The sequence below is a fragment of the Bradyrhizobium vignae genome (assembly GCF_004114425.1).
Taxonomy (GTDB): Bacteria; Pseudomonadota; Alphaproteobacteria; order Rhizobiales; family Xanthobacteraceae; genus Bradyrhizobium; species Bradyrhizobium vignae.
Map to the genome: position 1 here is coordinate 111,225 of NZ_RDQF01000010.1, position 55,979 is coordinate 167,203.

Consider the following 55,979-nt stretch of genomic DNA (forward strand, 5'->3'; position numbering starts at 1 on the left):
AAGCGATCCAGGCTGTCGCCGCGGATGCATTTTCTGGATTGCTTTGCTGCGCTCGCAATGACGGTGTTCGAGGTTACGGCGTCGGTATCGCTGACGCCGCCCTGGGCGATGATGATAGTCATATCATCATCCCCTTCGCGGGATGCAATAACCCCGCAGGTAACGCTGGATTTCGCTCCGCGGAAAATCAGCCCGCGGCGTCGCGCAAATCCGGCAGCAGCGGCGTGGTCGGGTTGACCGGCACGTTCCAGATCTCCTCGGCATATTCGCGGATGGTGCGGTCCGAGGAGAACCAGGCCATGCGCGCGACGTTGAGGATGGAGGCGCGCGTCCAGGCCGGCGCGACCAGCCAGCGCGCATCGACCGCGCGCTGCGCCTCGTAATAGGAATCGAAATCGGCGCTGACCATGTAATGGTCGAGATAGCGCAGCGCGTGCGCGATGGATTCGAAGCGGCCGGGATCGCCGGGCGAGAATTCGCCGGCGCCGATCGCATTGATGGCGCGCTGCAGCTTCGGCGAATTGCGGATCACGTCGGAGGCATCCAGCCCCTGCTTGCGCCGGATCATCACGTCGCCGGCCTCCATGCCGAAGATCGCGATGTTCTCCGCGCCGACATGGTCGCGGATCTCGATGTTGGCGCCGTCGAGCGTGCCGATGGTGATGGCGCCGTTCAGCGCGAGCTTCATGTTGCCGGTGCCGGAAGCCTCCATGCCGGCGGTGGAGATCTGCTCGGACAAATCGGCCGCGGGAATGATCACTTCGGCGAGGCTGACATTGTAGTCCGGGAGGAACACGACCTTGAGCTTGCCGCCGATCGCGGGATCGTTGTTGACGATGTCGGCGACGTCGTTGATCAGCTTGATGATCAGCTTTGCGTAGCGGTAGCTTGCCGCCGCCTTGCCGGCGAAGATCTTCACCCGCGGCACCCAATTGCCGTTGGGGTCGTCCTTGATCGCCTGGTACAGCGCGACCGTCTCGACGACGTTGAGCAGCTGGCGCTTGTACTCATGGATGCGCTTGATCTGGACGTCGAACAGTGCGCTGGGATCGACCTTGATGCCGAGCCGCTCGCCGATCAGGCGGGCGAGCTGTGTCTTGTTGTGGTGCTTGACGCTGCGGAATTTCTGCTGGAACGCGACGTCACTGGCGCGCGCCTCGATCAGGCTGAGCTGGGTCGGATCGTCGAGCACGGCATCGCCGCAGGTCTCGCGCAACAGCTCGGTCAGCTTCGGGTTCGCCAGCATCAGCCAGCGCCGGAAGGTGATGCCGTTGGTCTTGTTGGTGATGCGGCCGGGATAGAGATGGTTGAGATCGTGGAACACGGTCTCGCGCATCAGGTCGGAATGCATCGCCGAGACGCCGTTGATGCGGTGCGAGCCGACGAAGGCGAGCTGGCCCATCCGCACGCGGCGGCCGCTCTTCTCGTCGATCAGCGAGACCGAGGCGCGGAAGTCGATGTCGCCGGGGCAGCGCGCCTCGGCGAGCGCCAGATGCTGCACGTTGATGCGGTAGATGATCTCGAGATGCCGCGGCAGCAGCTGCTCGAACAGCTCGACCGGCCAGGTCTCCAGTGCCTCCGGCAGCAGCGTGTGGTTGGTGTAGGAGAGCGTGGCGACCGTGATCTTCCAGGCCTCGTCCCAGCGGAAATTGTGGAGGTCGACGAGGATCCGCATCAGCTCGGTGACGGCAAGGCTCGGATGGGTGTCGTTGAGCTGCACCGCGACCTTGCCGGCGAGGCTGCGCAGCTGGCCGTCGGAGGCGAGATGCCGCTTCACCAGGTCCTGGAGCGAGGCGGAGACGAAGAAATATTCCTGGCGCAGCCGCAGCTCGCGGCCCGCCGGGCTCTCGTCGTTCGGGTAGAGGAATTTGCAGATCGCCTCCGCACGCGCCTGCTCGGCACTGGCGCTGACATAATCGCCCTTGTTGAAGGCATCGAGCTTGAGCGGATCGGGCGAGCGCGCCGACCACAGCCGCAGCGCGTTGACGTGCTGGCCGCGCCAGCCGACGATCGGCGTGTCGTAGGCGATCGCCTGCACCGTCTCGGCCGGGTGCCAGATCGCGCGGTCGCGGCCCTTGTCGTCGATGTGCTCGACGCCGCCGCCGAAATGGACGTGATAGATCACCTCGGGCCGCTGCAATTCCCAGGGGTTGCCGAAGCTCAGCCATTCGTCCGGATATTCCTGCTGCCAGCCTTGATTGATGATCTGGCGAAACAGGCCGTAATCGTAGCGGATGCCGTAGCCGATCGCGGGAATCGACAACGTCGCCATGCTCTCCATGAAGCAGGCGGCGAGCCGGCCGAGGCCGCCATTGCCGAGCGCCGCGTCCGGCTCGCATTTGCGCAGCTCCGGCAGCGACACGCCGAGATCGCCGAGCGCGACCTCGAAGATCTTCAGAAGGCCCATGTTGTTGAGCGCGTCGGTGAAGAGCCGGCCGATCAGGAATTCGAGCGAGAGATAATAGACGCGCTTGCGCCCCGCATCGTAGCTTTGCTTCTCGGCCGTGAGCCAGCGATGCACGATGCGGTCGCGCAGCGCGAGCGCCGCGGCCTGATACCAGTCGTGCCTGGTCGCCATCCCCGCGTCCTTGCCAACGGCAAGGCGCAGCTTTGCCAGGATCGCGCCCTTGATCTCAGCCAGCGCGAGTTCGTCGATGGGCTGCCCGGGGGGCGGAAAACTGGACTGGAACGATTGATCTTGCAAAGCCGTCACTTCCTAGGTCGAAAGAACTCTTACCAATCTACGCGTCCTGCCCTTGCACCGGAACTGTCGCCCGAGCGGTCGTGCACTGCGCTGGCGCAAATTTATGCAAGGAACGGGCCGAGTTGGGAACCCGGACGAGCACGGAGAAACCCGGGATTCGGTGCTACATTAGGGAAGATTCAGCCATCAGTGTGGAGACGCCCCATGAGACCGCTGACGCGACTGCTGATCGAACTCGCCACTGCGGCCCTGCTCGTCGTCTGCATCAGCGTCACCACCGCGGCGTTTGCCGATGGCAGATCCGCTCGCAGCGCCGACGGCCTCAGTTGCGGCTTTACGGTCCCGCAGAATGCGTCGCCCGCAGCCCGCTGCGCCGCGATCAAGCGCCAATGCGGCGGCAAGTTCTATGCAAATGCGTGCGGCGACAAGCTGATGTCCGCGGCCAGGTGAGCGCCCTGACGTCCAGCGAATTCAGGCCGCCTTGCTCTGCACCGCATCGCAAAATTCGGCGAGACGATCCGCAAGCCGAAGCGTTGCCGGGCTCGCATCCGGCGAAGCCATCAGCGCGACCTCGGTCTTGTTGATCGGTGCAAAGCCATCCTTTGCCGTCAGCACGCGGTGATCGGACTGGATCGCCATCTCCGACAGGATGCTCAATCCCATGCCGGCGGCGACCGCGGCCTGGATGCCGGCCAGACTCGATGACGTGTAGGCGGTGTGCCAGGCGCGGCCCGCGCTTTCCAGCGCATGGATGGCGCCGGCGCGATAGATGCAGCCGAGTGGAAAGCCGATCAGCGGCACCGACGACAAGTTGACGTCGACCGGGTGGCTCTTGCTGGTGACCCAGTGCACCCGCTCGGGCCACACCGCGATCGCGTCCTTCGCGCCGGCCTCGCGCTTGTAGAGCGCAAGATCGAGCTCGCCGCGTTCGAGATCGCGGGCGAGATGCTTGCTCTGGTCGGCGCGCACGTCGAGCCGCAACCCCGGATGCGAGCGCGAGAACGCGCCCAGCAATTTGGCCAGCCGATAGGCCGCAAAATCCTCGGGAATGCCGAGCCGGATCGCGCCTTCGCCGCCGGGCTGACGCAGCACGTCGCGCGCCTCCTCGGCGAGCGAGAGCAGCCGTCGCGCATAGGAGAGCAGCCGCTCGCCGGCCTCGGTCGGGCGTACGTCCTTGCCGTCACGGTGCAGCAGCACCTGACCGACATCATCCTCCAGCCGCTTGATCTGCTGGCTCACGGTCGACTGCGTGCGGTGAACGCGCGCGCCGGCGCGGGTGAAGCCGCCCGCCTCGACCACCGAGACGAAGCTGCGCAGGAGCTCCAGATCGAGCATCGGCGCCTCCATTCGAAAATCCACTGGTATCGAGTTAATCATTTAATTTCCAAATGGCAAGCTGCCTCCCTAGATCGAGGGCCAGAAGAAAAACATCCGAGAATGCCCTCATGTCCCTCGCCACCTCGCTTCCCGCGCCCCGCAGCCGCTTCAATACGCTGCCGCTTGCCATCGGCCTGTTCTGTCTGCTCTGGAGTTATGCCTTCGTCGCCGGCAAGATCGGCGTCACCCATTGCCCGCCGTTGATCCTGCTCGCCGCGCGTTTCTCGCTCGCGGGCATCTTGATCCTGGGTGCGACGCTGATCCGCGGCGAGGCTTGGTCGCTGTCATGGCGCGATGCCGCCGTCTTCGCGGTGCTCGGCATCGCCAACAACGCGCTCTATCTCGGGCTCGGCTACACCGGGCTGCAATCGGTCTCCGCCGGCCTCGGCGGGCTGATCGTGTCGGCCAATCCGGTGTTCACGGCGGCGCTCGCCGCGCTTCTGCTCGGCGAAGGCATGACCTGGCGCAAGGCGAGCGGCCTCTTGCTCGGCGTCATCGGCGTGACGGCGATCGTCTGGCATCGCCTGTCGGTCGGCACCGATTCCCTGCATGGCATCGTCTTCACGCTGGCTTCGCTCGCCTCGATCGTTGCCGGCACCATCCTGTTCAAGCTGCTGGCGCCGAAGGGGTCGTTGTGGATCGGCAACGGCGTGCAGAACCTGGCTGCAGGCGTAGCGCTGACGCCGATCGCGCTCACCTTCGCCGATGTCGACGCGATCGACTATACGCCGAGCCTGATCGGCGCCTTCGCCTTCCTCGTGCTCGGCGGCTCAATTCTCGCTTACTGGCTCTGGTTTCATCTCTTGAAAGTGTGTGGCGCGACTGCCGCCAGCGCCTATCATTTCCTGATGCCGCCGCTCGGCATGCTGTTCGCCTTCCTGGTGCTCGGCGAACATATCGAGGCCCGCGACCTGCTCGGGATCATTCCGGTCGCGCTCGGCATTTACCTGGTGACGCGGCCGGCAAAGCCCGCCTCATGACAGGAGTTCATCATGCCCGTTTCCATCACCCTGATCGGCGGTCCTACCGCGCTGATCGAGATCGACGGCTTCCGCCTGCTCACCGACCCGACCTTCGACGCGCCCGGCGCGTACCAGCTGCCGCATGTGAAGCTGGAGAAGACGATCGGGCCTGCCGTGAGGCCTGACGCGATCGGCCCGGTCGATGCGGTGCTGCTCAGCCACGACCAGCACTCCGACAATCTCGACAATTCCGGCCGCGACTATCTGTTCAAGATCAAGCGCGTGCTGACGACCGAGGCGGGCGCAAAGCGCCTCGGCGGCCATGTCGAGGGCCTTGCGCCCTGGGCGACCGCGCGTCTGGAGGATGGCGACGGCAACACGCTGACCATCACCGCGACGCCCGCGCGTCACGGCCCCGCCGGCATCGAGCCGCTGTCGGGCGACGTCATCGGTTTCGTGGTGTCATCGAGCCGGAAGGACACGCGCCCGGTCTATATCAGCGGCGACACCACCTGGTTCGACGGCGTCGCCGAGGTCGCGCGCCGCTTCAAATGCGGCGTGGTGCTGCCCTTCGCGGGCGCGGCGCAAACGCGCGGGCCGTTCCATCTCACCATGGACACCAACGACACCATCGAGACCGCGCGCGCCTTTCCCGATGCGATGATCGTGCCGCTGCATACCGAAGGCTGGGCACATTTCCGCCAGAACGGCGAGGACCTGCGCAAGACCTTCGACGTGCTCGGCTTCGGACCCCGGCTGCGCCTGCTGGAGCCGGGCGTGCCGACCGTGGTCGAGGCGCCGTGATCGCGCCACCCGTCATTGCGAGGAGCCCTTGCGACGAAGCAATCCAGAGTCTTTCCGCGGCGGCAGTCTGGATTGCTTCGCTTCGCTCGCAATGACGGAGTGTGCGGCTAATCCTTCCTGAACACAATCGACGCCATCCAGCCCGTCATCAGCGCCATGGCCGCGGTAGCGAGGCCGTAGATCAGGCCGTTCTGCCGCGCCGTGGTCGCGACGAACTGCTCGAAGCCGACCTTGACGATCTCGAATGCGGTCTCGGTCTTGCCGATGAAGGCACCGTTCGCGAACAGCTTGATCTCGATCTCATAGGTGCCGATCGGCACCTCCGCCGGCAGTGGAATGCCGGTGCGGAACAGCGTCGGAGTCAGGAACGTCACTGCGCTCGCATCTTCGCGATAGAGCCCGCCCTGAGTGCGCAGGCGGATGAAGGCCGAGCGGAACGCATCGTTCGGCACGACGTCGGCGTAGTCGCCGCCGACCCGCTGCGTCAGCAGCACGTTGTTGAGCCCGATCTGCTGCCGCCGCGCGATCTCGGGCGAGGTGATGGCGTCGAAGGGGCGGTTGGCGAACAGCGCGAGATAGCTCGGCACCTGCAGGAACTGGCGGTAATCGGTGTTGATCCAGATGCCGAAGGTGCGCTCCTTGCGCCGCGTCACCATGTCGGCGCGCGGGCCCATCACGGTGACCACGAGATCGTAAGCCGTGCGGTCGGCCGGCGTCGTCGCATCCCTCTCGACCGAGCCGAACAGCACCAGCTCCTCGCCGGAATAGTTCGGCGTCACCGTGACGCGGTGGTTGGAGACCGAGACGATCAGCCGCTCGGCCCGCGCGGCGCCGCCGAGCAGCAGGACGAGAACGATGGCGAGAAGCGCGCGCATCATCCGTTCACTCCAAGCTCGCGAATGGTGAAGAGATCCGAGGGCTGGATCACCAGCTCGATCGCGAAGCGGACGCCGACCGAGAGGATCAAGAGGCCGAGCAGCAGCCGCAGCTGCTCGCCGCGGATCTTCTGGCCGGCGCGTGCGCCGAACTGCGCCCCGGTGACGCCGCCGACCATCAGGATCAGCGCCAGCACGGCGTCGACGAGGTGATTGGTCACGGCGTGCAGCAGGGTCGCGAACAGCATCGTCACCAGCGTGAGCACCATCGAGGTCCCGATCACCGTCGAGGTCGGTACCCTCAGCAGATAGATCATGATCGGCACCAGGATGAAGCCGCCGCCGATGCCCATGATGGCGCCGATGAAGCCGATCATGATGCCGACGACCACGACTGGGATCACGGACAGATAGATCTTCGAGCGCTTGAACCGCATCTTCAGCGGCAGGCCGTGGATCCAGTTGTGCGTGCGGCGCGGCGGCAGCGCGCCGCGCCGGGTCCGCATCAATGCGCGCAGGCCCTCGGAGAACATCAGGCTGCCGACGGTGCTGAGCAGCACGACGTAGGAGAGCGCGATCATCAGATCGAGCTGGCCGAGCGCGCGCAGCTGCGTGAAGGTCCACACGCCGAGCGCCGTCCCGGTCACGCCACCGCATAACAGTACACTCGCCAGCGCCGGATCGATCGCGCGCCGCCGCCAGTAAGAGAGCGCTCCGGAAAAAGAGGAGGCCGCGATGTGGCTCGCCACGGAAGCGACCGCCACCGCCGGCGTGATGCCGATGAAGATCAGCAGCGGCGTCATCAGAAAGCCGCCGCCGATGCCGAACATGCCGGAGACGAAGCCGACGGCCGCGCCCATCGCCAGCACGAGGAAGACGTTGACTGGGAGATCGGCGATCGGGAGGTAAAGCTGCATTGAGGGACCACGCTCCGGCGAGACGGATCGATTATCGCGGAATGCTCGCCGGACGGTCGGAACGATTGCCGCGCCCCTCAATAGCGGAATTTGGCGGCAGGCGGATCAGGAATTTTTGGCATGGGGAATCGCCGCGACCAGTTGGGGGGACGATGCCAGCCAGGCGCTCAGTCCACCTCTCCCCGTCGGAGAGAGGTGAACCGAGACCGTCGACGAGCAGTAAGTTCTAAAGCATGATCCGGAAAAGTGTGCAGCGGTTTTCCGAAACGATCATGCTCAAACAATAACCTGAAGCGCGATGGTGATTCATCTTGATCCCATCGCGCTTTAATGCGCCGCTGACGCCGAGCGCTTGGCGGCGACCGGCTTCGGCGCTGGCTTTGCGCTTGCCTGCGGCGCGCTATCCCAGCCGCCGTTCGGGGTCGCAACGTTGACGGCGTCGTCGGGTTGCGGCTCGGCGCTGAAGGTCTGGATCGCGAGCTTGGCAGCGGCGAGCGATTGCGGGTCGAGGCGCTTCGCCACATCGTCGCGCTTGCTGGCCGCATCGGCATCGCCCTGCGCGGCGGCCAGGCTGAACCATTTGTAGGATTCGGCGAGGTTCTGCTCGACGCCGATGCCGCGGGCATAGAGGATGCCGAGGTTGAACTGGCTGTCGGCGACGCCGCGATCGGCAGCCTTTCGGAACCACTGCGCCGCGCTCTTGTAGTTGGCGCCGCGGCCGCCGCCATCGGCATCGAGCACCGCGAGATTGTGCATCGCCTTGGCGTTGCCGCGCTCGGCGGCTTGAGTGTAATAGCGGCGCGCGATGTCGGCGTCCTTCTTCACCCCTAGGCCCTTTTCGTACAGGGTGCCGAGGCGGAAGGTCGCAGGGACGACGCCGGCCTGCGCCGCGCGGTCGTACCACTTCGCCGCTTCGTCATAATTCGTGGCGATGCCCTTGCCTTCCGCAAAGCGCACGCCGATCTCGTAGGCCGCGGTCGCATCGCCCTTCATCGCAGCGGTGCGCAGGGCCGGACCGCCGATGCCATCAGGGAGCTTCTCGCTCGGCGGCACCTGGACGAGGCCGAGCTTGGCGCGGCTGGTGCCCGACAGCGCGCCGGTGACGTCGCTGCTGGAAGCAGGCGGCGGCACGGTCGCGGCGGGCGCCTGCGGGATTTCGACCGAGGCGGTGCTGCCGGAATTGGGCGTGGGAGGCGGCGCAGTATTGTTCTGCGATTGCCGTCCGATCGGCGTCGGCGAGGTCATCGACGGCGTGACCTGCTCGGGCACGGCCGGCTTGGTCTCGACCGGCGATGGCGCGGCCTGCGGTGCCGGCTCGTTCGGAATATTCTGCATCGCCGGCGGTGCGCTGCCGCCATCGAGCAGGTTCATCGCCATCTTGAAGGTGCCGAGCACGATCACGACCACGCTCGCGCCGACCAGCAGCGAGCGGATCTTCGAGGTGATGGTCGAGCCACCTTCCTGGCCCTTGTCCTTGCCGCGGCTCGCCGCCGTCTTGGCGGCGCGGCCGGCTTTCTCGGGTGGCTGCGCGGCGGCAGCTTGCGCGGCGCGGCGTGCGGCTGCGATGAAGCTCGACGACGACACCGGCTCCTTCGGAGCCGCGGGAATTTCGCTGATCGCACTCTCTGAGGCGGCGATGCGCTCCGAGGGCGTGGCGACGCGCCCGCCCGGCCGCGTGCCCGGCTCGAGCGGATGATCCGGCGGCAGTTCTGGCACGATCGCAGCGCGCGCCGGCGCCGTATGCGGCTCCAGGATTTCGCTGATCGCGCGCGGCGGAATGGGCGGTGCCGCTGGCACCGGCGGTGGGGCGGCCGGACTGGCAGCGTGGAATTCGCGCGGCGCGGCGACGAAGGCGGCCGGTGCAGCCTGCGCGGCAGCGGGATTGGGCAGCTCAGGCTTCGGATCGTATTTCGGCGGCTGCGGCTGCGGCCGCGGCTCGCGCGCCATCGGCGCCGGCTCGATCGGTGCCGCCATCGGCATCGGCTGCGGGGCGGGGGCCGGCGGCGCGGTGCGCACCGCGCGCAGATCGCCTTCGATCATGGAGAGGCGATCGACGATGTGGCCGAGCGCACTGTGGACGGCCTCGAGCGAGTCCTGGGTGTGCCGGTTGGTCTCGGCCTGGCTGAAACGGATGTCGGAGAGCTCGCGCTTGACGAGATCGACCATGCCGGAATCGGGCGGCGGGGCGGAGTTGCGACTCTCGGCCAGCGCGGCATAGGTCGCCTGCTGCCGCTCCAGGTGCCTGAGGATGTCGTGCAGCCCGTCCTCGACGCGGCTCAAATTGTTGTTGCGCGGATCGGAGGCGGCTTCGATCCGCTCCAGCAGATAGGAGACGCGCTGTTCGAGATGGGCGAAGGTCGAGGCCGAGTCGTTGCCGACCTGCATGCGGTCGAAACGGTCCGACAGCGCGCGGATCGCGGCTTCGAGATGCTCGGTGCTCTCGGATGGCTGGGGCCGCTCGCGGGTTTCGAGCGCGGCGGTGAGCGCCGCAATGCGCTGCTCCAGCACCGCGAAGCTGTCGCCGTGGCCGGACGCGCGGGTGATCTGGTCGACCTTGGACGACAGCAGCTGCACGTCTTCGGACAGACGCGCGAGCGCCTCGTTGGACGCGACGTTGGAAACGATGGCGCGCAGCGCGGAGATCGCGCCTTCGAGCTGCTGCACGGTCGAGGGGTCGTCATTGGCGCGCAGGATCAGGTCGAGCTTGGCGCCGAGATTGCGGATCGCCTCGTCGTAGCCGGTGAGCTGCTCGGCCGGGGTCAGCGTGCGCAGCACCTGCTTGATGTCGGACAATGCGCGCTCGATGCCCGCGAGGATCTGGCCGTCGGTGCCGTTGGAGCGGGTCTCGTCGATACGACGGTGCAGCGAGCGGATCTCGTTCTCGATCGATTCGATCGCGCGCCGCGGCATCGCCTCGGTGATGGCGGCACGGATTTCGGCAAGCTCGCTGCGGAAAGCGGCGATCGCCTGCTCGGTAGTGTCGGGACGCTGGAGCGACTCGATCTGGCTGGTGATCTTGAGCAGATGGCGTTCGAGCGAGGAGAAATCCGGCCCCGGCTGCGGGGGCGGCGGCGCGTAGGCAGGTGCGGGCGGCGCCATCGGAGGCGCGTAAGGAGCCGCAGGCGCAAGCGACGGGGCGGCACGCGGCGGCATCTGCCTGGGCGTAAAGCCGTCGAGCTCGCTCTGGCGCGCCGTGATCTCGGCGACCGCGACGTCGAACGACGCCGGGCTCAGGGGTGGTGAGCTGCGATAGACCTGCGCGGCCGCGCGCTCGACCGCATCGGCCTGGCGCTGGCGCGTGTCGGCCGGGGCGGGGCGTGGCGCCTGCTGCGGCTGCCGCTGCGGACGGGAGATTTGCGACAGGCGCGCATCGAGCCGCGAGATCGCATCATTGAGCTGGCGCGCGACGCCCTGCTCGCGCGAGACGTCTCGTTCACGAGAAGAGTCTTGGCGCGGGGCGGGCTTTGAAATCCGTTCGATCTGCTGGGTGATCGCGTCGAGCCGCTGGTGGATGTCGGCGACTTCGCGGCTCTCCTGACTCGGCATGTGGTGCGGACGCTGGTCGTAGGGTCCGCGAAAGTTCGGCGGGGTCGTCTCGCCGAGCGTGGAGTTCAGCCAGTCGTTGAGTGACATGCCGGCTCTGCGCGCAGCAGCTTCGGCCCGCTCCCTGACGGAGGGATCGATGCCGTCAACACTCCACGATACGCGCGAATTCATGACTCTGTCCGGTTCCGACTCCGGCGCCCCACCCGGCGCCTTCAGCTTCCCCACGCGTGCCGGTTGCAAAGACAATCGAATTTGGCGCGGGTCGTCTGCCTCGAAAACCGACTTTTTCCTGTTACGGTAAATAACGAGTTAAGGAATGCGGCGCGGCTGTCTTAAAGTTGGGCGGGGGGAACTCGGGCACCCGAGCGGCGCCACTGCATCCAGGTGGCCTGCTGCCGCAGAAGGCGGGCGATCCAGTACGCCGCGGCGGCTCGATTCCAGCCGCGCCGCCCCGGAGTACGGGATGCCCCGCTTTCGCGGGGCATGACACCGGTGGGTGTGGTGACAGTCTCCTGTCGCGTCGGGCTCAGCCCTTCCCCTCGCGCTTGCCATCCTCGATCGGCACCACCGCGGCCTTGCCGCTCATCGTCGACAGCGCCGACAGAGCCTCTTCGCAGAAATCCGCCACCATCTGCTCGTGACGGGCCCCTAAGCGGAGCAGGAGCAGGTTGCCGAGATCGAGCCGGCCTTCCGCCGTGCCGTCCGGAAAACGCTTCTTCAGGATGCGCTCGTAATTGGCATGGCGGTCGCGATGGTGCTCCAGGCGGGCCATCAGGTCAGTGCGCATCGGTTCGATATCGACGCTGTCGAGCGCATGAAGCCGGACCAGGAGGTCGTCCTTGATAGAAGGCGGCGTGCTTGGCCGCGCGGCCCAGTGCCGCAGCGCTGTTCGGCCCTCGGGAGTGAGCGTATAGATCAGTTTGTTGGGCTTGCCTGTCTGCACGACCTCGCGGCCCTGGATGTAGCCGCGGTCGCGCAGCTTGGAGAGCTCGCGGTAGATTTGCTGGTGGTCGGCCTTCCAGAAGAAGCCGATCGAGGAATCGAAGGTCTTGGCGAGCTCGTAGCCCGTCATCGGACGTTCCGTCAGGCATGCGAGGATTGCGTCGCCCAGCGCCATCACCGGCCTCCTGTTCTTGATCTCCGACCAATATGCTTGACTTTATGCGCATCGGCGCATATGCGTCAATGTGCATATGAGGCAGCGTGCAGGCGGGCCAAAATCCCGGCTGAAAAATCCAGCGGAATCAACCTTCTGGCTACTGTGCATGGGGTTGTTTTCGTAACTTTTGCCCTTGGCCTAGGGAGGCACCTGAGAATGACCGGCCTCGATTCCTGGTACGCCTACATGAAGTCTCATGACCGCGCCGCGCTCTGGGACCTCCTGCATCCCGACGCTGTGTTCGAAAGCCCCGTCGTGCACACACCGCAGCGCGGCCGCGAAATCACCTTCAAATACCTCTCCAGCGCCGAGAAGGTGCTCGGTGGCCCCGGCTTCACCTATGTCGGCGAGTGGACGAACGAGCGCGGCGCCGTGCTCGAATTCAAGACCATGATCGACGGCATCGAGATCAACGGCGTCGACATCATCAGCTTCGATGCCGAGGGACGCATCACCCATTTCAAGGTGATGGTCCGGCCGCTCAAGGCCATCAACATGCTGCACCGCCTGATGGCGGAGCAGCTTGCCGCCGCCCAATCATAAGCCCAACATCATCCCTTCAGGGCCCATGCCGGGAGACCATCATGCCGATCTATAAAGCCCCTGTCGAAGACGTGAACTTCCTGCTCAACGACGTCTTCCAGATCGACCGCTACGACAATCTGCCGGGCTTCTCCGATGCGTCGAGCGACGTGCGCGAGGCGATCCTGGGCGAAGCCGCCAAGCTCGCCGAAGAAGTGCTGCAGCCGCTCAATCGCGTGGGCGATCTCGAAGGCTGCAAGCGGGCCGACGACGGCAGTGTCACCACGCCGAAGGGGTTCAAGGACGCCTTCAAGCAAGTGGCCGAAGGCGGCTGGCTCGGCCTGTCGGCGCCGACCGAGTTCGGGGGCCAGGGTCTGCCGGTGACGCTCTCGCAAGCCGTCAACGAATTCCAGATCTCCGCCAACATGGCGTTCTCGATGTATGGCGGCCTCACCATGGGCGCGACCGCGGCGCTGCTCGTCCATGGAAGCCCTGAGCAGAAGAAGACTTACGTGCCGAAGATGGTGGCGGGCCAATGGACCGGCACCATGAACCTCACTGAGCCGCATTGCGGCACCGATCTCGGCATGCTCCGCACCAAGGCCGTGCGCCAGGCCGACGGCAGCTTCAAGATCACGGGCACCAAGATCTTCATCTCGGCCGGCGAGCACGATCTCGCCGAAAACATCATCCATCTCGTGCTCGCCCGCATCGAGGGCGCGCCCGCCGGCATCAAGGGCGTGTCGCTGTTCGTGGTGCCGAAATTCCTCGTGAATGCCGATGGTTCGGTCGGGGCACGGAACGGCGTCGTCTGCGGCTCGATCGAGCACAAGATGGGCATCCACGGTAATTCGACGTGTGTGATGAACTACGACAACGCCACCGGCTGGCTGATCGGCGAAGAGAACAAGGGCATGCAAGGCATGTTCGTGATGATGAACGAAGCCAGGCTCGGCGTCGCCGTGCAGGGCCTCGCACAGTCGGAGGTCGCCTATCAGAACGCGGTCGCCTATGCCCGCGAGCGCATCCAAGGCCGTTCCCTCACCGGTGCCAAGGCACCTGACAAGCCGGCCGATCCGATCATCGTGCATCCCGACGTGCGCCGCACGCTGCTCTCGATCCGTGCCTTCAACGAAGCCGCGCGCGCATTCGTGATCTGGACCGCACTGAAGAGCGACGTCGCCCATCGTTCCGAAGACCCCAGGGATCGCCAGGCCGCCGACGACCACATGGGCCTGATGACGCCGGTGCTGAAGGGTTTCCTCACCGATTACGGCTTCGCCAACGCGGTGCAGGCGCAGCAGATGTATGGCGGCCACGGTTACATCGCCGAGCAGGGCATGGAGCAGTTCGTGCGCGATGCCCGTATTGCGATGATCTATGAAGGCGCCAACGGCATCCAGGCGCTCGACCTGGTCGGCCGCAAGCTGCCGCGCGACGGTGGCCGTGCCATCATGGCGTTCTTCGGCGAGGTCATGGCTTTCGCCAAGGAGAACGGCGGCGACGAGGCGATGAAGCCTTTCATCACCCCGCTCTCGACTTCGCTCGGCCATCTCCAGCAAGCCACCACCTGGCTGATGCAAAACGCGATGGCGAAGCCGGACAATGCGGGAGCAGCCGCGACCGACTACCTGCACCTCTTCGGCTTCGTCGCGCTCGGCTACATGTGGGCGAAGATGGCCAAGGTGACGCAGGCGAAGATTGCCGAGTCGGGCGCCACGCCCTATCTCTCGACCAAGCTCGTCACCGGCCGCTTCTTCATGGAGCGGATGCTGCCGGAGACCGCGGCCAATCTCGCGCGCATCCAGGCCGGCTGCGCCACCATCATGGAATTGCCGGCGGAAGCGTTCTGAAGCCTGCTTCCGCCGGCGTTTCCCAACAGCTTTCGAACATCACATCAGGAGGGCGTCATGCCTGAGGCATTCATCTACGATCACGTCCGCACCCCGCGCGGCCGCGGCAAGCCGGATGGCGCGCTGCACGAAGTCACGGCGCTCGCACTCGCCACGGTGCCGCTGAAGGCACTGAAGGACCGCAACAACCTGCCCGAGGACTCCGTCGACGACGTCGTGCTCGGCGTGGTCGATCCGGTCGGCGAAGCCGGCTCCGACATCGCGCGCTTCGCCGCGCTGAAGGCGGGCCTCGGCGAAGCCGTGCCGGGCGTGCAGATCAGCCGCTTCTGCGCCTCCGGCCTCGATGCCGTGAACTTCGCCGCCGCGCAGATCATGAGCGGCCAACACGATCTGGTGATCGGCGGCGGCGCCGAATCCATGAGCCGCGTCGGCATCGGCGCCTCCGGCGGCGCCTGGCCGATGGACCCCTCGATCGCAGTGCCGGCTTATTTCATGCCGCAGGGCGTCTCGGCCGATCTGATCGCCACCAAGTATGGCTTCTCCCGCGACGACGTCGATGCCTACGCCGTGCAGAGCCAGCAACGCGCCGGCAAGGCCTGGGACGAGGGCCGCTTCGACAAGTCGGTCGTGCCGGTGAAGGACATCAACGGCCTCACCATTCTCGCCAAGGACGAGCATATGCGCCCCAACACGACGATGCAGTCGCTGGCGCAGCTGCAGCCCTCGTTCACGATGATGGCGCAGATGGGCGGCTTCGACGGCGTCGCGGTGCAGTCGCACCCCGAGATCGAGCGCGTCAACTACGTGCACCACGCCGGCAATTCGTCGGGTATCGTCGACGGCGCCGGCGCGGTGCTGCTCGGCAGCAAAGAGGCAGGCGCGAAATACGGCATGAAGCCACGTGCGAAGATCCGCGCCTTCGCCAACATTGGCTCCGAGCCGGCGATGATGCTGACGGGTCCGGTCGACGTCACCGAAAAGCTCTTTGCGCGCTCCGGCATGAAGAAGTCGGACATCGACCTGTTCGAGCTCAACGAGGCCTTCGCCTCCGTCGTGCTGCGCTACATCCAGGCCTTCGACATCGATAACGCCAAGATCAACGTCAACGGCGGCGCGATCGCGCTCGGCCATCCGTTAGGGGCGACCGGTGCGATGATTCTCGGCACCGTGCTCGACGAGCTCGAGCGCACCAACAAGTCCACCGCCCTTGTGACGCTGTGCATCGGTGGCGGCATGGGCACCGCGACCATCATCGAGCGCGTGTAACGAGCTGCCGCAGGGTGGGCAAAGCGAAGCGTGCCCACCACTGCTGCCTTTCGCGAATGAGGGTGGGCACGGCGCAAGAGCGCCTTTGCCCACCCGACGAGATCTCAAGTCAACCGCCGCGCCTGAGATCGGCTGCGGCACCGAGGAGCAGCCACCATGTCTTACAAGAACTTCAAGGTTGAGACCGATTCCGACGGCATCGCGCTCGTCACCTGGGACATCCCGGGCCGTTCGATGAACGTGCTCGACGAGACCTCGACCAATGAGCTCGATGCGATCGTCAAGGCAACCACCGCTGACGCGGCCGTGAAGGGCATCGTCATCACCTCTGCCAAGGAAGCGTTCTGCGCCGGTGCCGACTTGTCCATGCTCGAGGGCATGAACCAGGCCTACGCCAAGGTGTTCAAGGAGCAGGGCGAAACCGCCGCGAACCAGATGCTGTTCGACCAGAGCCGGCGCTTCTCGCAGGTGCTGCGCTCGATCGAGATCTCGGGCAAGCCGTGGGCGGCCGCGATCAACGGCCTCGCGCTCGGCGGCGGCTTCGAGATCACGCTGTGCTGCCACTACCGCGTGGCGGCCGAGAATCCCAAGACGCGCCTCGGCCTGCCCGAGGTCAAGGTCGGCCTGTTTCCGGGCGCCGGCGGCACGCAGCGCGTGCCGCGCCTGGTGCCGCCGCAGGACGCGATGACCATCCTGCTCAAGGGCGACCCCGTCACGGTCGAGAAGGCCAAGGCGCTGAATTTGATTCACGCCATCGTTCCTGCCGCCGACCTCATCAAGGCCGCGAAGGACTGGATCAAGGGCGGCGGCAAGGCGGTCGCGCCCTGGGACGAGAAGGGCTTCAAGCTGCCGGGAGGTCCGGTGTTCTCCAAAGCCGGCATGATGATGTTCCCCGCCGGCAACGCGATCTATCGCCGCGAGACCTACGACAATTATCCGGCCGCGCGCGCCATCATGAGCTGCGTCTATGAGGGCCTGCAGCTGCCGATCGACGCCGCTTTGCGCGTGGAGTCGCGCTACTTCACCTCGGTGCTGCGCTCGAAGGAGGCGGCCGCGATGATCCGCAGCCTGTTCCTGTCGATGCAGGAGCTCAACAAGGGCGCGCGCCGCCCGAAGGACGTGCCGCCGACCAAGGCGAAGAAGATCGCCGTGATCGGCGCCGGCTTCATGGGCGCCAGCGTCGGCTATGTCTCGGCCCGTGCCGGCCTCGACGTCGTCCTGATCGATCGCGACCAGGAGAGCGCCGACAAGGGCAAGGCGCACGCGCAGAAGGTGATCGAGGACCAGATCAAGAAGGGCCGCGCCAAGCCGGCCGACGCTGAAGCGCTGCTCGCGCGCATCACGGCGACGGCGGATTACGCCTCGCTCGAGGATGTCGATCTCGTCATCGAGGCGGTGTTCGAGGATCGCAAGGTCAAGGCGGAGACCTTCGCCAAGGCGCAGCAATATCTCAAGCCGGATGTGATCTTCGCGTCCAACACCTCGACGCTGCCGATCACCTCGCTGGCCGAGAGTTTCAGGGATCAGGGCAAGTTCATCGGCATTCACTTCTTCTCGCCGGTCGAGAAGATGATGCTGGTCGAGATCATCCTCGGCAAGAACACCGGCGACGTCGCGCTGGCGACCGCGCTCGACTATGTCCGCCAGATCGGCAAGACGCCGATCGTGGTGAACGACTCTCGCGGCTTCTTCGCCAATCGCTGCGTCGGCCGCTATGTCGCCGAAGGCAACGAGATGTTCCTCGAAGGCGTGCCGCCGGCGATGATCGAGAACTGCGCCAAGATGGCCGGCATGCCGGTCGGCCCGCTCTCGCTGTCGGACGAAGTCGCGCTCGACCTCGGCCTCAAGATCATGAAGGCGACCGAAGCCGATCTCGGCCCCAACGCCATCAATCCCGATCAGAAGAAGCTGATGGTGGAGATGGTCGAGAAGCAGGGCCGGCTCGGCCGCAAGAACAGCAAGGGCTTCTACGACTATCCTGAGAAGGGCAAGGGCCAGAAGAGCCTGTGGCCTGGCCTCTCGGCGCTGCAGCCGAAGCAGCTCGACCCCGATACGCTCGATATCGAGGAGCTGAAGCAGCGCTTCCTGGTCGTACAGGCCGTGGAAGCCGCGCGCACGGTGGAGGATCACGTCATCACCGATCCGCGCGAGGCGGATGTCGGCTCGATCCTCGGCTTCGGCTTCGCGCCGTTCACCGGTGGCACGCTGTCCTATATCGACTTCATGGGCACGAAGAAGTTCGTCGAACTTTGCCACAAGCTGGAGGCGAAATACGGCTCGCGCTTCACGCCGCCGAAACTCCTGGAAGAGATGGCAGCGAAGGGCGAGACGTTCTACGGACGCTTCGCGCCCAAGAAGGCGGCGGCCTGAGAGAGGCCTGTAGCCCTGATGGAGCGTGAGCGAAATCCGGGTTACGCAGAGACAAAAATGCCGGATCATTGATCCGGCATTTTTTATTTTCCATCTCAGAACGGCGCGAATGCGCGGCCCGATACCGTCTCGTCGGCGGGACTGGCGTTCCAGCCGCCTTCGTCGTTCCGGCCACGCTCGCTCGGCACCACTCTTGCTGATCATCCACCGGATGACCCATTGGCATTGAAGGTGTCCCGCAATGATCCCCCCGGTGTCTCAAGGCAGCGCAGCCGGCGTTGCGGTGAGATGCGCTCCCCTATTGCTGCTGGTTCGGCCGTGGCCGCGCCGCAGGCTGCTCCGGCTGCGCAGAAAGATTCCTTCGTGGGTCGGCCTGGCCCTACTCGTCCTCGCCTTTGACATGGCGCTGGCCGTGCTTGCCTGGTTCGCCGTCGGTCTCGTCCTGCACTGAAAGCTCCCCTCTGTGCACGTAGAAGGTCGCCGCCAGATAGGCGACCTGGCCGGCAATCAGGCAGCCGACGACGATTGGAACGCCCGTCCAAAAGCCAAAGCCCGAGGTCTGAAGCACCGTTGCGGCAAGGATCGCGGTCACCGGCGAGACCAGCAACAGAGCCCAGACTCGGAAGAATAGCCCCGTCGCCAAGCCAGTGATTGCGCTCGCGAGCAGCAGGAGGAGTACGGTCGTCACGATAGCTGTCCGGTCCAGCGGTCTGCGTCGTGTCCCGCGCTGAAGCTGAGCCAAGTGGATTGCTCCCACAAGGATGGTGACGACCGCGGAGCGCACAACGCAGAGTTATTGTTAACCCTGACAATGCTCGTAAAATTGACGTCAGTGCGCCTCGAAATTTCGGATTCCGCGAGCGACCGGATCGTCGGTCCGGCTCTTCGGCGTCCCGCCCGTCCCGCTCCGTGAAAGGCGGACCAACCTTCTTGGAACTGGCGCGGGCGGGCGCCAGCGCCTCGGCTCAAGCCGGATCGCCGGTCATCTGGACAATCACACGGCCTTCGGTCACGATCTCATCGCAGTCGAGGCCCAGCGCAGGGACCTGGCCCCCAAGGGGTTCAGCTTCAGGTCATCCTCGCCATTTTCGAGCTTCTTGGCGCCGATTCGACCTCGACCAGCTCATCGGCCAGGCGGGCTTCCAGGACCGCGATCCGGGGACAGTGGACAGGCACCGGGCGAAGCGTACGGTTTCACGGAATTTCCTCCGCCTGAAGCTTGGTTCGGCCGAAAGGACGACTACATGCACCTGCTTGAAATAGTCAAGATTGATGCAGGTGCATCAAATGGAGTAAGAGACGGGCGACGAGCTTGAGCGGGACCATGAAACGCAGACCATCGACCGAGGCAACAGCCGCCTGGATCCGCCTGATGCGGGTGCAGAGCCGCGTGCTCGACTGCGTCGAGCAGGACTTGAAGAAGGCCGGCTTCCCACCCCTGGCCTGGTATGACGCGCTGCTCGAATTGTCGCGGGCCCCCTCGGGCGAGCTGCGGCCGGTCGAACTCGAGCGGCAGATGCTGATCCCGCAATATTCTACCTCGCGGCTGATCGACCGCCTGGTCGACGAGGGCCTTGCCTCGCGGCGCGAATGCAAGATCGACAAGCGCGGCCAGTTCGTCGAGATCACGGAAGCCGGCCGCGAGCTGCAGAAGCGGATGTGGGGCGCCTATTCGGCTGCGATCGAGAAATATGTCGGTTCGAAACTGTCGGATGCCGATGCCGTCAAGCTCAGCAGTCTGCTCGACCGCCTGGGCTGCTCGTGCGGCGAGATGAAACTGCCGCCCGCGGGCGTCAACGAAAGCATGCCGTCGCGATGATTGCGCGGCAAACCCGCTCATCCGCGCAACCGGTGGGTTCGCGGGCCATCCCTGTCACCCGCGCGCGTTCGGTCGAAGCGCTTTTTGAATAGAGTTTGATATGGCGCGAGACCAGATCGATATGACGCCGCTGCAATCACGCGACGAGCTCGTCGCGTGGTTCGAGGCCGGCTGCAAGGACCCGTCCGAATTCCGCATGGGCACCGAGCACGAGAAGACGCCGTTCACGCTCGACGGCCACCGTCCGGTGCCTTACGGGGGGGCGCGCGGCATCGGTGCGCTGCTCGAAGGCATGAAGCTCCTGCTCGGCTGGGAGCCGATCATGGAGCAGGGCAACATCATCGGCCTCTACGATGTCACGGGCGGCGGTGCGATCTCGCTCGAGCCCGGCGGACAGTTCGAGCTCTCCGGCGCGCCGGTCGAGAACGTGCACCAGACCCAGAGCGAGTTGATGGCGCATCTTGCGCAGGTGCGCGAGATCGCAGCGCCGCTCGGCATCGGCTTCCTCGGGCTCGGCATGACGCCGTCCTGGTCGCGCGCCGATATCCCGGTGATGCCCAAGGGCCGCTACAAGATCATGACCAATTACATGCCGAAGGTCGGTCAGTACGGCCTCGACATGATGTACCGGACTTGCACGGTGCAGACCAATCTCGACTTCTCCTCCGAAGCCGACATGGTCAAGAAGCTGCGCGTCTCGCTCGCGCTCCAGCCGGTCGCGACTGCGCTGTTCGCCAATTCGCCGTTCACCGAGGGCAAGCCGAATGGCTTCCTCTCTTTCCGGTCCGAGATCTGGCGCGACACCGACAACGCGCGCGCCGGCATGATGCCGTGGGCGTTCGACGACGGCATGGGATTCGAGCGCTATGTCGACTACGCGCTCGACGTGCCCATGTATTTCGTCAAGCGCGGCGAGGAGTACATCGACGTGTCGGGCTCCTCGTTCCGCGCGTTCTTCGATGGCCGCAACAACAATCTTCCCGGCGAGCGTCCGACGCTGTCGGACTGGGCCAACCATCTCTCGACGATCTTCCCGGAAGTGCGGCTCAAGCGTTATCTCGAGATGCGCGGCTCCGACGGCGGACCGTGGGGCCGTCTGCCGGCGCTGCCGGCATTCTGGGTCGGGCTGCTCTACGATGGGGCTTCGCTCGATGCCGCCTGGGACATGGTGAAGCACTGGAGTGCGCATGAGCGTCAGGCCTTGCGCGATGACGTGCCGCGCTTCGGCTTCAAGGCGCGGATCAAGGATCGCTATCTGTTCGAGATCGCCAAGGAGTGCCTCGTTCTGGCTCATGCCGGCCTGCGCCGCCGCGGCCGAATTGACCAGCTTGGCCGCGATGAGACCCGGCACCTCGAGCCGCTCGATCGCATCATCGATTCCGGCCGGACGCCGGCCGAGGAGATGCTGGAGAAGTTCAACGGTCCTTGGAAAGGCTCGGTGGAACCAGCCTACGCGGAGTATGCGTTCTAGACCTTGTTTGAGCATGATCTTCTCGGATAATCGCGTCACACTTTGCGCTAACACGGCCGTTGGGGTCATGCGTTAGGCCAACGATCCGGATTTCAGCCGTTCATCGCCCATACAGGTTTGCGGCGATCAAATGACCGGCCGAAAAACCTGAGCGTCGTCAATAACTCGAAAGCTGTTCTGATGGGGAAGGGCCGCCTGTCCGGGGCCGTCATGGCCAGCGTCGCGGCATGTGTCACGCTGCTTTCGCTCGCATTTGCGAGTGTGCCGGCGCCTGCCCAGACGGCGTTCGATCGGCCCGGCGGCGACTATTTCAGCACGCCGGTCACCTCGGGCGATCCCGAGGATTGCGCGCTGCTGTGCGAGCGCGATCGCCGCTGCCGCTCCTGGAGCTTCAGTTATCCCGACGTCGACGGTGCCGCGGCGGTGTGCTGGCTGAAGAACAGCGTGCCGGCGCGCGTGCCGGGAAGTTGCTGTATCTCGGGGGTCCGCGGCGCCGGCGTGATCGAGCCGCGCGTCGAGGGCGTCGAGAGCTCGATCGACCGCCCTGGCGGCGATTTGCGCAATTTCGAGCTCAAGGACGGTGAAAGCGTCGAGGCCTGCAAGGCCGCCTGCACCGCCGACAACAAATGCCGTGCGTTCACCTATGCCCGCCCCGGCTATACCGGGCGTGAGGCGCGCTGTTTCCTGAAGAAGGAGATCAAGCCGCCGCGAAGGAAGGCGGGATTCACGTCGGGCGTGGTGCGGTAGTCGTTGTCACGTGCCCCGGGCGCGGCGGAGCACGAAGTGATGCGCGGCTGAACTAGGGCCACGCCACACAGGGATCCGATGTGCCATGGGTCCCGGCTCTGCGCCGCATCGTTTCACGATGCGACTTGTCCGGGACACGAGCATCACTCCGCCGCAATCACCGTAAGCTCGGGCCAGAGCGCCTTCCATCGCGCGGCCTTCGCCTCATAATTGGCGATTGAGAAATTTTCCGCCCGGTTGGGCCGCACAATCAATCTCCCGACGTCGTCGAAGCCGTGCGGGGCGTAGACCTCGTAGCCATCGGCAGCGCGCCTCACTCCGATTTGCGTGTTCTGCGTCAGGAAGCGATCGATGCCGTCTGCCGTGCAGCTTAGCGGCGGGTAGGGCAGGCCGTGCTTGGCGGGGTACCATAGATGCACGCGGGCCTGGTTGCGGGCCTCGATTTTGGCACCGAGATGCGCGAGCCGCGCGTGCAGCGTGCGGATCACCGCGTCCTCGGCCTCCCATGACGTATCAGGATCGAAATAGAACACGTCGTAATCTGCGATGCCGTGATCGATCGCACGGCGCGTGAGCATGTTCCACACGGTCTGCACCAGGCATCCCGAAACCAGCCACGCATCCGGCAGCGCGAGGCGATGGAGCTCGTCTAGAATCGTGGCGTTGACCGGATTGCGCAAGGCAAGAGCGAGGAATTCGTCTCTTCTCACCCAATGACCAGTCAATGCACGGCGGTGAAGAACCGCGCCAGCCTGAACCCGGACAGCCAGGTCCACACCGGCTGGCCGCGCATGCCGAGATCCCAGGAGCCGAGCACCGCATCGGCACGGCCGATCAGATTGTCGATCGGCAAGAGGCCGACACCGCCGGAGCGCAGCGGCACGCGGCTATCGGCGGAATTGTCGCGGTTGTCGCCGAGCACGAAGAGGTGACCAGCGGGCACCGTCACTTCGGGCGTGTTGTCGAGCGGACCGCTGTCGCGCATCTTGAAGATCAGATGCGAGACGCCGTTCGGCAGCGTCTCGACGTAGCGATAGGCGGGCTCGCTGCCGCCATGGTCGTCCTCCGCGGCGCCGACGCCATCGGGCTTCAGCTCGGCGGGGCGGTCGTTGATGAAGAGCTGGCCTTGCCGCATCTGGATGCGGTCGCCGGGCAGGCCCACGACGCGCTTGACCCAGGCCTGCGAGCGATCGCCGGGCCAGCGGAAGACCACGACGTCGCCGAGCTTCGGCGTCTCCGCGAAGACGCGGCCGCTCTCGGGCAGGCTGATCTGGATCGGCAGCGACGAGGTGCCGTAGCCATAGGGGAATTTCGAGGCGAGCAGCGCATCGCCGATCAACAGCGTCGGCTCCATCGAGCCCGACGGCACGTAGAACGGCTCGGCAAGCGCGCCCTTGGCGATGAAGACCGCGGCGACGATGCCGGCGAGCTGAGCGATCTGTCCACCCCAGCCGCTGCTTTTGCGCTTGGCGGGCGCAGTTACTTTCTCAACACTCATGCGCCTGTTCCACCTACCGTAATGCGTTCCATCAGCAGCGACGGTTGGCCGACGCCGACAGGCACGCCCTGGCCATTCTTGCCGCAGGTGCCGATCCCGGTGTCGAGCGCGAGGTCGTTGCCGATCATGCGGATGCGATGCAGGTCGGTCGGCCCGTTGCCGATCAGCATGGCGCCCTTCAAAGGCGCACCGATCTTGCCGTTCTCGATCTTGTAGGCCTCGGTGCACTGGAACACGTATTTGCCCGAGGTGATGTCGACCTGGCCGCCACCGAAATTCGCGGCGAACACGCCGTTCTTCACCGAGGCGATGATCTCGCCCGGCTCGCGGTCGCCCGCGAGCATGTAGGTGTTGGTCATGCGCGGCATCGGCACATGGGCATAACCCTGGCGACGGCCGTTGCCGGTCGGCTTCATGTTCATCAGCCGTGCGTTCTGCCGATCCTGCATGTAGCCGACGAGGATGCCGTCCTCGATCAGCACGGTGCGATTGGTCGGCGTGCCCTCGTCGTCGATCGACAGCGAGCCGCGCCGCGAGGCAATGGTGCCGTCGTCGACCACGGTGACGCCTTTGGCCGCGACCTGCTGGCCCATCAAGCCGGCAAATGCCGACGTCTTCTTGCGGTTGAAGTCGCCTTCGAGGCCATGGCCGACCGCTTCATGCAACATCACGCCGGGCCAGCCGGCGCCGAGCACGACGTCCATTTCGCCGGCGGGGGCGGGAATCGATTCCAGGTTGACGAGCGCTTCGCGCAGCGCGCCGTCGGCGGCCTCGCGCCAGGACTTGGTCGCGATGAACTCGGCATAGCCGGCGCGGCCGCCATAGCCCTTGCTGCCGCTCTCCTGGCGGTCGCCCTGGCCGGCGACGACGGAGATGTTGACGCGCACCAGCGGACGGATGTCGCGATAGCTCTCGCCGTCGGGCCGCAGGATCTCGACGACCTGCCAGGTCGCGCCGAGACTCACGCTGACCTGCCGCACCCGCGGATCCTTGTCGCGCAGGTAAGCGTCGATCTCGGCCAGCAGCTTGACCTTGGTCTCGAAGCCCGGCGCATCGAGCGGGTTGTCGTCGCCATAGAGCCGCACATTGGTGTGCGCCGGCGGTGCGGCGAAGCTGCCGGAGTAGCCGCCGCGCACGGCAGCGACGGCGTCCGCGGCGCGAATCAGCGCCGGCAGCGACACGTCGGAGGAATGCGCGTAACCGACCGCGTCGTCCTTGACGGCGCGCAGGCCGAACCCCTGCGAGGTGTCGTAGGTCGCCTGCTTCAGCCGCCCATTGTCGAACATCAGCGCTTCGGTCTGGCTGTATTCCAGGAACAGTTCGCCGTCGTCAGCGCCCGAAAGCCCGCGCGCGATCTCGTGGCGAACCTGGTCGCGGTCGAGATTGGCACGGTCGAGCAGGGAGGTTGTGGCAGGGTTGGTCATTCGTCCGTCCATTATCGGAAGATGTGGGGCAAGATAATGGTTTCGGACCAGTTCCGCGAGGGCGCCAGGTCTCACATTACGGAAACAATAGGATTGCCAGTTCAGCCGCCCCTACGGCAGCTTGTCGTACCCCTCACCCAGCCCGTTCAGGCTGAGCGGGAAGCCGATGCCTTCTTCCGGGGTCTCGAAGATGATGAAGGTTGCGGTCTTGGCGCTGCGGAGCTGGCCGAGCAGCTTGTCTTCGAGAACGACCTCGGCGACGCAGCCGTTGGGGAGGCAGCGGACGAAGCCGGCGCGGCCGACGTCCTGGTTGTCGAGCTTGAGTCCGAGGCCCGAGGGCAACAGGACCCCGAGCGGGGCGACCACGCGCATCAGGCGGCTCTTCTGGTCGGCGGTCTTGAGCACGATCACGGTCAGGCCGGCATTGGAGCGGTCTTCCGCCACCACGCTCTGGATCAGGGCGCACTGCTCTGTCTGGGCGCCCGGCGGGGTGTCGCAGCGGATCTGCCAGTCGCCATGGACGGAGCGTACCGCGCCCTGCGCATGGGCAAGGCCCGGCAGCGCGAGGAGGACGATCGCAGCCACGAGGGCGGCCAGCGCCGGGAGGCCGTTCGCCGGCCTTGCCATCGATCTCGAAAGCCCCATCGGGTCGGTCCCTCTGCTCGCCTGGGTCACTCGCACCCTGGCGGACTGATACGGGAATGACGGCGTCTTGAAGGCGATTCCCAAGCAAATTCCGCGCCGCCCACACCGCCATCGCCCGCTCGAATCAGGCTCCTGCGCGGCTGCCTGCCAGTGCCTAACGCGGGCAATTCCGCTGTCAAGCCGCAGCATCCCGGGAAACGGTATTTTTGTCTGATGTTACTGGGAAATATCCTGCCGGTGATGGCTGGCAGACCAGGCTCAAGACTGCATTGCGATAGATCAAGAATTATGGTTTGAGAGGCTTGATTTCGCGTTCTAGCGATCTGGCCCCGATTCCTCTTAGAGGTATTCTTGCGTGGCGGTTTGTCGGACTGGCGGATCGAATAAGCGTTTCCCGGAAACAGGGGAACGCACTTGGGGTGATTTCGTAAGGGGAGCGCGAACGGCATGAGGATGTCGATGGGTCGGGTGGGCCGGCAATTGCTGGGATTGGCCACCATCGCCTTGGTGGCGGCTGGCGTTACGCTGGCGACGGGTGGTGCGGCATTCGCCGAGCTCGGGCAGCCGGCTCCGTGGGAGTGGACGCTCCAGCAGTCCGGTTCCCCAGTGATGGACAACATCGTCTGGTTCCACAATTTCCTATTCGTGCTGATCACCCTGATCACGCTGTTCGTCCTGGCGCTGCTCGTGATCGTGGTCGTCAAGTTCAACGCGAAGGCCAATCCGGTCCCGTCGCGGACCACCCACAACACGCTGATCGAGGTGGCCTGGACCCTCGTTCCGGTGCTGATCCTGGTCGGAATCTCGGTGCCGTCGTTCCGGCTTCTGTTCCTGGAGCTCGACGTGCCGAAGGCGGATCTGACCATCAAGGCGACCGGCAAGCAGTGGTACTGGTCGTATGCCTATCCCGATAACGGCAAGTTCGAGTTCGACTCGCTGATGGCGCAGGACAAGCAGCCCCGTCTGCTCGGCGTCGACAACGAGATGGTGGTGCCGGTCAACAAGGTGATTCGCGTCCAGACCACCGGCGCCGACGTCATCCATGCCTTTGCGGTGCCGGCTTTCGGCATCAAGATCGACGCCATTCCGGGCCGTCTGAACGAGACCTGGTTCAAGGCCACCAAGACCGGCATGTACTACGGTCAGTGCTCGGAACTGTGCGGCAAGGATCACGCCTTCATGCCGATCGCCGTGCGCGTGGTGAGCGACCAGGAGTTCGCCTCCTGGATCGAGACGGCGAAGAAGAAGTTTGCGAGCGGCGGCACCAGCACCTACGCCTCCGCGGCCGGCCCGACGCAGTAAGCGCCGGATGACGGCTTGAGGGACTGAAAGCGACAAAAGGGCGGGACCTCCAAAGGTCCGAATGGGACGCAAGGCAGGATTTGAAAATGGCAACGAGCGCAGCGGCACACGGCGATCACGCGCAAGCCCACGGACATGACGAGCACGCCCATCCGACTGGATGGCGGCGCTACGTCTATTCGACCAACCACAAGGACATCGGCACGATGTACCTGATCTTCGCGGTCATCGCCGGCATCATCGGTGCCGCGATGTCGATCGCGATCCGGGCCGAGCTGATGTATCCGGGCGTGCAGATCTTCCATGAGACGCACACCTACAATGTGTTCGTGACCTCTCACGGCCTGATCATGATCTTCTTCATGGTCATGCCCGCGATGATCGGCGGCTTCGGCAACTGGTTCGTGCCGCTGATGATCGGCGCGCCCGACATGGCGTTCCCGCGCATGAACAACATCTCGTTCTGGCTGCTGCCGGCGTCCTTCGCGCTGCTGCTGATGTCGACCTTCGTCGAGGGCGAGCCGGGCGCCAACGGCGTCGGCGCCGGCTGGACCATGTACGTGCCGCTGTCGAGCTCCGGCCATCCGGGCCCGGCCGTCGACTTCGCCATCCTGTCGCTGCATCTGGCGGGCGCCTCGTCGATCCTCGGTGCCATCAACTTCATCACGACCATCTTCAACATGCGCGCGCCGGGCATGACCCTGCACAAGATGCCGCTGTTCGTGTGGTCGATCCTGGTGACGGTGTTCCTGCTGCTGTTGTCGCTGCCGGTGCTCGCCGGTGCGATCACCATGCTGCTCACCGACCGCAATTTCGGCACGACGTTCTTCGCGCCCGACGGTGGTGGCGACCCCGTGCTGTTCCAGCATCTGTTCTGGTTCTTCGGTCACCCCGAGGTGTACATCCTGATCCTGCCGGGCTTCGGCATGATCAGCCAGATCGTCTCGACCTTCTCGCGCAAGCCCGTGTTCGGTTATCTCGGCATGGCCTACGCCATGGTCGCGATCGGCGGCATCGGCTTCGTGGTGTGGGCGCACCACATGTACACGGTCGGCATGTCCTCGGCGACGCAGGCCTACTTCGTCGCGGCCACGATGGTCATCGCCGTTCCGACCGGCGTGAAGATCTTCTCCTGGGTCGCCACGATGTGGGGCGGCTCGATCGAATTCCGCGCCCCGATGATCTGGGCGGTGGGCTTCATCTTCCTGTTCACGATCGGCGGCGTCACCGGCGTCGTGCTGGCGAACGCGGGTGTCGATCGCGTGCTCCAGGAGACCTACTACGTCGTCGCGCACTTCCACTACGTGCTGTCGCTCGGTGCGGTGTTCGCGATCTTCGCCGGCTGGTACTACTGGTTCCCGAAGATGTCGGGCTACATGTACAATGAGAGCCTCGCCAAGCTGCACTTCTGGGTCACCTTCATCGGTGTCAACCTGGTGTTCTTCCCGCAGCACTTCCTCGGCCTGTCGGGCATGCCGCGCCGTTACGTCGACTATCCCGATGCCTTCGCGGGCTGGAATTTGGTCTCGTCGGTCGGCTCCTACATCTCCGGCTTCGGCGTGCTGATCTTCCTGTATTGCGTGATCGACGCCTTCGCCCGCAAGGTGCCGGCGGGCGACAACCCCTGGGGTGCCGGCGCGACCACGCTGGAGTGGACGCTGTCCTCGCCGCCACCGTTCCACCAATTCGAAGTGCTGCCCCGCGTGCAGTAAGCAATCTCCCGCGGCGCCCGTGACGGGCGCCGCGGCGCTATAACGAAACGAGTAGATCTAAGTGTCCGTCCTCGACCATAACGCCATCGACATCAATCCCCGCATCTCCGAAGCGGAGGTCGGCGACTACATCGCGCTGCTCAAGCCGCGGGTGATGTCGCTGGTGATCTTCACCGCGCTGGTCGGAATGGCGATGGCGCCCGGGCATTTCCATCCCGTGTTGGCGATCACCTCGCTGCTCTGCATCGCGGTCGGTGCCGGCGCCTCCGGGGCACTCAACATGGCGCTCGAAGGCGACATCGACGCCAAGATGTCGCGCACGGCGAACCGGCCGATTCCGCGCGGACGCATCACCCGTCCCGAGGCCATGACGTTCGGCATGACGCTCGCCTTCTTCTCGGTGATGACGCTCGGCATCCTCGTCAACTGGATCGCGGGCGCGCTGCTCGCCTTCACCATCTTCTTCTACGTCGTGATTTACACCCTCTGGCTGAAGCGCTGGACCGCGCAGAACATCGTGATCGGCGGCGCCGCCGGCGCGCTGCCGCCGGTGGTGGCGTGGGCCTCGGTGACGGGCACGGTCGATGTGGAGCCGCTGCTGCTGTTCGCCATCATCTTCTTCTGGACGCCGCCGCATTTCTGGGCGCTGGCGCTGTTCCGCTCCGACGACTATGCGCGCGCCGGCATTCCGATGCTGCCCAACGTCGCCGGTCCCGACGCGACCCGCCTCCAGATCCTGCTCTACACGATCGTGCTGATCGCGGTGGCCGCGACGCCCTGGGCGCTCGGCTATTTCGACGCCGTCTACGGCATCGTCTCGCTGATCCTCGGCGCCGGCATGCTGGTGCTCGCGATCAACGTCTATATGCGGCGCGAACGCAGCCAGTCGCTGCGCGCGACCCGCAAGCTGTTTGCCTTCTCGATCCTGTATCTGTTCGCGCTGTTCGCGACCCTGCTGGCCGAGGTCGTGTATCGGGCGCTTGCTCCGATGGTTGGGGGCGCATGAGGCAGGAATGGCTGACAAACGCGAGCCAAATGGAATCGTCCTCACCGAGGCGCAGCAGAAGAGCCGTCGTCAGCGTTCGATCGCAATCGCGCTCGCGCTGGGCGTGCTCGTGGTGCTGTTCTTCGCCGTCACCATGGTCAAGGGGCCGGCAGTACTAGTGCGGCCGATGTAGGGAAGATGGGTCACGAGCCGACCATATCGCGGGATCAGAGCCGGACAGCCGCCAAAGGCCGCCGCGGCGGCCGGTTCAGTGGTCTTGGCCGCGACGCGTTGGTCGCCTCGATCTGCGGCGGCGTGGTCGCGCTGATGGTCGGTGCTTCCTACGCGGCGGTGCCGTTCTACAACTGGTTCTGCCGCGCCACCGGCTTCAACGGCACGACGCAGGTTGCGACCTCGGCGCCGGCCAACGGCCCGATCGCGCGGAAGATCTCGGTGCGCTTCGATTCCAACGTCGCGCCCGGCCTGCCCTGGAAGTTCGAGCCGGAGCAGAGCGAGATCGAAGTCAATATCGGCCAGGTCGTGACCGTCTTCTACACCGTGACCAATCAGGCCGCGCGCACCACTGCGGGCCAGGCCGCCTACAACGTCGCGCCGCTGACGGTCGGCTCCTACTTCCAGAAGATCAACTGCTTCTGCTTCACCGAGCAGACCATGGCGCCCGGCGAGAAGCGCGAGATGCCGGTCGTGTTCTACGTCGATCCCTCGATCGCCGAGGACCACGAGAATGACGGGCTGAATACGATCACGCTGTCCTACACGTTCTACCCGGTGAAGGATCCGGTGGTGAAGCCGCTCGCCGCCGGCGAGAACGACAAACGCAAAGGAAATCTTTGACCGCCGCGCTCACGCTCGGACGGTCGGAAACAAGGGGATAAGTGCCTGATAGGCACGGGATTGAGGAGAGAGACGGAAATGGCCACGGCGCATACCAAGCATCACGACTATCACCTGGTCGATCCCTCTCCCTGGCCGGCTGTCGGCTCGCTCTCGGCATTCATCATGGCGGTCGGCGCGATCGCCTGGATGCACCACATGTTCTCCGCGGCGCCGATCGTGTTCGGTGTCGGCACCGTGGGCGTGCTCTACACCATGGCGAGCTGGTGGGCCGACGTGATCAAGGAAGCCCAGTACAAGGGCGACCACACCCGCGTCGTGCAGCTGCATCACCGCTACGGCATGATCCTGTTCATCGCCTCCGAGGTGATGTTCTTCGTCGCCTGGTTCTGGGCTTATTTCAACGCGGCGCTGTTTCCGGCCGACGCCGTCCACGCCACCCGCGATGCGGTGTTCGGCTGTGGTCTCGGCACCCAGCCCGGTGCCTGCTCCGTCCCCGGCACCTGGCCGCCGAAGGGCATCGAGACCTTCGATCCCTGGCATCTGCCGCTGCTGAACACGCTGATCCTGCTCACGTCGGGCACCACCGTGACCTGGGCGCACCATGCGCTGCTCGAGAACGACCGCCAGGGCCTGAAATACGGGCTGATCCTCACCGTCCTCCTGGGCGCCGCCTTCACCTGTGTGCAGGCCTATGAATACAGCCACGCGGCGTTTTCCTTCGCCGGCAACGTCTATGGCGCGACCTTCTTCATGGCGACCGGCTTCCACGGCTTCCACGTGCTGGTCGGCACCATCTTCCTGATCGTGTGCCTTGCCCGCGCCTATGCCGGCCACTTCACGCCGAAGCAGCATCTCGGTTTCGAGTTCGCCGCCTGGTACTGGCACTTCGTCGACGTGGTCTGGCTGTTCCTGTTCCTCTGCATCTATGTCTGGGGACACGGCGCCGAGACCATGGCCCACGGCGCGCACTAAAGCATGATCCGGAAAAGTGCGAAGCGGTTTTCCGGAAAGATCATGCGTAAACAACAAGCTAAAGCGCGATGACGAGTCTCCAAATCTCATCGCGCTTCAGCCGTATCGAACCGATCAGAAAGGGCGGCCGCAGGGCCGCCCTTTCGCTTTCCGGCCGCCGGATGTTTCGGCGGAAACTGTGATAGAGTCCGCCATCATGAACGACAGCGCCGGCACACCCCAATCCGAAACCACGGTCCTGCAAAGCGCGCTGCGCGGGCTCGCCTGCAAATGTCCGCGCTGCGGCCAGGGCAAGCTCTATGCGGGCTTCCTGACGCTCGCGCCGGCTTGCGACCGATGCGGCCTCGATTACGCCTTCATCGATACCGGCGATGGTCCGGCGATCTTCATCATCATGCTCGCCGGTGCCATCGTGGTCGGTTGCGCGCTCGTCGTCGAGGTCAAGTACCAACCGCCGTTCTGGCTGCATGCGGTGCTCTGGCTGCCGCTGATCCTCGCCACCACGCTGTTGCCGCTGCGTGCGATGAAATCGTTGCTGATCGCGCTGCAGTTTCACCACAAGGCGGCGCCGGGCCGGTTGGTCGATCGCGCGAAATGAACGAGCCTGCGCGCAAGGCCCGCGTGGCCGGCTTCGCGCTGTTCACGCTGCTCCTGACGGCTGTGTTCGTCGCGCTCGGTGTCTGGCAGTTGCAGCGCCGGACAGCCAAGCACGCGCTCATTGCGGCACTCACCGAACGGCTCGCGGCATCGCCGACGGCGCTGCCGCCGTCCGCGCAATGGACCGCGCTGAATCCTGCCCGCGATGAATTCCGCCGCGTCAGCTTCACCGCGACCTATGCAGCCCTGCCCGATGCGATGGTTTATTCCTCCGGCTCTGCGGTGCGCAAGGACGCCTCCGGCCCGGGCACCTGGGCCTTCCTGCCGGCGCGGCTTCCCAGCGGCGAGACGGTCGTGATCGATGCGGGCTTCGTCGAGAACACGATGCAGGACCGCGGTGTCGAGGACCGCGCGGTGAAGAAGCTCGTCACGGGCCAACCGATTGAGCTCACCGGCTATCTGCGCTTTCCCGAGGCGCCAGGCTGGCTGACGCCGGCGGAGAATCGCGACAAGCGGCTCTGGTTCGTGCGCGATCATCTGGGAATCGCAAGCGCGCTCGGCTGGGGCGCGGTTGCGCCGTTCTATATCGATCTCGAGCAGCCCGCGCCCGCGAACGGCATTCCGCGTCCGGGCCCGCTCGAGGTGAATCTGAAGGACGACCACCTGCAATATGCTGTTACCTGGTTCACGCTTGCGGGCGCCGTGCTGATCGTCTTCGCCGTGTGGGCAAGAGGCCGGCGCCAGAGCTGAGCTCATCGGAAGATATTTCGAGGGAACCGGTATCGCCCGGGGTTTATTTTTCAGCGCATATTCACGACTGTGGTCCTAAGCCACCGGGATTTTCCGCGGCAGACAGGATTGTAGCGTGAGCGATTTCGACCAGATGGGAATTGTCGTCGATTGGGTGGACGCCTGCCGGAAGGGCGATCTCGCGACACTGCTCGACCTCTATGCGGACGATGCGCAGCTCGAATGCACGTGTAACGGCACGCGGCGCTACCACGGCCGGAGCGAGATCGAGGCCTATTGGCAGCCGCAGCTCAGCGCCTTCTCGTCGGCGGGTTTCGGTCTGGAAGAGATCCATCCCGCGCCCCACGGCATCGATCTCGAATATTCCGTCGCCGGCGCGCTGCGCATTCAGGCCTCGTTCCGCTTCAGCCTGGATGGCAAGATCCGCAGCACGCTGTGCGAACCGGCGCTACAGAACGCGCATGATGGCTGCGGCTGTTAGCCTGATGATGGCGCGTCCCGCGTTGCCTGTACCGGAAGGCGGCAGCGCACGTAAGTTCGCTCATCCATGCGCAACAGGGACAGCGATCCGCTGAGCGCACGCACGCGCTCATGCATGCCGGTCAGCCCCCGGCCGAAGATGTTGCCCGCAGGAAAACCGCCGCCATCATCGGAGATCTCGACGACGAGCGTCTCGCCGGCGACGGCCGCCTGCACATCTACGTTGCTGGCCTCGGCATGGCGGAGCGCGTTGGTCAGTGCTTCCTGGATCACCCGATACACGGTCTGAGCCAACGGCCCGTGGATCACGTTCAGATCCGGATCGATCGTGTCCGTGACGGCGATATGCGGTGCCTGCTTGCCAAAATTCCGGATCAGCGTCTGCACGCTGGTCGCAAGGCCCAGTTCCTCGATGTAGAGCGGCCGCAGCCGGTCGAGAATGCGGCGGTTGGTCTGCTGGAGCGCCTCGACCGATTGTAGTACCTCCCGTGCCGAGTTGCCGAGATTTCCTGTCTGCGGCGCAGCGTCGACCAGCGCGATCGTGCCGGCGCGGATGCTGAACAGCAGCGGTCCGAGCTCGTCGTGCAGTTCGCGGGCGAGATCGCGCCGCTCATCGTCCTGGAGCGACACCAGACGGTGCATCAGATCACGATTGTCCCGGCTCAGTTGCGCAAGCGTTGCGGCCAGTGCATTCGCCTCCTCGCAACCTTGCCGAATTTCCGGCGGGCCCCCGACCGGAATCGGCCTGGTGTAGTCGCCCTGTCGTATTCGCGTGAGACCTTCGCCGAGATCTTGCAGAGGGCGCAGGACAGATCCCGCCAGGACGTAGGCGATCGTGCCGGTAAGAACCATCAGTCCGGCGACCAGGCTGGTCAGCGCAAGAAAGCCGATCCATTTCTCGAACAGATCGGCCGATATGTCCGGCACGAAGACGATGTCGCCGATACGTCTGCCGTCGATCATCACTGGGGATGCCACGCCCAAGTTTGGGATGGCGAGAAGGTCGATGAACCATTGCGGCACGCCATGCGACTTGCGCGGGCCGTCCTTCGGCACCGGCGCGGCACCTGCTTCCAGGGCCCGGAACTGGATGTCGGAGGAGGTGTCCAAAGAATGGACAAAGGCGTCGAGCGTCTGCCGTGGATTGTCCGATGCGCGAAGGGTATTGTTGAGCGCAGCGGCGATGGCTTCTGTCGAACGCCGCCTCGGCTCGTTCTCCTCGGCCAATTGGCCCGTCGCGAATATCTGGAGCAGCACGCCCCCCAGGATCAGCGCCGCGAGAAAGCTAGCGCCGAGCGGAAGAAACAGTTGCGTCCTGAACGAAAGTCGTTGCCACATTAGGCCAATTCTAACGCGCAGCGGCGGGTTTTGCTCTTTCCATTTATTCCCGCCGGTTTATGAGTCGAAGAAAGAGGGTCCGCGATGCAAGATACCGCCAAGCTGGCGACCAGGGTCCTGATCGTCGACGACCATCCCGTGGTGCTGTCGGGTTGCCGCACCCTGTTCGCGTCCGACCATTCAATCCGCATTGACGAAGCGACCGATGCCAAATCCGGACATCGCGCCTTTGTCAGCAAGCGGCCCGACGTCACCGTGATCGACATCAGCCTGCCCGATGTCTCCGGCTTCGAGCTGATGCGACGCATCCGCAAGGACGATCCCGACGCCAAGATCATCATGTTCAGCATGAACGACGATCCGGCCTTCGTGGTGCGGGCAGTCGAGCTTGGGGCGCAGGGTTATGTCTCCAAGGGCGACGATCCCCGTATCCTGCTGAAAGCGGTGCGCAAGGTGGTCGCGGGCGACAATTTCATCTCGCCGCAGCTTGCGGAAGCCGTGACGTTTTCGGGCGCGGCGATCAAGGCCAATCCGGCTTCGCAGATGACACCGCGGGAGCTCGAAATTCTCCGCCTGCTTGGACGCGGCGACAAGATCGTCGAGGTCGCCGAGGCGCTCGGCATCTCCTACAAGACGGTCGCCAACACTACATCTCTGCTGAAGCAGAAGCTGGGTGCCAAGAATCACTCCGATCTGATCCGGATCGCAGTGGAGATCGGGATGAACTGACCTTCCGCCAGCGACCGAACCGGCTGCTCCAGGATGCAGCGGTTCGGTCGACGGATCGGCGCCGCCGTTGGCCGGGCAATGCATGGCCAACGGGCTGACACCGATCCGCGGACACAATGGGCCGAGACTGCATTCGTTCCTGCCGCGGCCAACATTTCGGGAAAAAGCGGCATTTGGCGACACGATCTTGCCGTGCCGGCAGAAGCGGGGCCCGGAGCGGATCGGGAAGAACAGGAACATTTTTCGGCGCGCGCGGTTTTGTCCCTTGACGATTTCGTGACAGGCGACGAAAGCTTGCCGGAAGAGTTTTGACGGGTCAGCGACCCCGACGAGGCAAACCGGTCTGCACACAACGACAGACCTTCCAAGAGAAGGGCTGCGGTCATACCGCAGCCCTTTTTCATTGGGCGAGGGTGGGCCGGAAGCGGTTTCCCGATGCCGCAAAACACTTTATGGTGGCTCAAAGCAGCTGGCTGTTTAGCAAGTAGTTTCGTGAAATCAAAGGCTTAAGGATCGAGCTTCGGCTCGACCGGCCTTTGGAGGGCAGTTTGACTCGTTATATCTCAACCCGGGGCGAGGCCCCCGAACTCGGCTTCTGTGACGTGATGCTGACCGGGCTCGCCCGCGACGGTGGTCTATATGTGCCAGCGACGTGGCCACAGCTCCCGACTGAGACGATCGCCGGATTCTTCGGCCGTCCCTATTGGGAGGTCGCGGTCGACGTGATTCGGCCCTTCGCCGGCCGCGAGATCTCGGACGCCGAGCTCGGTCGCATGGCGAACGAGGCCTATGCCACCTTCCGCCATCCCGCGGTGGTGCCACTACGCCAAATGTCGCCGCATCAGTTCGTGCTGGAGCTATTCCACGGTCCGACGCTCGCCTTCAAGGACGTGGCGATGCAGCTGATCTCGCGGCTGATGGATCATGTGCTCGCCAAGCGCGGCCAGCGCACCACCATCGTGGTCGCGACGTCGGGCGATACCGGCGGCGCCGCGGTCGAAGCCTTTGCAGGACTCGAGAATGTCGATCTCATCGTGCTGTTTCCGCACGGCCGCATCTCCGAGGTGCAGCAGCGGATGATGACGACGACGGGCGCCGCCAATGTGCATGCGCTCGCCATCGAAGGCACGTTCGACGATTGCCAGGCGCTCGTGAAGGGGATGTTCAACAATCATCGCTTCCGCGATGCGACCTCGCTCTCCGGTGTCAATTCCATCAACTGGGCGCGCATCGTCGCCCAGGTGGTCTATTATTTCACCTCCGCCGTTGCCGTCGGTGCGCCGGCGCGCGCGGTCGATTTCGTCGTGCCGACGGGCAATTTCGGCGACATCTTCGCCGGCTATGTCGCCAAGCGCATGGGGCTGCCGGTGCGCACCCTGCGCATCGCCGCCAACGTCAACGACATCCTGGCGCGGACGCTGAAGACTGGAATCTACGAGGTGCGCGAGGTGCACGCGACGGCGTCGCCGTCGATGGACATCCAGATCTCGTCGAATTTCGAGCGACTGCTGTTCGAGGCCGGCCGGCGCGATGCCGCCGGCGTGCGCCGTCTGATGGAGTCGCTGAAGCAGTCCGGACGTTTCGTGCTGCCGGATGCGACGCTCGCCGCGATCCGCGAGGAGTTCGATGCCGGGCGCGCCGACGAGACCGAGACGTCGGCTGCGATCCGCGCCGCCTGGCGTGAAGCCGGTGAGCTGGTCGATCCTCATACGGCCGTGGCGCTTGCCGTCGCGGACCGCGACACCACCGACACCAGGGTACCGAGCATCGTGCTCTCCACCGCCCATCCGGCCAAATTCCCCGACGCTGTCAAGGCGGCTTGCGGCCAGCGGCCGCAACTGCCGGCCTGGCTCGACGGCTTGATGACTAAATCCGAACACATGAGGGTGATGAAGAACGATCAGGCCAAGGTCGAGCGGTTCGTGCTGTCGGTCAGCCGCGCCGCAAAGCAGGGAGTTGCCGGATGAGCGTCGAGATCTCCAAGCTTGCCTCCGGCCTGACCGTCGTCACCGACGAGATGCCTCACCTCGAAACCGCGGCGCTCGGGGTCTGGGCCGGCGTCGGCGGACGCGACGAAAAGCCCAACGAGCACGGCATCTCGCATCTGCTCGAGCACATGGCGTTCAAGGGCACGACGAAGCGCTCTTCGCGCGAGATCGTCGAGGAGATCGAGGCGGTGGGCGGCGACCTCAATGCCGGCACCTCGACCGAGACCACGTCCTACTATGCGCGGGTGCTGAAGGCCGACGTGCCGCTCGCGCTCGATGTGCTCGCCGACATCCTCGCCAATCCCGCCTTCGAGCCCGACGAGCTGGAGCGCGAGAAGAACGTCATCGTGCAGGAGATCGGCGCGGCGCAGGACACGCCCGACGACGTCGTGTTCGAGCATCTCAACGAGCTCTGCTATCCCGACCAGCCGATGGGCCGTTCCCTGCTCGGCACGGCCAAGACGCTGCGCGCCTTCAACCGCGACATGCTGCGTGGCTATCTCTCGACGCATTATCGCGGACCCGACATGGTGGTGGCGGCGGCCGGCGCAGTTGATCACAGCCAAGTCGTCGCCGAGGTCGAGAGACGCTTTGCGAGTTTCGAGGGGACGCCGGGGCCGAAGCCGCAGACCGCTCAGTTCGGCCAGGGCGGCACCAAGGTCGTGCATCGCGAGCTCGAGCAGGCGCATCTGACGCTGGCGCTGGAAGGCGTGCCCCAGACGGATTCGTCGCTGTTCTCGCTCCAGGTCTTCACCAATATTCTCGGCGGCGGAATGTCGTCGCGGCTGTTCCAGGAGGTGCGTGAGAAGCGCGGCCTCTGCTACTCCATCTACACCTTCCACGCGCCCTACAGCGATACCGGCTTCTTCGGCCTCTATACCGGCACCGATCCGGCCGACGCGCCGGAGATGATGGAGGTGGTGGTCGACATCATGAACGACTCTGTGGAGACGCTGACCGATGCCGAGATCGCCCGGGCCAAGGCGCAGATGAAGGCGGGTCTCCTGATGGCCATGGAGAGCTGCTCCTCCCGTGCCGAGCAGCTCGCCCGGCATGTGCTCGCCTATGGGCGGCCGCAGACGGTTCAGGAATTGGTGGCCCGGATCGATGCCGTCAGCATCGAATCGACGAGGGATGCGGCGCGAGCGCTGCTGTCGCGGAGCCGGCCCGCCGTTGTCGCATTGGGCAGTGGCAGGGGTCTGGACACGGCGGTATCTTTTGCGGAAGGATTGACCCGGGCGCGCGCCAAGGCGCGGTTGCATTAGGAGCCGCGCTACGGCGGGACCGCCCCCGGAAAGCATCACCATGGCCCTCTTTCGCCTGCCGTCCAGTGGACCCGCCGCCCTCGCGCCGCGCGGCAACGGGCTGTTGCTGCGCGCGCCGCAAATGTCCGACTTCCTGCAATGGGCTCATTTACGCGAAACCAGCCGCGACTATCTCACGCCCTGGGAACCGATCTGGCCGTCTGACGATCTCACCCGGTCCGGCTTCCGCCGTCGTCTGCGCCGCTATTCCGAGGACATCGCCGCCGACCGCTCCTATCCCTTTCTGATCTTCCGGGAGCTCGACGGCGCCCTGATCGGCGGCATCACGCTGGCCAATGTTCGGCGTGGCATCGTGCAGGCCGGCACCATCGGCTACTGGGTCGGGCAGCCCTACGCGCATCGCGGCTACATGACGGCCGCACTGCGGGTGCTGCTGCCGACGCTGTTCGGCGAGCTCAATCTGCACCGGGTCGATGCCGCCTGCATTCCCACCAATGCGCCGTCGATCCGGGTGCTGGAGAAGTGCGGCTTCTCCCGCGAGGGCCTGGCGCGCCGCTATCTCTGCATCAATGGAATTTGGCAGGATCACCTGCTGTTCGGGCTGCTGCACGAGGATTTCCGCGGCTGACCGGGGAGCTCCTGCGGCCAAAGTCTCGATGGTCCCGCCCTGTTGGCTGTTCTATTCGCTTGCCTTGCTGTCCGCCTTGGGTTCGCCGATTTTGGCGATATAACGGCGCGGGCCAGCCGGTAGATCGGCCCGAATGTTGTGATGGGAGTATGGGTGTCGATGGTGAAGGAGCTTCGGTCATCGCGGACGACGTTGCTGCGGGGGACGGCGCTCGCGTTGGCGTTGTCAGTTGCGCTCACGACCGTCTCGCCGGCGGCGGCCCAGTCCTTGAGCGACCGCTTCAAGAGCCTGTTCGGCGGCAAGCCGGACGAGCCGGCCCAGCCCAATCCAGCGCCGGCGCCCGGCCAGCCGGCCGAAGACGACATCGACTGCCCGCAGGTCACCGTGCGCTCCGGCGCCTCCACCTATGCGGTCGGTGCGAGCGGCAAGCAGGCCGTCGGTAACGACATCCGCTTCCAGGCAACGATCACCAAGATGGCACGCGAATGCGCCCGGAGCGGCGGTGATATCACCGCCCGGATCGGCATCCAGGGCCGCGTCATCGCAGGTCCCGCCGGTGCGCCCGCGACCGTCGAGGTCCCCTTGCGTGTTGCGGTGGTGCAGGGTGGCGTCGGCGAAAAGGTCATCGCCTCGAAGGCCTACCGGACGACAGTCGCAATGTCGGAGGGCGGCAGTGTGCCCTTCAGCTTCATTGTCGAGGATCTGTCCTATCCCGTGCCTTCAGCCGCGGTCGCGGATTCCTACATTTTCTACGTCGGCTTCGATCCGCAGGCGCTTTCGCCCGAGCCGAAGGGGCGGAAGAAGAAGTAGGCGATGTCTCGTGCCCCGGACGCGGCGCGGCGCTTCTTTAGCGCTGCGCGGCAGAGCCGGGGCCCGGAGCTGCCGATGCTGGGTCCCGGCTCTGCGTCGCGTCATTTCATGCCGCGCCGCGTCCGGGACACGCGCAAGCAGCAAAAAAGCCGGCGCTCATCGCGCCGGCTTTTTTTGATTGGTGAGGCGTTCGCCCTCAGTTCAGCTTTTGCCGAACCTCGTTGATGCCCTTGGCGAGCAGGTCGTCGGCGACCTGGCCCCTGACCGACTGCGACAGGATGGTCGAGGCGGCCTGGACGGCGGCTTCTGCGGCCGCGGCGCGGACGTCGGCCAGCGCCTGGGCCTCGGCGAGCGCGATCTTGCTCTCCGCGGTCTTGGTACGACGGGCGACGAAGTCTTCCATCTTCGCCTTGGCGTCGGCAGCGATGCGCTCGGCTTCGGCCTTGGCGTTGGCGATGATGTCGGCAGCTTCACGCTCGGCCGTGGCGCTGCGCGCCTTGTAGTCGGCGAGCACCTTGGCCGCCTCCTGCTTGAGGCGCGCGGCGTCGTCGAGCTCGGCCTTGATGCGGGCGGCGCGATGATCGAGCGCAGTCATCGCCGACTTGAAGACGCCGAGATAGCCGAACACGATCATCAGGATCACGAAGGCGACGGCGACCCAGGTTTCAGGATCGAAGAACATCTGTGGCTAACCCTTCAAGGACGCATCGACAGCGGCATTGACCGAGGTGGCATCCGGAATGATTCCGGTGAGCTGCTGCACGATCTGACCTGCCGCATCCGCCGCGATGCCGCGGACGTTGCTCATGGCGGTGGTGCGGGTCGAGGCGATGGTCTTCTCCGCCTCGGCGAGCTTGGCCGCCAGCTGCTCTTCCAGCGCCTTGCGTTCGGCGTCCGCCTGCGCATTCGCCTTGTCGCGGGATTCGTTGCCGATCGCCTGCGCCCGCGAACGCGCCGAAGCGAGCTCGCTTTCATAGGCTTTCAGCGCAGCCTCGGACTGGTCCTTCAGCCTCTGCGCTTCAGTGAGGTCGCCCTCGATCTTGTTCTGGCGTGCTTCGATCGCACCGCCGACCTTCGGCAGAGCGAGCTTGGACACGATCACGTAAAGCAGGACGAAGAAGATCGCGAGCGACACCAGCTGCGAAGCATAGGTGCTGCTCTCGAACGGCGGAAAGCCGCCGCTGTGATGACCGCCATCGGCTTCGGTGTGGGCACCCGCCGCCGGTCCTTTTGCCCCGCCATGACTCTCAGCCATGGAGTACTCCCGTTGCTGTCACGCGCCGCTTCGGATGAAGCGGCGCGAAAGAAGTCGTTCTTTAGAAAACGAACAGCAGAAGCAGCGCGATCAGCAGCGAGAAGATGCCGAGCGCTTCGGTCACGGCGAAGCCGAAGATCAGGTTGCCGAACTGGCCCTGAGCGGCCGACGGGTTGCGAACGGCTGCGGCGAGGTAGTTGCCGAAGATCACGCCCACACCGACGCCCGCACCGCCCATGCCGATGCACGCGATGCCCGCGCCGATAAGTTTTGCTGCTGCCGGATCCATTTTAGACTCCTTGGAAGAAAGATTGCGTTGTGGGTGGAAATTCCCCGGACCGCTCAGTGTCCCGGATGAATGGCGTCGTTGAGGTAGATGCAGGTCAGGATCGCGAACACGTAAGCCTGCAGGAACGCGACCAGGATCTCGAGCGCGTACAGCGCGATCGTGAGCGCCAGCGGCAGCACGCCGCCGACCCAGCCGATGGCGCCGAGCGAGAAGCCCAGCATGGCGACGAAGCCCGCGAACACCTTCAACGCGATGTGGCCGGCCAGCATGTTGGCGAACAGACGAATGCTGTGCGAGACCGGCCGCAGGAAGAACGACAGCACCTCGATGAACATGACCAGCGGCAGGACGTAGCCGGGGACGCCGTGAGGAACGAAGATCTTGAAGAATTTCAGGCCGTTCTTGGCGATGCCGTAGATCAGCACGGTGAAGAAGACCAGGAGCGCCAGCCCGGCGGTGACGATCAGGTGGCTGGAGACCGTGAAAGTGTAGGGGATGATGCCGACCAGGTTCGAGACGCAGATGAACATGAACAGCGAGAAGATCAGCGGGAAGAACTTCATGCCCTCCGCGCCGGCCGTCGAACGGATGGTCGAGGCGACGAACTCGTAGGAGATCTCGGCGACCGATTGCAGGCGCCCGGGAACCAGCTGCGAGCCGCTCGCGAGCATCAAGAGCGAGATGATCGCGACCGCCACCAGCATGTAGAGCGACGAATTGGTGAAGGCGATCGTGTGATTGCCGATATGGCCCAGGGTGAAGAGAGGCTCGATGTTGAACTGGTGGATCGGGTCGATTTTCATCAGCGCGGCATCTCTTGGTCTGCCGGGCTATGCCGGCGGGTCTCGGTCTGCCGGCCGGGCCGGCCCGTACCGGCGAGGCCGGCACGATCATTCCTCTCCTGGTGGGACCAGCTTTAAGAACCACCGCGCCTGTTTTGACCCGCACCCGCCGACCTCACCACATTCACCACGCCGGCGACGAAGCCCAGCAGCGTGAACACGATGAACCCGAAAGGCGACGTCGACAGCAAGCGGTCGAACCCCCAGCCAATCCCCGCTCCGACAATGACGCCGGCGATCAACTCGGAGGATAACCGGAAACCAAGCGCCATCGCCGAGGCTCTGGCCGCTCTGTCTCCCTCGTCACCTGCGGGTTGCTCGGTCCTGGTCCGGCGATCGCGAATTTCGGACAACCGCTGATCAAGACTTCCGAGCCGTTCGGAAAGCGCAGCTTCCTCGGGCGATCTATCGCGATCTCCATTCTCGCCGTGCTCCGTGCCCTGTGTCATGCAACGAAGACCCGAAACGCCGCGGCTGAATGGAAATTACGCCCGCCACCCTCAAAAGCCGCGCGGACCATACTGATGGGCCATAATCAAGTCAAGCCAAGTCACGATTGCGTCGCTTTCAGTTATGTATTTGATTTGTCTTGTGATATTGGCGCGCGCGGCAGCGCTGCACACAGCGTGACGCCGCACCGCAGCAGGTCTGCTCACGATCGGCGGATGCCGCTGTCCTTTTGCCGCACGACCGGGATCAAAGAAGCCATCCCGTTCGTTGATTTCAGGGGACGGGTTTTTGGCGGCGGACTGCCCGATGGGGGTGTAGAATTGCACAGAAGCCGCAGCAGTGCCGTGCCGGAGGCAGTGATGAGACCAGCGATGTCATCCACAACATCATGGCTAGCGGCGGCTGCCGCGGTGATGGTCGTCGGCGGCGGCCTCGTCGCTGCGCAATCGGTGCCCGACGGCGAAAATGGCCGCTACAACATGACGCCCATCCCAGAGGGCGTGCTGCGGCTCGACACGCGCACCGGCACGGTATCGACCTGCACCAAGAACGGCGCCGGCTGGGCCTGCTACGCGGTGCCTGACGAGCGGACCGCACTCGATACCGAGATCGGCAGGCTCCAGGCGGAGGTCGAGAGGCTGAAGGGACAGCTCGCAGCGGGGCCGACGGTGTCGGGCAAGATCGACGAGGCGCTGCCGAAGTCCGACTCGCTGAAGAAAGCCGAGCCCAAGGTCGCCGAGGGCGAGCGCAAGATCGAGATCCCGCTGCCGAGCGACCAGGACATCGATCGCGTGATGTCGTTCCTGGAGAAGGCCTGGCGGCGGCTGATCGACATGGCCAACCGCGTGCAGAAGGACGTGTCGGGGAAGATTTGAGGGCGCCTTCGCTATCCATGCGTTGAGGTGCCGTAGGGGTGGCAAAGGCGCGAAGCGCCGTGCCCACCACCTCGATATCGTCGCGGGGATTGGTGGGCACGCTTCGCTTTGCCCGCCCTACGGCGGCTTTCCAAGTTGAGAGAATTTGATGACATCAGCCAAATCCGTAACCCGCTCGGCGCCATCGACGGTGCAAGCCACCACCATCTCGTCGTCGCTGCTGACCGTGCAGACATCGGGCCGCGGCTTTACCGATCTCACCAGCGAAGCCGCGAAGTTCATCGCCGAGGCAAACGCGCGCGACGGCGCGCTGACGCTGTTCATCCGCCACACCTCGGCCTCGCTGACGATTCAGGAGAACGCCGATCCGTCCGTGCTCGTCGATCTCAGCACCGCGCTGTCCCGGCTTGCGCCGGAGAATGCCGGATGGACGCACGACACCGAAGGGCCGGACGATATGCCCGCGCATGTCAAGACGATGCTGACGGGGGCCTCGCTTCAGGTCCCGGTCCTGAACGGCAAGCTTGCGCTCGGCACCTGGCAGGCGATCTATCTGATCGAGCATCGCAGCCGGCCGCACCACCGCGAGGTCGTGCTGCAATTCGTCGGCAGCAATCAGTAAGCGCTCAAAGCAAACCGGCCGCGGAGACCGCGGCCGGTTCGTGTCGTCGATTGCTGCTTTCGATCAGGTCGCCTTGATGTCGACGTCCTTGGTCTCCGGCAGGAACAGGAACCCGATCACGACGGTGATCGCCGCGAAGATGATCGGGTACCACAGGCCGGCATAGATGTCGCCGGTCGAGGCCACGATGGCGAACGCGGTGGCGGGCAGGAGGCCGCCGAACCAGCCATTGCCGATGTGATAGGGCAGCGACATCGAGGTGTAGCGGATGCGGGTCGGGAACAGTTCGACCAGCATCGCCGCGATCGGGCCGTACACCATGGTGACGTAGACCACGAGGACGAAGAGCAGGCCGATGATCGCCGCCACCTGCGGGCGGAAGACGTCGAACGGATGCGCCATCTTCACGATGGCGGCGTCGCCCGCCTTCGGGTAGCCGGCCGCCTGCACCGCAGCGAGAATCGCCGGATTGCTGTCCTTTGCGTTCGTGTAGGGCACGTCCTTGCCGTTGACCACGACCTTCACGCCCGAGCCGGCCGGGCCCGGCGTGGTCGAGTACCTGACCGAGGACTGCGACAGGTAGGCGCGCGCGGTGTCGCAAGGCGCGCTGAAGACGCGGGTACCGACCGGGTTGAACAGGTCGCCGCAACCGGCCGGATCGGCCACCACCTCGACCTTGACCTGCTCGATGGCCTTTTCCAGCGCCGGGTTGGCGTTGGTGGTGATCATCTTGAAGATCGGGAAGAAGGTCAGTGCCGCGATCAGGCAGCCGCCGAGGATGATCGGCTTGCGGCCGATTCTGTCAGAGAGCATGCCGAACACGACGAAGAAGCCGGTGCCCAGCAGCAGCGACCAGGCGATCAGCAGGTTGGCGGTGTAGCCATCGACCTTCAGGATCGATTGCAGGAAGAACAGCGCGTAGAACTGGCCAGTGTACCAGACCACGCCCTGGCCCATCACGCCGCCGAGCAGGGCGAGCAGCACGAGCTTGCCGTTCTGCCAGTTGCCGAAGGCCTCCGTCAGCGGCGCCTTCGAGCCCTTTCCCTCATCTTTCATCTTCTGGAAGATCGGCGATTCATTGAGGCGAAGCCGGATCCAGACCGAGATGCCGAGCAGCAGCACCGAAACCAGGAACGGGATGCGCCAGCCCCACTTCGCGAAATCGGCTTCGCCGGTCGCGGTGCGGGTGAACAGGATCACCAGCAGCGACAGGAACAGGCCGAGCGTCGCCGTGGTCTGGATGAAGGAGGTGTAGTAGCCGCGCTTGCCGTGCGGCGCGTGCTCCGCGACATAGGTCGCCGCACCGCCATACTCGCCGCCGAGCGCAAGGCCCTGGGCGAGGCGCAACGCGATCAGGATGATCGGGGCTGCGATGCCGATCGTCGCTGCGCTGGGCAGCAGGCCGACGATGAAGGTCGAAAGACCCATGATCAGGATGGTGACGAGGAAGGTGTATTTGCGGCCGACGATGTCGCCGATGCGGCCGAATACGATGGCGCCGAATGGGCGGACCAGGAAGCCCGCCGCGAAGGCCAGCAGCGCGAAGATGTCGCGTGTGGCCGGCGGATAATCCGAGAAGAACTGCACGCCGATGATCGAGGCGAGCGAACCGTAGAGGTAGAAATCGTACCATTCGAAGACGGTACCGAGCGAGGAGGCGAGAATGACGAACCGTTCGTCCTTCGTCATTCCTCCCGCGCCGGCTTGAGACACAGCCATTGTCGACATGTTGAGTCGCTCCCCGAAATGCGTTTCCTCGCGCCCTAGAGGTCCGGACGTGCCGGATCCAACCCAGGTCTTGATCACAAGGTAACATCGCCGTGAAACCCTCCCCAATACGACTTTCGGCCTTGCGCAACTGACGCGCGGCTGACCGTGTGGTATCGGGGGCCGCCGCGCTGCTCCAGAGCTTTCCGGATTAACCCCTTTGCTGCAAAGGGATAATGTGCACTTGCATGCCACAGCCGCTCGGGGGAAGAATTGACGTATTGTTCGCCGGCCCGGCGCGAACGACAGCAAGAGAACGATGAACGCTCCCTCGACCCATCTCGTCATCGCCGATGACCATCCCTTGTTCCGCGATGCGCTGCGACAGGCGGTGGCGGGCGTTCTCCCCTCGGCCAGGATCGACGAGGCCGGATCATTCGAGGACCTGACCAAGCTCCTGGAACAGACCTCCGAGGTCGACCTGATCCTGCTCGACCTCTCGATGCCCGGGATTTCCGGCTTCTCCGGCCTGATCTATCTGCGCGCGCAATATCCGGCGGTCCCGGTGGTGATCGTCTCGGCTTCCGACGACAGCGCCACGATCCGCCGCTCGCTCGATTTCGGCGCCTCCGGCTTCATCCCCAAGCGGTTCGGCGTCGAGACGCTGCGCGACGCCATTCTCAAGGTGATGGAAGGCGACGTCTGGGTTCCCGCCGACACCGATCTGTCGGCTGCGGCCGACCCCGACATGACGCGCCTGCGCGACCGCTTGGTGACGCTGACGCCGCAGCAGGTTCGGGTCCTGATGATGCTGTCCGAGGGCCTCCTCAACAAGCAGATCGCCTACGAGCTCGGCGTCTCCGAGGCCACCATCAAGGCCCATGTCTCGGCCATCCTGCAGAAGCTCGGCGTCGAGAGCCGGACGCAAGCCGTGATCGCCGCCGCCAAGATCGCCGGCGGTCAGTGGAAGCAGGGCACGCCGACGGGGTGAGGCGTTTGCTCGCTAAATTGCGGATGTCCGGTCTTGAGGCGACGCGAAATCATTCGGCGCGCTCATCTTCGCCGAGTTTCGATCCAAAGGAGACGCCTAGGTGGGCCGATTGTGTCTGTAGTCACACTGTTCGGGGCAGGAATACAATCGACGGCTCGATCTCGATAAGGAACTCGTCCCTGGCGAGGCTCGTCACTCCGATCCAAGTTGTGCACGGTGGATTATCACCAAATGCAGCCTTGAGCGCGCGAGATATGGCGTCACCTTGGTGCAGGTGGGTTTGCCTAATATAAATTCGTAACGATCCCACATCATCAAGTCTGGCACCAACGGAAGCTAGGGCCACGCTGAGGTTTTCCAAACTCTTTTCTAATTGGCGTCCAATGTCGCCAGTACCGACGATGTTTCCATTCGAATCCCACGCGACTTGACCGGAAATGTGTATCATCTGCCCGAAGGGCGAGGAAGTGACGGCCACCTGAGCAAAACCGAATTTCCGACTGTCAAAAAGCTCGGTTGGAATTTTCATGGACCGGGTCATTACTGCTCCCTGGTTGGTCAGATCACGGCGTTGTAGCCGACAATTCTAACCAGCGCTTGGAGCACTTCCGTTTATGGCCCAACCCGGAAGTCCGACGGTGGCCGCTCTTGCGCCGCCGTTGGCAGCCAGGCGAACATCGCGCGTTCATCAAGAATCGATCTTCTGAGATGCGCCCTGGCCACCCCCAAGTCCTTGGGGTGCCCGCCGGGCAAAACAGCAACGGCTGGGTCAATCAGCCTGCAGCAAAATATTCTGCTTTATCGAAATTCGGATTTATCGTATGCGTCGCCCATCCTGATCCGGCGAAGGGGGCGGTCGTACGTCGTCACGAGCCGCGGATCGGGCTGCGATGGACGCATGGAAGCAATCCAGAATCTTCCCGCGGAGGGATTCTGGATTGCCTCGCGGGCGTGCGTTGACCCGCGTTCCCATAGCCCTGAGCAGGCCACGCTTGCAGATGCTGGCAAGCGGCTTCATGCCCGCCTCACAACTTCTCACAAGTCCAAACGGGCGCCCTGCGTAACACGCTGATAGTCAGTTGCGTAACGACACGATCAAAGGACCACGACCATGAAACAGATGATCGACCAGTATCGCCGCCGATTCCTCGGCATCGCAGCCGGAACCGCCGCCGTCGGCCTCGGCGCGATCGACCTCGCGCGCGCCGAGACGGTGGCACAGCGGCCGTCCCCATCGAATGCCTCCTTCGGCCCGATCAAGCAGATCGACGCCGGTGTCCTCAATGTCGGCTATGCGGAAGCCGGCCCGTCGAACGGTCCGGTGGCGATCCTGCTGCACGGCTGGCCCTACGACATTCACGCCTTCGTCGATGTCGCGCCGATCCTCGCCAAGACCGGCTATCGCGTGATCATTCCTTACCTGCGCGGCTACGGCACGACGCATTTTCTCTCCAGCGAAACGCCGCGCAACGGAGAGCCTGCGGCGATGGCCGCCGACATCATCGCGCTGATGGACAAGCTCGACATCAAGAAGGCCGTCGTCGCCGGCTTCGACTGGGGCGCGCGCACCGCCGACATCATTGCCGCGCTGTGGCCGGATCGCTGCCGCGCGCTGGTGTCGGTCAGCGGCTATCTGATTTCCAGCCAGGCCGCCGGCGGCGCCCCGTTGCCGCCATCGGCCGAACTGCAATGGTGGTACCAGTTCTATTTCGCGACCGACCGCGGCCGCGCCGGTTACGAGAAGTACACGCACGATTTCGCCAAGCTGATCTGGAAGCTCGCCTCGCCGCAGTGGAAGTTCGACGACGCCACCTTCAACCGCAGCGCGGCGGCGCTCGACAACGGGGATCACGTCGCGATCACGATCCACAATTACCGCTGGCGGCTCGGGCTCGCCCAAGGCGAGGCGAAGTATGAGGAGCTCGAAAAGAAGCTGGCCGCAGCTCCGCAGATCGCGGTGCCGACGATCACGATGGAAGGCGACGCCAACGGAGCGCCGCATCCCGAGCCGAGCGCCTATGCCAAGAAGTTCTCGGGCCGATACGAGTTTCGCCTGATCACCGGCGGCATCGGTCATAACCTGCCGCAGGAAGCGCCGCAGGCCTTTGCCAAGGCCGTCATCGATGTCGGCGAAGGCGCCTGACGATGTTTCAAGACCTCCGTTCGGTGCGGCCGGGGCCGATTACTCCGCCGCCACCATCTGCTGCGTGCGCCATTGTCCGAGCAGGGCGCGGAGCGAGGCCGGCTTCACCGGCTTGTTGAGCACCGCAATCTTCTCGTCACGCGCGGCGACCTGCACGGCGGGGCTGCGGTCGGCGGTGATCAGGATCGCGGGGATTGCGTCGCCGAAGCGGCGCCGGATCTCGCGGATGGCGGCGATGCCGTTGCCGCGATCGAGGTGATAGTCGACCAAGAGTCCGGTGACGCGCCTTCCGGCTGCTTCGATTGCGGCGATCGCGCCTTCGGGATCGGCGACGGCGATCACCTCGGCGTCCCACGCCTTCAAGAGCGTGCGCATGCCGTCGAGGATCGCCGCATCGTTCTCGATGCAGACGATCAGCGCGCCCGCGATCGGCGTGCGCGCCAGCGGGGTCGCACTGGTCACGGCGGCGGTGTGGGTGACCGCCTTCGCCGTCGGCACCGTCACGGAGAACGCCGAGCCGCCGCTTCTATTGGCGTCGATGGCGATGCCGTGATTGAGCACGCGCGCCAGCCGTTCGACGATCGAGAGGCCGAGTCCCAGCCCGCGAGCGATCCGCGCGCCCTGCTCGAGGCGATGGAATTCCTTGAAGATCTCGCCGCGCTTGACCGCGGGAATGCCGACGCCGGTGTCGTAGACGGAGATCTTGAGCGAGGCGCCGCGGCGGCGGCAGCCGACCAGCACGCGCCCGCGCGGGGTGTACTTGATCGCGTTCGAGATCAGGTTCTGGAGCAGCCGCCGGAGCAGCAGTCGGTCTGACTTGACCGGGAGCGAGCAGGGCACGAAGGCGAGCTCCAGGCCCTTGGCGCGCGCGATCGGCGCGAACTCGATCTCCAGCGAGCGCATCAGATCGGCCATCTTGAAGCTCGAGATCGAGGTCGTCATCGCGCCGGCATCGAGCCTGGAGATGTCGAGCAGCGCGCCGAGGATCTCCTCGATGGCCTGCAGGGATTCGTCGATGTTCTCGACCAGCCGCGTCTCTTCGCCACTGTGCTGGCGCTCGACCAGGCTGGTGACATAGAGCCGCGCCGCATTCAGCGGCTGGAGGATGTCGTGGCTGGCAGCGGCGAGAAAGCGCGTCTTGGAGATGCTGGCGTCTTCCGCCGCGCTCTTGGCCAGGGCCAACTCCGAGTTCAGCCGCGTCAGCTCCTCGGTGCGGTCGCGCACGCGCTTCTCCAGCGTCGCATTGGCGCGCTCCAGCGCTTCCGCGGCCTCGAAGGTGGGCGTGACGTCGGTGAAGGTGATGACGAAGCCGCCGCCGGGCATGCGGTTGGTGAGCACCTCGATCACCATGTGGCGTTCCGGCAGGCGTTCGAGATAAGGCTCGCTGTCGGTGGTGTAGGCCACGAGCCGCTGCTCGATCATCGCCTCGCGACCACTCTCATCGGCCGGATCGCTCACGCCCATGAATTCCAGGATCTCGCGCAGCGGGGTGCCGAACTGGATGAAATGCGGGGGCACGTTGAGGAGATCGCCGAATTGCCGGTTGGAGCAGATCAGTTGCAGGTCGGCGTCGAATACCGCGATGCCCTGGCGCACATGGTTGAGCGCAGTCTGGAGGATCTCGCGGTTGAAATGCAGCGCCGCGTGGGAATCGTCGAGCAGTTTCAGCGCGGCCTTGGCGGAGACCGTCCGCTTGCGCAAGAGCAGCGACATCACGAGGCGCGAGGACGCCGCGCCGATCGAGGAGGCGATCAGGTGTTCCGCGTGCTGGAGCAGCTCGAAATCGGCGGGTGCTCCGGCTTCCAGACGCATATTGCGGTGGGCCGAGAAGGCCTCGAACGATTGCCGCGCGCGATCGGGGCCGAGATATTGCGCCACGGTGGTCTGGATGTCCTGCACCGTGACGGTGGTGCGCCAGCGACGAAAGCTGGGCGTGATCGGCGCCAGCGTGTTGGGCACGAACAGGTCGGCCTGCACCAGTTCGATCGAGGACGGCCGTCGCGCCAGCGACAGCAGCACATAGGTGAGAATGTTGAGCGAGAGCGACCAGACCACGCCGTGCATCAGCGGCGGCAGGTCAGCGCCGAACAGCGCCTGCGGCCGCAGCGCCTCGATCCCGAACGGACCATGCTGGAGCAGCAGGATCCCCGATGTCGACGAATCCATGAAGCTCGGGATGAAGAGCGTGTAGAGCCAGACCGCAAAACCGACCAGCATGCCGCCGATGGCGCCGCGCGCGGTCGCGCGCCGCCACAACAGGCCGCCGAAGAAACTGGGGGCGAGCTGTGCGATGGCGGCAAAGGAGAGCAGGCCGATCGCCGCGAGCTGGGCGTTGCCGAGCGCGCGATAGTAGAAATAGGCCATCACCATGATGGCGAAGATGGCAAGCCGCCGCAAGCGCAGCAGGAAGTCGCCGAAACCGGTGGCCCCGGTGCGGCCTTCGGGCCGCCGTTGCAGGACCAGGGGCACGACGAGGTCGTTCGAGACCATGATGGAGAGCGCGACGCATTCGACGATCACCATCGCAGTCGCCGCCGACAGGCCGCCGACGAAAACGGCGACGCTGAGAAGTCCCGCGCCGCCGTCCATCGGCAGCGCCAGCACGTACATATCAGGATCGACCGCGCCGAACGGGAAGGTCACGAGCCCGGCGAGCGCAATCGGGATCACGAACACATTGATGGCGACGAGATAGAGCGGGAACAGCCAGCGCGCCCGGCTGACCTCGGCGTCGCACGAATTTTCCACCACGCTGACGTGGAATTGGCGCGGCAGCAGCATGATGGCGCACAGCGACAGCAGCGTCATGGTCAGGAAGTTGCCGATCGACGGCGAGTATTCGATGGCGCGCACCGCTTCCGGTGTCTTCATCGCGCGCTCGATCAACTCGTGCGGCGAGAACATCCAGAAGGTGACGAAGATGCCGGCGGTGAGGAAGGCAACGAGCTTGACGATGGATTCGGTCGCGACCGCCAGCATCAGCCCGTGCTGGTGCTCGGTGGCATCGGTCTGCCGCGTGCCGAACAGGACCGCGAAGGCCGCCATCGTCAGCGTCACCATCAGCGCCATGTCGCCGAGGATCGGGATGTGGGAGAAGGCCTGGTCTTCGCTCAGGATCGTGCCGAGCGAGGAGGCCACCGCCTTGAGCTGGAGCGCGATATAGGGCACCGAGCCGATGATCGCGATCAGCGCGACCGTCGCCGCCACCGCCTGGCTCTTGCCGTAGCGGGCCCCGATGAAGTCGGCGATCGAGGTGATGTTGTGGGCTTTGGCAAGCTGGATCACGCGCCGGAGCACGCCGGCGCCAAGCCCGATCATCAGGATCGGGCCGACATAGATCGCCAGGAAGTCGGTCGAGGCGCGGGTGGCGAAACCGACCGAGCCGAAGAAGGTCCACGAGGTGCAGTAGATCGCCAGCGACAGCGGATAGATCAGCCCGGAGGCGCGGCCGCGCCCCGCCGGCGAGCGGCGGTCGCCATGGCTCGCCACCAGGAACAGGAAGCCGATATAGCCGAAAGCGGCGGCGATCACGCCCCAGTCGTGCAGCATGGGTCGGGGGCTCTCTCCCTGGGCGCCGGCGGCGCCCGAGCTCATTTTCCCAGCAAATCTAGCGCGTTGAGCCGACGCAAGCGACAGCGAAATGCCCGGCGCAAGCGGGAACTGCGGGTGTCGTTAAGGCAAGGCGGGACGCGCGCTGGCACTTACCCTCCCCTGGAGGGGAAGGGTCGATCGCGCGCAGCGCGAGCGGGGTGGGGTGATCTCTCCACTCGGGCACCGTTGGACGTGGAGAGACTGTCACCCCACCCCGTCTCACATTTCGCTGTGCTCAATGTGAGCCGACCCACGAGCGAGCTACGCTCGTCTCGGACCCTCCAGGGGAGGGTGGAAAGGGCCTACTCCGCGGCCAGCGACTTCTCGCGCAGCGGCAGGCCGAGGCGGTCCCACACCTGCAGGAGAGCTTCGGCGAGTTGATCGATCAGGCCGTCGTCGTGATAGGGCGAGGGCGTGATGCGCAGGCGCTCGGTGCCCTTGGCGACGGTCGGATAATTGATCGGCTGGATGTAGATCCCGTGCTCTTCGAGCAGGAGGTCGGAGGCCTGCTTGCACTTCTCGGGATCGCCGACGAACAGCGGCACGATGTGGGTGTCGCTCGACATCACCGGCAGGCCGGCGGCATTGAGGATCGCCTTGACACGGGCGGCGCGGTCCTGGTGGCGCTCGCGTTCCCAGCTCGACGTCTTCAGGTGCTTGATCGCGGCGGTTGCGGCCGAGCAGACCGCCGGCGGCAGCGCGGTGGTGAAGATGAAGCCCGGTGCATAGGAGCGCACGGCGTCGATGATCTGGCCGTTGGCCGCGATGTAGCCGCCGAGACAGCCGAACGCCTTGGCGAGCGTGCCCTCGAGAATGTCGATGCGATGCATCACACCGTCGCGCTCGGCGATGCCGCCGCCGCGCGGGCCGTACATGCCGACGGCGTGGACTTCGTCGACATAGGTCATCGCCCCATAGGTCTCGGCGAGATCGCAGATCTTGGCGAGCGGCGCGACGTCGCCGTCCATGGAATAGAGGCTCTCGCAGACGATCAGCTTCGGCCGATTGGGGCCGGCCGCTTTCAACAGCTCCTCGAGATGCGCAACGTCGTTGTGGCGGAACACGACGCGCTCGCAGCCGGACTGGCGGATGCCCTCGATCATCGAATTGTGGTTGAGCTCGTCCGACAGAATCAGGCAGTTCGGAATGAGCTTTGCGATGGTCGGGATGCCGGTCTGGTTCGAGACATAGCCCGAGGTGAACAGCAGCGCGGCCTCCTTGCCGTGGAGATCGGCGAGCTCGGCTTCGAGCTGGACCAGCGGATGATGCGTGCCGGCGATGTTGCGGGTACCGCCGGCGCCGGTGCCGACGCGCGTTGCGGTCTCGACCATGGCGCCGACCACCTTCGGGTGCTGGCCCATGCCGAGATAGTCGTTGGAGCACCAGATCACGACGTCGCGCTTGCCCTTGGGGGAGTGCCAGACCGCGTGCGGGAACCGGCCGGCCGTGCGTTCGAGGTCGGCGAACACGCGGTAGCGCCGCTCGGTGTGGAGACGGTCGAGGGCGGTATCGAAGAACTGGTTGTAATCCATCGGCAAAACCTGCTGCGGAACCTGGTCCAAGGCGGCCGTTCATTTTTAGAGCTTTTCCAGCTCCAATGTCCATGCGCCTGCGCACATTCGAAGCAAGGCGAGCGGGCCAATTGATAACGCCGGTCCGGCGGCGATTGTTGATGTGGATCAAGCGCCTAACACGGGCCTGCCGTCCGGACCGGAGTTGCCAGGGCCAGGCAGGGGCTGCCGTGGACATTTTGTCCATGGCGCGGCTGCCGTCCATGATTGCCGAGCCGGTCGCGCCGACGCGGACCCATTCGAAAGGAAGCCCCGATGAAACGTGTGATGATCCTCAACGGTCCCAACCTCAACATGCTCGGCATCCGCGAGCCGCACATCTACGGCACGACGACGCTCGCGGAGGTCAACGCGAGCTGCGGGGAGGCCGCCGCCAAGCTCGGCCTCAAGCTTGCCTTCCACCAGTCCAACCATGAGGGCGTGCTCGTCGATCTGATCCAGTCGGCGCGGCAGGACGCCGATGCCATCGTCATCAACCCGGCCGGCTTCTCCTTCACCTCGGTCGCGATCATGGACGCGATCAAGACATTCGAGGGCCCGGTGCTGGAGGTTCACATCTCCAACATCCACGCCCGCGACGAATATCACCGCCACTCGAAGATCTCGTTCGTGGCAACCGGTGTGATCTGCGGGCTGGGACCGTTCGGCTACATCGCGGCACTGCACGCGATCGCGAATATGAAGTGAGATGCTGCCGCGGCGGCGGTGCGCTCCCTCGCCCCGCTTGCGGGAGGTTGGGGTGAGGGGCTCTCCGCGGAGACGGTGAGAATTGGACTCGCGCCGCCACGCTTCGCGTGTCGGCCTCTTCCCGCAGGCGAGGCGAAGACAAGACTCACGTCGTCCGAAACTGCAACACGCCGTCCTGCATCTCGGCCGTCAGCCGGCCCTCGACGATCATGTAGTTGACATGGGCGACCAGCTCGCCGGCGGCAAAACCCATCTGGTGCTCGTCCAGCACGTGCTTGTTGAACACGACAGGCACCAGTGCTCGCGAGGTTTGCGGCACCTCGCGGCAGGCTTCCGCGATCAGGCGGCAGCGCTCCTCGTGGTGGTCGGCGAGCTGCTTGATGCGGGTCTTCAACCCGTAGAACGGCACGCCATGACCGGGCAGCACCAGCACGTCATAGGGAAGTGTCGTGGTGAGGCTGGCGAGCGAGGCCAGATATTCGCCGAGCGAGTTCTGGTCGGGCTCGACCGCCCAGACGCTGACATTCGGCGAGATCTTGCTCAGCACCTGGTCGGCGGAGAGGAACAGCTTGTCGTCGGCGCA

53 protein-coding genes and 1 pseudogene (1 of these 54 only partly in view) are annotated in these 55,979 nt (G+C 64.9%); 30 read left to right on the top strand and 24 right to left on the bottom strand.

What is annotated here, in order from left to right:
• Positions 1–187 precede the first annotated feature (187 nt).
• A complete protein-coding gene (locus tag EAV90_RS11490) occupies positions 188–2,704 on the bottom strand; it encodes a glycogen/starch/alpha-glucan phosphorylase (RefSeq protein ID WP_162500092.1) in 2,517 nt (838 codons plus the stop codon).
• A 204-nt stretch (positions 2,705–2,908) separates the two neighbouring features.
• Here EAV90_RS11490 and EAV90_RS11495 point away from each other — a divergent pair, with 204 nt between their 5' ends.
• Entirely contained in the window at positions 2,909–3,154 is a 246-nt protein-coding gene (locus EAV90_RS11495; RefSeq protein WP_122400677.1) for a hypothetical protein, read from the top strand.
• Positions 3,155–3,175: 21 nt separating this feature from the next.
• Here EAV90_RS11495 and EAV90_RS11500 read toward each other — a convergent pair whose 3' ends face one another.
• The gene (locus tag EAV90_RS11500; protein WP_164936880.1) at positions 3,176–4,039 is read right to left on the bottom strand and encodes a LysR family transcriptional regulator; all 864 of its coding nucleotides are present in this window, start codon (positions 4,037–4,039) and stop codon (positions 3,176–3,178) included.
• 110 nt (positions 4,040–4,149) lie between these two features.
• Between EAV90_RS11500 and EAV90_RS11505 the strand changes: the two genes are divergently transcribed.
• Together EAV90_RS11505 and EAV90_RS11510 are read left to right on the top strand one after the other, a co-directional pair.
• Entirely contained in the window at positions 4,150–5,061 is a 912-nt protein-coding gene (locus EAV90_RS11505) for a DMT family transporter (RefSeq protein WP_122400679.1), read from the top strand.
• A gap of 12 nt (positions 5,062–5,073) precedes the next feature.
• A complete protein-coding gene (locus EAV90_RS11510) occupies positions 5,074–5,847 on the top strand; it encodes an MBL fold metallo-hydrolase (protein ID WP_122400680.1) in 774 nt (257 codons plus the stop codon).
• Positions 5,848–5,954: 107 nt separating this feature from the next.
• Here EAV90_RS11510 and EAV90_RS11515 read toward each other — a convergent pair whose 3' ends face one another.
• From EAV90_RS11515 to EAV90_RS11530, 4 genes are all read right to left on the bottom strand, one after another.
• Positions 5,955–6,725 carry a TIGR02186 family protein gene (locus EAV90_RS11515; RefSeq protein WP_122400681.1) on the bottom strand — a complete coding sequence of 257 codons (771 nt, stop codon included), beginning with the start codon at positions 6,723–6,725 and terminating at the stop codon, positions 5,955–5,957.
• Positions 6,722–7,639: a sulfite exporter TauE/SafE family protein gene (locus EAV90_RS11520; protein ID WP_122400682.1), complete on the bottom strand. Its 918-nt coding sequence runs from the start codon at positions 7,637–7,639 to the stop codon at positions 6,722–6,724. Before EAV90_RS11520 ends, EAV90_RS11515 begins: the two co-directional genes overlap by 4 nt.
• Before the next feature lie 327 nt (positions 7,640–7,966).
• A complete protein-coding gene (locus EAV90_RS11525) occupies positions 7,967–11,356 on the bottom strand; it encodes a tetratricopeptide repeat protein (RefSeq protein WP_162500093.1) in 3,390 nt (1,129 codons plus the stop codon).
• A 355-nt stretch (positions 11,357–11,711) separates the two neighbouring features.
• Positions 11,712–12,302, bottom strand: coding sequence for a PadR family transcriptional regulator (locus tag EAV90_RS11530; RefSeq protein WP_122400684.1), 591 nt, complete (start codon positions 12,300–12,302; stop codon positions 11,712–11,714).
• Between the two features lie 198 nt (positions 12,303–12,500).
• On the opposite strand from EAV90_RS11530, the gene EAV90_RS11535 reads away from it, so the two are divergent.
• The 4 genes from EAV90_RS11535 to EAV90_RS11550 all read left to right on the top strand — a co-directional run bounded on the left by EAV90_RS11535 (position 12,501) and on the right by EAV90_RS11550 (position 18,355).
• A complete protein-coding gene (locus EAV90_RS11535) occupies positions 12,501–12,887 on the top strand; it encodes a nuclear transport factor 2 family protein (protein WP_122400685.1) in 387 nt (128 codons plus the stop codon).
• Positions 12,888–12,928: 41 nt separating this feature from the next.
• The gene (locus EAV90_RS11540) at positions 12,929–14,719 is read left to right on the top strand and encodes an acyl-CoA dehydrogenase C-terminal domain-containing protein (RefSeq protein ID WP_122400686.1); all 1,791 of its coding nucleotides are present in this window, start codon (positions 12,929–12,931) and stop codon (positions 14,717–14,719) included.
• Between the two features lie 57 nt (positions 14,720–14,776).
• Positions 14,777–15,985 (top strand): acetyl-CoA C-acetyltransferase, encoded by a 1,209-nt coding sequence (locus EAV90_RS11545; protein WP_122400687.1) that lies wholly within the window; start codon positions 14,777–14,779, stop codon positions 15,983–15,985.
• Between the two features lie 156 nt (positions 15,986–16,141).
• Positions 16,142–18,355 (top strand): FAD-dependent oxidoreductase, encoded by a 2,214-nt coding sequence (locus EAV90_RS11550; RefSeq protein WP_122400688.1) that lies wholly within the window; start codon positions 16,142–16,144, stop codon positions 18,353–18,355.
• Between the two features lie 379 nt (positions 18,356–18,734).
• Here EAV90_RS11550 and EAV90_RS11555 read toward each other — a convergent pair whose 3' ends face one another.
• Both EAV90_RS11555 and EAV90_RS40470 read right to left on the bottom strand, forming a co-directional pair.
• A complete protein-coding gene (locus tag EAV90_RS11555; protein WP_129143443.1) occupies positions 18,735–19,043 on the bottom strand; it encodes a hypothetical protein in 309 nt (102 codons plus the stop codon).
• 280 nt (positions 19,044–19,323) lie between these two features.
• A pseudogene (locus EAV90_RS40470) lies at positions 19,324–19,553 on the bottom strand (glutathione S-transferase family protein); the annotation flags it as partial.
• Between the two features lie 126 nt (positions 19,554–19,679).
• Between EAV90_RS40470 and EAV90_RS11565 the strand changes: the two are divergent.
• From EAV90_RS11565 to EAV90_RS11575, 3 genes are all read left to right on the top strand, one after another.
• A complete protein-coding gene (locus EAV90_RS11565) occupies positions 19,680–20,174 on the top strand; it encodes a MarR family winged helix-turn-helix transcriptional regulator (protein ID WP_122400690.1) in 495 nt (164 codons plus the stop codon).
• Between the two features lie 100 nt (positions 20,175–20,274).
• Complete coding sequence (locus tag EAV90_RS11570; RefSeq protein WP_122400691.1) at positions 20,275–21,645, top strand: glutamate--cysteine ligase; 1,371 nt, start codon at positions 20,275–20,277, stop codon at positions 21,643–21,645.
• Between the two features lie 180 nt (positions 21,646–21,825).
• Positions 21,826–22,392, top strand: coding sequence for a PAN domain-containing protein (locus EAV90_RS11575; protein ID WP_122400692.1), 567 nt, complete (start codon positions 21,826–21,828; stop codon positions 22,390–22,392).
• Positions 22,393–22,535: 143 nt separating this feature from the next.
• Here the strand turns inward: EAV90_RS11575 and EAV90_RS11580 are convergent, their stop codons facing one another.
• From EAV90_RS11580 to EAV90_RS11595, 4 genes are all read right to left on the bottom strand, one after another.
• A complete protein-coding gene (locus tag EAV90_RS11580) occupies positions 22,536–23,102 on the bottom strand; it encodes a nucleotidyltransferase family protein (protein WP_122400693.1) in 567 nt (188 codons plus the stop codon).
• 11 nt (positions 23,103–23,113) lie between these two features.
• Entirely contained in the window at positions 23,114–23,890 is a 777-nt protein-coding gene (gene lepB, locus EAV90_RS11585) for a signal peptidase I (protein ID WP_122400694.1), read from the bottom strand.
• Positions 23,887–25,314 (bottom strand): metalloprotease TldD, encoded by a 1,428-nt coding sequence (gene tldD, locus EAV90_RS11590; RefSeq protein WP_122400695.1) that lies wholly within the window; start codon positions 25,312–25,314, stop codon positions 23,887–23,889. Before tldD ends, lepB begins: the two co-directional genes overlap by 4 nt.
• Before the next feature lie 111 nt (positions 25,315–25,425).
• Positions 25,426–25,959, bottom strand: coding sequence for an invasion associated locus B family protein (locus EAV90_RS11595; RefSeq protein WP_027574305.1), 534 nt, complete (start codon positions 25,957–25,959; stop codon positions 25,426–25,428).
• 447 nt (positions 25,960–26,406) lie between these two features.
• On the opposite strand from EAV90_RS11595, the gene coxB reads away from it, so the two are divergent.
• The 9 genes from coxB (at position 26,407) to EAV90_RS11640 (ending at position 33,616) form a co-directional block, all read left to right on the top strand.
• Positions 26,407–27,261, top strand: a complete 855-nt coding sequence (gene coxB / locus EAV90_RS11600; RefSeq protein WP_122400697.1) for a cytochrome c oxidase subunit II — start codon at positions 26,407–26,409, stop codon at positions 27,259–27,261.
• Between the two features lie 86 nt (positions 27,262–27,347).
• Positions 27,348–28,973: a cytochrome c oxidase subunit I gene (gene ctaD / locus EAV90_RS11605; protein ID WP_122400698.1), complete on the top strand. Its 1,626-nt coding sequence runs from the start codon at positions 27,348–27,350 to the stop codon at positions 28,971–28,973.
• 61 nt (positions 28,974–29,034) lie between these two features.
• Positions 29,035–29,979: a heme o synthase gene (locus EAV90_RS11610; protein WP_122400699.1), complete on the top strand. Its 945-nt coding sequence runs from the start codon at positions 29,035–29,037 to the stop codon at positions 29,977–29,979.
• Positions 29,980–29,986: 7 nt separating this feature from the next.
• Entirely contained in the window at positions 29,987–30,151 is a 165-nt protein-coding gene (locus EAV90_RS11615) for a CoxF protein (protein ID WP_129143444.1), read from the top strand.
• Between the two features lie 5 nt (positions 30,152–30,156).
• Positions 30,157–30,813: a cytochrome c oxidase assembly protein gene (locus EAV90_RS11620; RefSeq protein WP_122400701.1), complete on the top strand. Its 657-nt coding sequence runs from the start codon at positions 30,157–30,159 to the stop codon at positions 30,811–30,813.
• Positions 30,814–30,891: 78 nt separating this feature from the next.
• The gene (locus EAV90_RS11625) at positions 30,892–31,788 is read left to right on the top strand and encodes a cytochrome c oxidase subunit 3 (RefSeq protein WP_129143445.1); all 897 of its coding nucleotides are present in this window, start codon (positions 30,892–30,894) and stop codon (positions 31,786–31,788) included.
• 196 nt (positions 31,789–31,984) lie between these two features.
• Positions 31,985–32,386, top strand: coding sequence for a DUF983 domain-containing protein (locus EAV90_RS11630; RefSeq protein ID WP_122400703.1), 402 nt, complete (start codon positions 31,985–31,987; stop codon positions 32,384–32,386).
• Positions 32,383–33,135, top strand: coding sequence for an SURF1 family protein (locus tag EAV90_RS11635; RefSeq protein WP_122400704.1), 753 nt, complete (start codon positions 32,383–32,385; stop codon positions 33,133–33,135). The genes EAV90_RS11630 and EAV90_RS11635 overlap by 4 nt, the downstream gene beginning before the upstream one ends.
• Positions 33,136–33,250: 115 nt before the next feature.
• Positions 33,251–33,616 (top strand): nuclear transport factor 2 family protein, encoded by a 366-nt coding sequence (locus EAV90_RS11640; protein ID WP_122400705.1) that lies wholly within the window; start codon positions 33,251–33,253, stop codon positions 33,614–33,616.
• Here EAV90_RS11640 and EAV90_RS11645 read toward each other — a convergent pair.
• The gene (locus EAV90_RS11645; RefSeq protein ID WP_129143446.1) at positions 33,613–34,953 is read right to left on the bottom strand and encodes an ATP-binding protein; all 1,341 of its coding nucleotides are present in this window, start codon (positions 34,951–34,953) and stop codon (positions 33,613–33,615) included. The genes EAV90_RS11640 and EAV90_RS11645 overlap by 4 nt on opposite strands.
• 84 nt (positions 34,954–35,037) lie before the next feature.
• On the opposite strand from EAV90_RS11645, the gene EAV90_RS11650 reads away from it, so the two are divergent.
• From EAV90_RS11650 to EAV90_RS11675, 6 genes are all read left to right on the top strand, one after another.
• The gene (locus EAV90_RS11650; protein WP_129143447.1) at positions 35,038–35,682 is read left to right on the top strand and encodes a response regulator transcription factor; all 645 of its coding nucleotides are present in this window, start codon (positions 35,038–35,040) and stop codon (positions 35,680–35,682) included.
• Positions 35,683–35,715: 33 nt separating this feature from the next.
• On the top strand, positions 35,716–35,994 hold the full coding sequence (locus tag EAV90_RS11655; protein WP_129143448.1) for a hypothetical protein: 279 nt from the start codon (positions 35,716–35,718) through the stop codon (positions 35,992–35,994).
• A 236-nt stretch (positions 35,995–36,230) separates the two neighbouring features.
• Positions 36,231–37,649, top strand: coding sequence for a threonine synthase (gene thrC / locus EAV90_RS11660; RefSeq protein WP_164936876.1), 1,419 nt, complete (start codon positions 36,231–36,233; stop codon positions 37,647–37,649).
• Positions 37,646–38,935, top strand: coding sequence for a M16 family metallopeptidase (locus EAV90_RS11665; RefSeq protein WP_129143450.1), 1,290 nt, complete (start codon positions 37,646–37,648; stop codon positions 38,933–38,935). Before thrC ends, EAV90_RS11665 begins: the two co-directional genes overlap by 4 nt.
• A gap of 40 nt (positions 38,936–38,975) precedes the next feature.
• Positions 38,976–39,563 carry a GNAT family N-acetyltransferase gene (locus tag EAV90_RS11670; RefSeq protein WP_122400710.1) on the top strand — a complete coding sequence of 196 codons (588 nt, stop codon included), beginning with the start codon at positions 38,976–38,978 and terminating at the stop codon, positions 39,561–39,563.
• Between the two features lie 159 nt (positions 39,564–39,722).
• Positions 39,723–40,373 carry a hypothetical protein gene (locus tag EAV90_RS11675; RefSeq protein WP_129143464.1) on the top strand — a complete coding sequence of 217 codons (651 nt, stop codon included), beginning with the start codon at positions 39,723–39,725 and terminating at the stop codon, positions 40,371–40,373.
• Positions 40,374–40,569: 196 nt separating this feature from the next.
• Here EAV90_RS11675 and EAV90_RS11680 read toward each other — a convergent pair whose 3' ends face one another.
• The 6 genes from EAV90_RS11680 to EAV90_RS39390 form a co-directional block, all read right to left on the bottom strand.
• Positions 40,570–41,055 (bottom strand): F0F1 ATP synthase subunit B family protein, encoded by a 486-nt coding sequence (locus EAV90_RS11680; RefSeq protein ID WP_122400713.1) that lies wholly within the window; start codon positions 41,053–41,055, stop codon positions 40,570–40,572.
• Positions 41,056–41,061: 6 nt separating this feature from the next.
• Positions 41,062–41,628: a F0F1 ATP synthase subunit B gene (locus EAV90_RS11685; RefSeq protein WP_122400714.1), complete on the bottom strand. Its 567-nt coding sequence runs from the start codon at positions 41,626–41,628 to the stop codon at positions 41,062–41,064.
• Between the two features lie 61 nt (positions 41,629–41,689).
• Entirely contained in the window at positions 41,690–41,917 is a 228-nt protein-coding gene (locus EAV90_RS11690) for a F0F1 ATP synthase subunit C (RefSeq protein WP_018643436.1), read from the bottom strand.
• 53 nt (positions 41,918–41,970) lie between these two features.
• On the bottom strand, positions 41,971–42,720 hold the full coding sequence (locus tag EAV90_RS11695; RefSeq protein WP_129143451.1) for a F0F1 ATP synthase subunit A: 750 nt from the start codon (positions 42,718–42,720) through the stop codon (positions 41,971–41,973).
• A 113-nt stretch (positions 42,721–42,833) separates the two neighbouring features.
• Positions 42,834–43,208, bottom strand: a complete 375-nt coding sequence (locus tag EAV90_RS11700; RefSeq protein ID WP_027574325.1) for an AtpZ/AtpI family protein — start codon at positions 43,206–43,208, stop codon at positions 42,834–42,836.
• A gap of 51 nt (positions 43,209–43,259) precedes the next feature.
• Complete coding sequence (locus EAV90_RS39390) at positions 43,260–43,535, bottom strand: hypothetical protein (RefSeq protein ID WP_164936877.1); 276 nt, start codon at positions 43,533–43,535, stop codon at positions 43,260–43,262.
• Between the two features lie 33 nt (positions 43,536–43,568).
• Here EAV90_RS39390 and EAV90_RS11710 point away from each other — a divergent pair, with 33 nt between their 5' ends.
• On the top strand, positions 43,569–44,084 hold the full coding sequence (locus tag EAV90_RS11710; protein WP_129143465.1) for a hypothetical protein: 516 nt from the start codon (positions 43,569–43,571) through the stop codon (positions 44,082–44,084).
• A 148-nt stretch (positions 44,085–44,232) separates the two neighbouring features.
• Positions 44,233–44,706 carry a secondary thiamine-phosphate synthase enzyme YjbQ gene (locus tag EAV90_RS11715; protein ID WP_129143452.1) on the top strand — a complete coding sequence of 158 codons (474 nt, stop codon included), beginning with the start codon at positions 44,233–44,235 and terminating at the stop codon, positions 44,704–44,706.
• Positions 44,707–44,769: 63 nt separating this feature from the next.
• Here EAV90_RS11715 and EAV90_RS11720 read toward each other — a convergent pair whose 3' ends face one another.
• Entirely contained in the window at positions 44,770–46,395 is a 1,626-nt protein-coding gene (locus EAV90_RS11720; protein ID WP_208738485.1) for an MFS transporter, read from the bottom strand.
• Positions 46,396–46,732: 337 nt separating this feature from the next.
• Between EAV90_RS11720 and EAV90_RS11725 the strand changes: the two genes are divergently transcribed.
• Entirely contained in the window at positions 46,733–47,404 is a 672-nt protein-coding gene (locus tag EAV90_RS11725) for a response regulator (protein WP_122400719.1), read from the top strand.
• A 121-nt stretch (positions 47,405–47,525) separates the two neighbouring features.
• Here EAV90_RS11725 and EAV90_RS11730 read toward each other — a convergent pair whose 3' ends face one another.
• A complete protein-coding gene (locus EAV90_RS11730; protein WP_244607854.1) occupies positions 47,526–47,933 on the bottom strand; it encodes a RidA family protein in 408 nt (135 codons plus the stop codon).
• Positions 47,934–48,515: 582 nt separating this feature from the next.
• Here EAV90_RS11730 and EAV90_RS11735 point away from each other — a divergent pair.
• Entirely contained in the window at positions 48,516–49,547 is a 1,032-nt protein-coding gene (locus tag EAV90_RS11735; RefSeq protein ID WP_129143454.1) for an alpha/beta fold hydrolase, read from the top strand.
• A 39-nt stretch (positions 49,548–49,586) separates the two neighbouring features.
• Here EAV90_RS11735 and EAV90_RS11740 read toward each other — a convergent pair whose 3' ends face one another.
• Together EAV90_RS11740 and hemA are read right to left on the bottom strand one after the other, a co-directional pair.
• Positions 49,587–53,096: a PAS domain-containing hybrid sensor histidine kinase/response regulator gene (locus EAV90_RS11740; protein WP_129143455.1), complete on the bottom strand. Its 3,510-nt coding sequence runs from the start codon at positions 53,094–53,096 to the stop codon at positions 49,587–49,589.
• A gap of 344 nt (positions 53,097–53,440) precedes the next feature.
• On the bottom strand, positions 53,441–54,670 hold the full coding sequence (gene hemA, locus EAV90_RS11750; protein ID WP_129143457.1) for a 5-aminolevulinate synthase: 1,230 nt from the start codon (positions 54,668–54,670) through the stop codon (positions 53,441–53,443).
• Between the two features lie 294 nt (positions 54,671–54,964).
• On the opposite strand from hemA, the gene aroQ reads away from it, so the two are divergent.
• Positions 54,965–55,396, top strand: coding sequence for a type II 3-dehydroquinate dehydratase (aroQ, locus tag EAV90_RS11755; protein ID WP_122400724.1), 432 nt, complete (start codon positions 54,965–54,967; stop codon positions 55,394–55,396).
• A 145-nt stretch (positions 55,397–55,541) separates the two neighbouring features.
• On the opposite strand, the gene EAV90_RS11760 is transcribed toward aroQ, so the two are convergent.
• On the bottom strand, positions 55,542–55,979 hold the end of the coding sequence (locus EAV90_RS11760) for an MBL fold metallo-hydrolase (protein WP_122400725.1). 624 nt of this gene lie beyond the right edge of the window; only the last 438 of its 1,062 coding nucleotides appear in the window; its start codon lies off the right edge, out of view; it ends in the stop codon at positions 55,542–55,544.

Excerpts from the sequence above, each read along its gene's own strand:
- EAV90_RS11545 (WP_122400687.1), top strand. The coding sequence starts at position 14,777 with ATGCCTGAGGCATTCATCTACGATCACGTCCGCACCCCGCGCGGCCGC.
- aroQ (WP_122400724.1), top strand. The coding sequence starts at position 54,965 with ATGAAACGTGTGATGATCCTCAACGGTCCCAACCTCAACATGCTCGGC.
- hemA (WP_129143457.1), bottom strand. The coding sequence starts at position 54,670 with ATGGATTACAACCAGTTCTTCGATACCGCCCTCGACCGTCTCCACACC.
- EAV90_RS11510 (WP_122400680.1), top strand. The coding sequence starts at position 5,074 with ATGCCCGTTTCCATCACCCTGATCGGCGGTCCTACCGCGCTGATCGAG.
- EAV90_RS11635 (WP_122400704.1), top strand. The coding sequence starts at position 32,383 with ATGAACGAGCCTGCGCGCAAGGCCCGCGTGGCCGGCTTCGCGCTGTTC.
- EAV90_RS11525 (WP_162500093.1), bottom strand. The coding sequence starts at position 11,356 with ATGAATTCGCGCGTATCGTGGAGTGTTGACGGCATCGATCCCTCCGTC.
- EAV90_RS11615 (WP_129143444.1), top strand. The coding sequence starts at position 29,987 with ATGGCTGACAAACGCGAGCCAAATGGAATCGTCCTCACCGAGGCGCAG.
- EAV90_RS11655 (WP_129143448.1), top strand. The coding sequence starts at position 35,716 with ATGCAGCGGTTCGGTCGACGGATCGGCGCCGCCGTTGGCCGGGCAATG.
- EAV90_RS11740 (WP_129143455.1), bottom strand. The coding sequence starts at position 53,096 with ATGCTGCACGACTGGGGCGTGATCGCCGCCGCTTTCGGCTATATCGGC.
- EAV90_RS11690 (WP_018643436.1), bottom strand. The coding sequence starts at position 41,917 with ATGGATCCGGCAGCAGCAAAACTTATCGGCGCGGGCATCGCGTGCATC.
- EAV90_RS11675 (WP_129143464.1), top strand. The coding sequence starts at position 39,723 with ATGGTGAAGGAGCTTCGGTCATCGCGGACGACGTTGCTGCGGGGGACG.
- EAV90_RS11565 (WP_122400690.1), top strand. The coding sequence starts at position 19,680 with ATGAAACGCAGACCATCGACCGAGGCAACAGCCGCCTGGATCCGCCTG.
- EAV90_RS11500 (WP_164936880.1), bottom strand. The coding sequence starts at position 4,039 with ATGCTCGATCTGGAGCTCCTGCGCAGCTTCGTCTCGGTGGTCGAGGCG.
- EAV90_RS11550 (WP_122400688.1), top strand. The coding sequence starts at position 16,142 with ATGTCTTACAAGAACTTCAAGGTTGAGACCGATTCCGACGGCATCGCG.
- EAV90_RS11650 (WP_129143447.1), top strand. The coding sequence starts at position 35,038 with ATGCAAGATACCGCCAAGCTGGCGACCAGGGTCCTGATCGTCGACGAC.
- EAV90_RS11515 (WP_122400681.1), bottom strand. The coding sequence starts at position 6,725 with ATGATGCGCGCGCTTCTCGCCATCGTTCTCGTCCTGCTGCTCGGCGGC.
- EAV90_RS11595 (WP_027574305.1), bottom strand. The coding sequence starts at position 25,959 with ATGGGGCTTTCGAGATCGATGGCAAGGCCGGCGAACGGCCTCCCGGCG.
- EAV90_RS11710 (WP_129143465.1), top strand. The coding sequence starts at position 43,569 with ATGAGACCAGCGATGTCATCCACAACATCATGGCTAGCGGCGGCTGCC.
- EAV90_RS11575 (WP_122400692.1), top strand. The coding sequence starts at position 21,826 with ATGGGGAAGGGCCGCCTGTCCGGGGCCGTCATGGCCAGCGTCGCGGCA.
- EAV90_RS11520 (WP_122400682.1), bottom strand. The coding sequence starts at position 7,639 with ATGCAGCTTTACCTCCCGATCGCCGATCTCCCAGTCAACGTCTTCCTC.
- ctaD (WP_122400698.1), top strand. The coding sequence starts at position 27,348 with ATGGCAACGAGCGCAGCGGCACACGGCGATCACGCGCAAGCCCACGGA.
- EAV90_RS11620 (WP_122400701.1), top strand. The coding sequence starts at position 30,157 with ATGGGTCACGAGCCGACCATATCGCGGGATCAGAGCCGGACAGCCGCC.
- EAV90_RS11695 (WP_129143451.1), bottom strand. The coding sequence starts at position 42,720 with ATGAAAATCGACCCGATCCACCAGTTCAACATCGAGCCTCTCTTCACC.
- EAV90_RS11530 (WP_122400684.1), bottom strand. The coding sequence starts at position 12,302 with ATGGCGCTGGGCGACGCAATCCTCGCATGCCTGACGGAACGTCCGATG.
- EAV90_RS11570 (WP_122400691.1), top strand. The coding sequence starts at position 20,275 with ATGGCGCGAGACCAGATCGATATGACGCCGCTGCAATCACGCGACGAG.
- EAV90_RS11685 (WP_122400714.1), bottom strand. The coding sequence starts at position 41,628 with ATGGCTGAGAGTCATGGCGGGGCAAAAGGACCGGCGGCGGGTGCCCAC.
- EAV90_RS11730 (WP_244607854.1), bottom strand. The coding sequence starts at position 47,933 with ATGAAAATTCCAACCGAGCTTTTTGACAGTCGGAAATTCGGTTTTGCT.
- coxB (WP_122400697.1), top strand. The coding sequence starts at position 26,407 with ATGAGGATGTCGATGGGTCGGGTGGGCCGGCAATTGCTGGGATTGGCC.
- EAV90_RS11495 (WP_122400677.1), top strand. The coding sequence starts at position 2,909 with ATGAGACCGCTGACGCGACTGCTGATCGAACTCGCCACTGCGGCCCTG.
- EAV90_RS11630 (WP_122400703.1), top strand. The coding sequence starts at position 31,985 with ATGAACGACAGCGCCGGCACACCCCAATCCGAAACCACGGTCCTGCAA.
- EAV90_RS11665 (WP_129143450.1), top strand. The coding sequence starts at position 37,646 with ATGAGCGTCGAGATCTCCAAGCTTGCCTCCGGCCTGACCGTCGTCACC.
- EAV90_RS11715 (WP_129143452.1), top strand. The coding sequence starts at position 44,233 with ATGACATCAGCCAAATCCGTAACCCGCTCGGCGCCATCGACGGTGCAA.
- EAV90_RS11680 (WP_122400713.1), bottom strand. The coding sequence starts at position 41,055 with ATGTTCTTCGATCCTGAAACCTGGGTCGCCGTCGCCTTCGTGATCCTG.
- EAV90_RS11625 (WP_129143445.1), top strand. The coding sequence starts at position 30,892 with ATGGCCACGGCGCATACCAAGCATCACGACTATCACCTGGTCGATCCC.
- EAV90_RS11645 (WP_129143446.1), bottom strand. The coding sequence starts at position 34,953 with ATGTGGCAACGACTTTCGTTCAGGACGCAACTGTTTCTTCCGCTCGGC.
- EAV90_RS11540 (WP_122400686.1), top strand. The coding sequence starts at position 12,929 with ATGCCGATCTATAAAGCCCCTGTCGAAGACGTGAACTTCCTGCTCAAC.
- EAV90_RS11735 (WP_129143454.1), top strand. The coding sequence starts at position 48,516 with ATGAAACAGATGATCGACCAGTATCGCCGCCGATTCCTCGGCATCGCA.
- lepB (WP_122400694.1), bottom strand. The coding sequence starts at position 23,890 with ATGAGTGTTGAGAAAGTAACTGCGCCCGCCAAGCGCAAAAGCAGCGGC.
- EAV90_RS11725 (WP_122400719.1), top strand. The coding sequence starts at position 46,733 with ATGAACGCTCCCTCGACCCATCTCGTCATCGCCGATGACCATCCCTTG.
- EAV90_RS11505 (WP_122400679.1), top strand. The coding sequence starts at position 4,150 with ATGTCCCTCGCCACCTCGCTTCCCGCGCCCCGCAGCCGCTTCAATACG.
- EAV90_RS11670 (WP_122400710.1), top strand. The coding sequence starts at position 38,976 with ATGGCCCTCTTTCGCCTGCCGTCCAGTGGACCCGCCGCCCTCGCGCCG.
- EAV90_RS11535 (WP_122400685.1), top strand. The coding sequence starts at position 12,501 with ATGACCGGCCTCGATTCCTGGTACGCCTACATGAAGTCTCATGACCGC.
- EAV90_RS11700 (WP_027574325.1), bottom strand. The coding sequence starts at position 43,208 with ATGACACAGGGCACGGAGCACGGCGAGAATGGAGATCGCGATAGATCG.
- EAV90_RS11720 (WP_208738485.1), bottom strand. The coding sequence starts at position 46,395 with ATGACGAAGGACGAACGGTTCGTCATTCTCGCCTCCTCGCTCGGTACC.
- tldD (WP_122400695.1), bottom strand. The coding sequence starts at position 25,314 with ATGACCAACCCTGCCACAACCTCCCTGCTCGACCGTGCCAATCTCGAC.